General features: G+C 72.4%; 39 protein-coding genes and 1 tRNA gene (2 of these 40 running past the window's edge). 10 read left to right on the forward strand and 30 right to left on the reverse strand.

Features of this window, described 5'->3' with window-relative positions; translation table 11 throughout:
* Positions 1-13,218 carry the 5' portion of an amino acid adenylation domain-containing protein gene (locus tag ACFY3C_RS12195; protein ID WP_390770676.1) on the reverse strand. 891 nt of this gene lie to the left of the window's left edge, so only the first 13,218 of its 14,109 coding nucleotides appear in the window; its start codon is at positions 13,216-13,218; its stop codon lies off the left edge, out of view.
* Between the two features lie 276 nt (positions 13,219-13,494).
* On the opposite strand from ACFY3C_RS12195, the gene ACFY3C_RS12200 reads away from it, so the two are divergent.
* On the forward strand, positions 13,495-14,571 hold the full coding sequence (locus ACFY3C_RS12200) for a polyprenyl synthetase family protein (RefSeq protein ID WP_390770677.1): 1,077 nt from the start codon (positions 13,495-13,497) through the stop codon (positions 14,569-14,571).
* A gap of 118 nt (positions 14,572-14,689) precedes the next feature.
* Here the strand turns inward: ACFY3C_RS12200 and ACFY3C_RS12205 are convergent, their stop codons facing one another.
* From ACFY3C_RS12205 to ACFY3C_RS12240, 8 genes are read right to left on the reverse strand one after another with little or no spacing between them, the layout of a single operon-like run.
* Positions 14,690-15,628: a TauD/TfdA family dioxygenase gene (locus ACFY3C_RS12205; RefSeq protein WP_390770678.1), complete on the reverse strand. Its 939-nt coding sequence runs from the start codon at positions 15,626-15,628 to the stop codon at positions 14,690-14,692.
* Complete coding sequence (locus tag ACFY3C_RS12210; RefSeq protein ID WP_390770679.1) at positions 15,625-16,464, reverse strand: enoyl-CoA hydratase/isomerase family protein; 840 nt, start codon at positions 16,462-16,464, stop codon at positions 15,625-15,627. The genes ACFY3C_RS12205 and ACFY3C_RS12210 overlap by 4 nt, the downstream gene beginning before the upstream one ends.
* A complete protein-coding gene (locus tag ACFY3C_RS12215) occupies positions 16,461-17,291 on the reverse strand; it encodes an alpha/beta hydrolase (RefSeq protein ID WP_386579033.1) in 831 nt (276 codons plus the stop codon). Before ACFY3C_RS12215 ends, ACFY3C_RS12210 begins: the two co-directional genes overlap by 4 nt.
* Positions 17,273-18,904 carry an amino acid adenylation domain-containing protein gene (locus ACFY3C_RS12220; protein ID WP_390770680.1) on the reverse strand — a complete coding sequence of 544 codons (1,632 nt, stop codon included), beginning with the start codon at positions 18,902-18,904 and terminating at the stop codon, positions 17,273-17,275. The genes ACFY3C_RS12215 and ACFY3C_RS12220 overlap by 19 nt, the downstream gene beginning before the upstream one ends.
* Entirely contained in the window at positions 18,901-20,088 is a 1,188-nt protein-coding gene (locus tag ACFY3C_RS12225; protein ID WP_386579037.1) for an acyl-CoA dehydrogenase family protein, read from the reverse strand. Before ACFY3C_RS12225 ends, ACFY3C_RS12220 begins: the two co-directional genes overlap by 4 nt.
* The gene (locus ACFY3C_RS12230) at positions 20,085-21,494 is read right to left on the reverse strand and encodes a TrpB-like pyridoxal phosphate-dependent enzyme (protein WP_390770681.1); all 1,410 of its coding nucleotides are present in this window, start codon (positions 21,492-21,494) and stop codon (positions 20,085-20,087) included. The genes ACFY3C_RS12225 and ACFY3C_RS12230 overlap by 4 nt, the downstream gene beginning before the upstream one ends.
* Positions 21,491-21,781 carry a phosphopantetheine-binding protein gene (locus ACFY3C_RS12235; RefSeq protein WP_390770682.1) on the reverse strand — a complete coding sequence of 97 codons (291 nt, stop codon included), beginning with the start codon at positions 21,779-21,781 and terminating at the stop codon, positions 21,491-21,493. The genes ACFY3C_RS12230 and ACFY3C_RS12235 overlap by 4 nt, the downstream gene beginning before the upstream one ends.
* On the reverse strand, positions 21,778-22,554 hold the full coding sequence (locus ACFY3C_RS12240; protein ID WP_386579042.1) for a thioesterase II family protein: 777 nt from the start codon (positions 22,552-22,554) through the stop codon (positions 21,778-21,780). Before ACFY3C_RS12240 ends, ACFY3C_RS12235 begins: the two co-directional genes overlap by 4 nt.
* A gap of 246 nt (positions 22,555-22,800) precedes the next feature.
* Between ACFY3C_RS12240 and ACFY3C_RS12245 the strand changes: the two genes are divergently transcribed.
* The 5 genes from ACFY3C_RS12245 to ACFY3C_RS12265 all read left to right on the forward strand — a co-directional run bounded on the left by ACFY3C_RS12245 (position 22,801) and on the right by ACFY3C_RS12265 (position 28,544).
* On the forward strand, positions 22,801-24,228 hold the full coding sequence (locus ACFY3C_RS12245) for an aldehyde dehydrogenase family protein (protein WP_390770683.1): 1,428 nt from the start codon (positions 22,801-22,803) through the stop codon (positions 24,226-24,228).
* Between the two features lie 258 nt (positions 24,229-24,486).
* Entirely contained in the window at positions 24,487-25,509 is a 1,023-nt protein-coding gene (locus ACFY3C_RS12250; RefSeq protein ID WP_386579046.1) for a hypothetical protein, read from the forward strand.
* Between the two features lie 43 nt (positions 25,510-25,552).
* The gene (locus tag ACFY3C_RS12255; RefSeq protein WP_390770684.1) at positions 25,553-26,464 is read left to right on the forward strand and encodes an oxygenase MpaB family protein; all 912 of its coding nucleotides are present in this window, start codon (positions 25,553-25,555) and stop codon (positions 26,462-26,464) included.
* Positions 26,461-27,516, forward strand: a complete 1,056-nt coding sequence (locus ACFY3C_RS12260) for a cysteine synthase family protein (RefSeq protein ID WP_390770685.1) — start codon at positions 26,461-26,463, stop codon at positions 27,514-27,516. Before ACFY3C_RS12255 ends, ACFY3C_RS12260 begins: the two co-directional genes overlap by 4 nt.
* Positions 27,513-28,544, forward strand: coding sequence for an ornithine cyclodeaminase (locus ACFY3C_RS12265; protein ID WP_390770686.1), 1,032 nt, complete (start codon positions 27,513-27,515; stop codon positions 28,542-28,544). The genes ACFY3C_RS12260 and ACFY3C_RS12265 overlap by 4 nt, the downstream gene beginning before the upstream one ends.
* Before the next feature lie 50 nt (positions 28,545-28,594).
* On the opposite strand, the gene ACFY3C_RS12270 is transcribed toward ACFY3C_RS12265, so the two are convergent.
* Positions 28,595-29,755, reverse strand: coding sequence for a CaiB/BaiF CoA transferase family protein (locus tag ACFY3C_RS12270; protein WP_390770687.1), 1,161 nt, complete (start codon positions 29,753-29,755; stop codon positions 28,595-28,597).
* Between the two features lie 180 nt (positions 29,756-29,935).
* Here ACFY3C_RS12270 and ACFY3C_RS12275 point away from each other — a divergent pair, with 180 nt between their 5' ends.
* Both ACFY3C_RS12275 and ACFY3C_RS12280 read left to right on the forward strand, forming a co-directional pair.
* Positions 29,936-31,564, forward strand: coding sequence for a class I adenylate-forming enzyme family protein (locus tag ACFY3C_RS12275; RefSeq protein ID WP_390770688.1), 1,629 nt, complete (start codon positions 29,936-29,938; stop codon positions 31,562-31,564).
* Positions 31,565-31,596: 32 nt separating this feature from the next.
* On the forward strand, positions 31,597-32,646 hold the full coding sequence (locus ACFY3C_RS12280) for an LLM class F420-dependent oxidoreductase (RefSeq protein ID WP_390770689.1): 1,050 nt from the start codon (positions 31,597-31,599) through the stop codon (positions 32,644-32,646).
* A gap of 1 nt (position 32,647) precedes the next feature.
* Here ACFY3C_RS12280 and ACFY3C_RS12285 read toward each other — a convergent pair whose 3' ends face one another.
* Together ACFY3C_RS12285 and ACFY3C_RS12290 are read right to left on the reverse strand one after the other, a co-directional pair.
* On the reverse strand, positions 32,648-34,759 hold the full coding sequence (locus ACFY3C_RS12285) for a BTAD domain-containing putative transcriptional regulator (RefSeq protein WP_390770690.1): 2,112 nt from the start codon (positions 34,757-34,759) through the stop codon (positions 32,648-32,650).
* A 280-nt stretch (positions 34,760-35,039) separates the two neighbouring features.
* Positions 35,040-35,405 carry a hypothetical protein gene (locus ACFY3C_RS12290; RefSeq protein ID WP_390770691.1) on the reverse strand — a complete coding sequence of 122 codons (366 nt, stop codon included), beginning with the start codon at positions 35,403-35,405 and terminating at the stop codon, positions 35,040-35,042.
* Positions 35,406-35,583: 178 nt separating this feature from the next.
* On the opposite strand from ACFY3C_RS12290, the gene ACFY3C_RS12295 reads away from it, so the two are divergent.
* Positions 35,584-36,582 (forward strand): LuxR C-terminal-related transcriptional regulator, encoded by a 999-nt coding sequence (locus ACFY3C_RS12295; RefSeq protein WP_390770692.1) that lies wholly within the window; start codon positions 35,584-35,586, stop codon positions 36,580-36,582.
* A gap of 98 nt (positions 36,583-36,680) precedes the next feature.
* Here ACFY3C_RS12295 and ACFY3C_RS12300 read toward each other — a convergent pair whose 3' ends face one another.
* The 16 genes from ACFY3C_RS12300 to ACFY3C_RS12375 form a co-directional block, all read right to left on the reverse strand.
* Positions 36,681-37,973 (reverse strand): MraY family glycosyltransferase, encoded by a 1,293-nt coding sequence (locus tag ACFY3C_RS12300; protein ID WP_390770693.1) that lies wholly within the window; start codon positions 37,971-37,973, stop codon positions 36,681-36,683.
* A 151-nt stretch (positions 37,974-38,124) separates the two neighbouring features.
* Positions 38,125-39,363: a serine hydroxymethyltransferase gene (gene glyA, locus ACFY3C_RS12305; RefSeq protein WP_390770694.1), complete on the reverse strand. Its 1,239-nt coding sequence runs from the start codon at positions 39,361-39,363 to the stop codon at positions 38,125-38,127.
* Between the two features lie 85 nt (positions 39,364-39,448).
* The gene (locus tag ACFY3C_RS12310) at positions 39,449-40,126 is read right to left on the reverse strand and encodes a protein-tyrosine-phosphatase (RefSeq protein ID WP_386579065.1); all 678 of its coding nucleotides are present in this window, start codon (positions 40,124-40,126) and stop codon (positions 39,449-39,451) included.
* On the reverse strand, positions 40,123-40,770 hold the full coding sequence (locus ACFY3C_RS12315) for an L-threonylcarbamoyladenylate synthase (RefSeq protein WP_386579067.1): 648 nt from the start codon (positions 40,768-40,770) through the stop codon (positions 40,123-40,125). The genes ACFY3C_RS12310 and ACFY3C_RS12315 overlap by 4 nt, the downstream gene beginning before the upstream one ends.
* Before the next feature lie 52 nt (positions 40,771-40,822).
* Positions 40,823-41,668 carry a peptide chain release factor N(5)-glutamine methyltransferase gene (gene prmC / locus ACFY3C_RS12320; protein WP_389181666.1) on the reverse strand — a complete coding sequence of 282 codons (846 nt, stop codon included), beginning with the start codon at positions 41,666-41,668 and terminating at the stop codon, positions 40,823-40,825.
* A gap of 29 nt (positions 41,669-41,697) precedes the next feature.
* Positions 41,698-42,765: a peptide chain release factor 1 gene (prfA, locus tag ACFY3C_RS12325; protein ID WP_386579070.1), complete on the reverse strand. Its 1,068-nt coding sequence runs from the start codon at positions 42,763-42,765 to the stop codon at positions 41,698-41,700.
* 106 nt (positions 42,766-42,871) lie between these two features.
* Positions 42,872-43,096 carry a 50S ribosomal protein L31 gene (rpmE, locus tag ACFY3C_RS12330; protein ID WP_030672379.1) on the reverse strand — a complete coding sequence of 75 codons (225 nt, stop codon included), beginning with the start codon at positions 43,094-43,096 and terminating at the stop codon, positions 42,872-42,874.
* Between the two features lie 170 nt (positions 43,097-43,266).
* Positions 43,267-44,394: an LCP family protein gene (locus tag ACFY3C_RS12335; protein ID WP_386579073.1), complete on the reverse strand. Its 1,128-nt coding sequence runs from the start codon at positions 44,392-44,394 to the stop codon at positions 43,267-43,269.
* A 157-nt stretch (positions 44,395-44,551) separates the two neighbouring features.
* The gene (locus tag ACFY3C_RS12340; RefSeq protein ID WP_390770881.1) at positions 44,552-46,267 is read right to left on the reverse strand and encodes a trypsin-like serine protease; all 1,716 of its coding nucleotides are present in this window, start codon (positions 46,265-46,267) and stop codon (positions 44,552-44,554) included.
* Positions 46,268-46,516: 249 nt separating this feature from the next.
* A complete protein-coding gene (gene rho, locus ACFY3C_RS12345; RefSeq protein ID WP_390770695.1) occupies positions 46,517-48,514 on the reverse strand; it encodes a transcription termination factor Rho in 1,998 nt (665 codons plus the stop codon).
* Between the two features lie 403 nt (positions 48,515-48,917).
* A complete protein-coding gene (thrB, locus tag ACFY3C_RS12350) occupies positions 48,918-49,835 on the reverse strand; it encodes a homoserine kinase (protein WP_386579077.1) in 918 nt (305 codons plus the stop codon).
* Between the two features lie 282 nt (positions 49,836-50,117).
* Positions 50,118-51,176 (reverse strand): threonine synthase, encoded by a 1,059-nt coding sequence (thrC, locus tag ACFY3C_RS12355; RefSeq protein WP_386579078.1) that lies wholly within the window; start codon positions 51,174-51,176, stop codon positions 50,118-50,120.
* 6 nt (positions 51,177-51,182) lie between these two features.
* Positions 51,183-52,475: a homoserine dehydrogenase gene (locus ACFY3C_RS12360; RefSeq protein WP_386579080.1), complete on the reverse strand. Its 1,293-nt coding sequence runs from the start codon at positions 52,473-52,475 to the stop codon at positions 51,183-51,185.
* A 193-nt stretch (positions 52,476-52,668) separates the two neighbouring features.
* Positions 52,669-54,060, reverse strand: coding sequence for a diaminopimelate decarboxylase (lysA, locus tag ACFY3C_RS12365; protein WP_386579082.1), 1,392 nt, complete (start codon positions 54,058-54,060; stop codon positions 52,669-52,671).
* A 60-nt stretch (positions 54,061-54,120) separates the two neighbouring features.
* Entirely contained in the window at positions 54,121-55,101 is a 981-nt protein-coding gene (gene nrtL, locus ACFY3C_RS12370; RefSeq protein ID WP_386579083.1) for an ArgS-related anticodon-binding protein NrtL, read from the reverse strand.
* A gap of 398 nt (positions 55,102-55,499) precedes the next feature.
* On the reverse strand, positions 55,500-56,072 hold the full coding sequence (locus ACFY3C_RS12375; RefSeq protein ID WP_390770696.1) for a response regulator: 573 nt from the start codon (positions 56,070-56,072) through the stop codon (positions 55,500-55,502).
* Positions 56,073-56,225: 153 nt separating this feature from the next.
* On the opposite strand from ACFY3C_RS12375, the gene ACFY3C_RS12380 reads away from it, so the two are divergent.
* Positions 56,226-56,297 (forward strand) — tRNA-Arg (locus tag ACFY3C_RS12380).
* A gap of 569 nt (positions 56,298-56,866) precedes the next feature.
* On the opposite strand, the gene infA is transcribed toward ACFY3C_RS12380, so the two are convergent.
* Positions 56,867-57,091: a translation initiation factor IF-1 gene (gene infA / locus ACFY3C_RS12385; RefSeq protein WP_390770697.1), complete on the reverse strand. Its 225-nt coding sequence runs from the start codon at positions 57,089-57,091 to the stop codon at positions 56,867-56,869.
* Positions 57,088-57,671, reverse strand: the 3' portion of a protein-coding gene (locus ACFY3C_RS12390) for a GNAT family N-acetyltransferase (protein ID WP_390770698.1). 208 nt of this gene lie beyond the right edge of the window; only the last 584 of its 792 coding nucleotides appear in the window; the start codon falls outside the window, past its right edge — the gene reads right to left on this strand; its stop codon occupies positions 57,088-57,090. The genes infA and ACFY3C_RS12390 overlap by 4 nt, the downstream gene beginning before the upstream one ends.

Consider the following 57,671-nt stretch of genomic DNA (forward strand, 5'->3'; position numbering starts at 1 on the left):
CGCCCGTTCGGCGAGCCGGTGCGCCCAGGTGCGCAGCGAGGTGGCCACCGGCTGCAGCTCGTGGCCACGGTCGAGCCACGCGTCCATCAGGTCGGGGGCCAGGATGCGCCAGGACACTCCGTCGACGACCAGGTGATGGGCCATCAGCAGCAGGCGCCCGGGGCGGTCGGCGCCGGCGTCGAACCAGACGGCGCGCAGCATGTCGCCCTTGTCCGGGTCGAGCGCGCGGCGGGTCTCCTCGGCCTCGCGGGTCAGCAGTGGTTCGAGGTCCGTCTCCGGTACGCCCGAGACGTCGACGCGGCGGACGTGGCGGGTGGCGTCGGCGGTCTCGGCGGCGGGGATCTCCAGCCGCCAGGGGCCGGGCTCGGCGCGGTCGAGGCGTCCGCGCAGGGCGTCGTGCCGTTCCAAGAGGGCCTGGACCGCCTCGGTCAGGGTGTGCTCGGTCAGGCCCGCCGGGACCCGGAGCAGCACGGACTGGTTGAAGCCCTCGATCGGCCCGTCGAGTTCGCGCAGCCACTCCATGATCGGGGTGGCCGGCACCTGTCCCGTGCCGTCGTCGTCGACCGCCTGGTCGCCGGCTTCGGCGGCCGCCCGGGCGAGGGCCGCGACCGTCTGGTGCTGGAAGACGTCCCGGGGGGTGAGGGCCAGGCCGGCCTGGCGGGCGCGGCTGACCAGCTGGATCGAGACGATGCTGTCGCCGCCCAGGGCGAAGAAGTTGTCGTCGGCGGTGACGTCGGCGACGCCGAGCAGGTCGGCGAAGAGCGTGCACAGCAGCCGCTCACGGGCGTCGCCCGGTGCCCGGCCGCCGGTGGCGGAGCGCTCCGGTGCGGGCAGGGCCGCGCGGTCGAGCTTGCCGTTGGCGTTCAGCGGCAGGGCGTCCAGGGTGACGAAGGCGTCGGGGACCATGTAGTCGGGCAGCAGCCCGGTCACATGCCGGCGCATCGCGGTGACGTCCACGCCGGCCGGTACGACGTAGGCGACGAGCCGCCGGTCGCCGGGCCGGTCCTCGCGGACGGTCACGACGGTGTGGGCGGTGCCGGGGAAGGAGGCGACCGCGTTCTCCACCTCGCGGGGTTCGATGCGGAAGCCGCGCACCTTGACCTGGTCGTCGACGCGGCCGACGAACTCCAGCTCCCCGTCGGTGCTCCAGCGGACCCGGTCGCCGGTGCGGTACATCCGGGAGCCGGCCGGGCCGAACGGGTCGGCGACGAACCGCTCGGCGGTCAGGGCCGCGCGGCCCGTGTAGCCGCGGGCCAGGCCCTCCCCGGCGACGTGGAGTTCACCGACGACGCCGTCCGGTACGGGCCGCAGGCGGTCGTCGAGGACGTAGACGCGGGTGTTGTCCAGCGGGCGGCCGATGGGGACCGTCCCGCGCTCCAGGTCCCGTCGCGTGAGGGTGTGGTGGACCACGCACAGCGTGGACTCGGTGGGTCCGTAGCTGTTGGTGATGCGGGCGTCCGGGGCGTGGGCGAGGACCTGGCGGACGCTCGTCGCGGCCGGGGTGTCGCCGCCGACGCAGATGTCGCGCAGGTGCCGGAAGCTGTCCGCGTGGTGCTCGGCGAGCAGCCGGAACAGGCCTTCGCTGAACAGGCCGGCGGTGACCTGGTGGTCGGTCATGGTGCGGGCGAGGGCCGCGATGTCGGTGGCGTCCGCGTCGCAGACGACGATCCGGCCGCCGCTCAGGAGCGGGCCCCACAGTTCGTACGTCGAGGCGTCGAAGGTGGTCGGCGAGTGGAACAGGACGCGGTCCTCGGGGCCGTGGCCCCAGTACCGGTCGCGGGCGAGTCCCGCGACCCCGCGGTGGGTGACCGCGACGCCCTTGGGCTCTCCGGTCGAGCCGGACGTGTACATGATGTAGGCGAGTGCGTCGGGGCGGACGGCGGGCCGCGGGTGGGACCGCTGCGCCCGGTCGTCGACGAAGACCAGCGGGGCCGCGCCCTGCGGGACGAGCGGGGCGGTGGCGCGGTCGGTGACGACGGCTACGGCGGCGGTGTCCGCCAGGATGTGCCGCAGGCGGGCCTCGGGGCTGCGCCCGTCCAGCGGCACGTACACGGCGCCCGCCTTCGCCACCGCCAGCGCGGCCACGACGTGGTCGACGCGTCCGCCGAGCAGCAGCGCCACCCGGTCCTCGGTGCCCACACCCCGCTCGGCCAGCGCGTCGGCGAGGGCCTCGGCGCGGGCGTCGAGCTGGGCGTAGGTGAGGGTCAGGTCCGCGCTCTCCACGGCCGGGGCGTCGGGGGCCCCGGCGGCCCGCTCGGCGAACAGTTCGGGCAGGGAGGCCGCGGGGCGGGCCACGGCGGTGTCGTTGCGGTCGGTGAGCAGCGTGCGCAGCTCGTCCTCGGCCAGCACCGGCAGGTCGCCGATGCTGCGGTCGGGCTCGGCGACGGCGGCGGTGAGCAGCCGGGTCAGCCGGGCCGCGAGCGCCTCGGCGGTGGCGGCGTCGAAGAGGTCGGTGGCGTACTCGATCTGCCCGGCGATGCCGTCGGGCCGGCCGTCGTCGGTGTGCCGCTCCCACAGGCTGAAGGAGAGGTCGAACTTGGCCACGGGGGCTTCGGCGGACTCCACCCGCACCGGCAGGCCGTCCAGTTCGGCACAGGGCCGGTCGCTGATCGCGTTGTGCAGTACCAGCATCACCTGGAACAGCGGGTGCCGGGCGAGCGAGCGCGCCGGGTTGATCTCCTCCACCAGGCGCTCGAACGGCAGGTCCTGGTGGGTGTAGGCGGCCAGGTCGGTCTCCCGGACCCGGGCCAGCAGCTCCCGGAAGGTCGGGTCGCCGGAGGTGTCGGTGCGCAGCACCAGGGTGTTGACGAAGAAGCCGACCAGGTCGTCGAGGGCGTCGTCGGTGCGGCCCGCGATCGGGGTGCCGAGCGGGATGTCGGTGCCGGCGCCGAGCCGGGTCAGCAGCGTGGCCAGGGCGGCCTGGAGCACCATGAAGACGCTGACGCCGCTCTTCGCGGCCAGGGCGGCGAGCGCGGTGTGCGCCGTGGCGTCCAGGGCGAGGGGCACGTTCGCGCCGTGGTAGGCCGCGATCTCCGGGCGGGGCCGGTCGGTGGGCAGGTCCAGCTCCTCCGGCAGCCCGGCCAGGGCCCCGGTCCAGTACGCCAGCTGCCGGGCCAGCGGACTGTCCGGGTCCTGCGGGTCACCCATGACCCGCTGCTGCCACAGCGCGTAGTCGGCGTACTGCACCGGCAGCGGACGCCAGGTGGGCGCGGCACCGCGGACCCGGGCGCCGTAGGCGTGGCCGAGGTCGCGCAGGAACGGGCCGATGGACCAGCCGTCGGTGGCGATGTGGTGCATGACCAGGACGAGTACGGTCTCGTCGCCGCCGGTCAGCAGCCGGGCGCGCAGCGGGGGTTCGCAGACCAGGTCGAAGCCGCGGGTGACGGTCTGCCGGACGGCGTCGGCCGGCCCGTCGGGCCCGGTCCCGGTCTCCTCCAGCACGGGCGCGCCCTCGACCGGTCCGAGGACCCGCTGCCAGGGCACACCGCCCTGCTCGGGGAAGACCGTGCGCAGACTCTCGTGCCGGGTGACGACGTCGCGCAGCGCCTCCCGCAGCGCCGCCCGGTCGAGGTCGCCGTCGATGCCCAGCACCAGCGGGACGTTGTAGGTGGCGTCGTCGGCGCCCTCCAGCCGGTTGAGGAACCACAGGCGGCGCTGGGCGTAGGACAGGGCGACGCGCTCGGTGCGCTCGGCGGGCACCAGCGGCGGGCGGGTGTCCTGGGCCGAGCCCAGGCGGGCGGCGATGCCCGCGACGGTGGGGTCGTCGAACAGCGCCTTGATGCCGATCCGGGCACCCAGGGTGGTGGCGATCCGGCTGAGCAGCCGCATCGCGAGCAGCGAGTGGCCGCCCAGGGCGAAGAAGTCGTCGTCGATGCCGACCGGTCCGGTGCCCAGGATGTCGGCGAACAGGCCGCAGAGGATCTCCTCCTCCGGCGTGCGCGGAGCCCGTGTGACGGGGCCGGACGGGGCGGCGGGGTCGGGCAGCGCGGCGCGGTCGATCTTGCCGTTGGCCGTCAGGGGCAGCCGGTCCAGGACCACCACGGCGGACGGCACCAGGTACGCGGGCAGCGCGGCGGCCGCGTGGTTCCGCAGCGCCTCGGCGGCGCCGGGGCCGGCCTCGGCGGCGACGTAGGCGACCAGCCGCCGGTCGCCCGGCTGGTCCTCGCGGACCAGGCAGACGGCCTGGGTGACGCCGGGCGCGGTGAGCAGCCGCGCCTCGACCTCGCCCGGTTCGATGCGGTAGCCGCGCACCTTGACCTGGTGGTCGGCGCGGCCGACGTACGTCAGGAGTCCGTCGCGGCTCCAGCGGACCCGGTCGCCGGTGCGGTACATCCGGGACCCGGCCGGGCCGAACGGGTCGGCCACGAACCGCTCGCCGGTCAGGTCGGGGCGGCCGAGGTAGCCGCGGGCCACGCCGGTGCCCGCCACGTACAGGTCACCGGTGACGCCGTCCGGCACCGGGCCGAGCCGGGCGTCGAGGACGTAGACCCGGGTGTTGGTCATGGGCCGGCCGAGCGGCACCGGTCCGGCCGGGAGCGCGGCGCCCGCCGGAACGGGGTGGTCCAGGCAGCCGACGGTGGTCTCGGTGGGGCCGTAGTGGTTGACGACCTCCACACCGGGGTGGCGCTCGCGCCAGGCGGCGAGCTGCTCGGCGTGCAGCGCCTCGCCGCCGATGACGAGCTGGGCGGTGGGCGAGCAGGCCTCGGGCAGCTCCAGCAGCATCGGCAGGTGACTGGGGGTCACCTTGGCGAAGGTGAGACCGCCCGGCACCCGCAGCCGCTCGTCCAGGTCCGCGACGTACAGGCAGCCGCCGGCCAGGAGGGTGCCGTACAGGCCGGTCAGGCCCAGGTCGAAGGAGAGCGGCGAGTGCAGCAGGGTGCGGCCGGCCAGGCCCGGGTAGCGGGCGGCGCAGTACGTGGCGTACTCGGCGATCGCGCGCTGCTCGACCACGACGCCCTTGGGGGTGCCGGTGGAGCCCGAGGTGTAGACGACGTACGCGGCGTCGTCCGGGGTGAGCGGGGCGCCGCGCTCGGTGTCCGAGAGCGGGCCGGCGGCCAGCCGGGCGATGGCCGCCTCGGTGTCCGGGTCGTCCAGGACGACGGTGGTGCCGGGCCGTTCGATGAGGTGCGGGGCCGTCTGCACGGCGGCGCGGGTGGTCAGCAGCAGCGCCGGGCGGGCGTCGTCGAGGAGGGTGCGGACGCGGTCGCCGGGCTGGTCGGGGTCGAGCGGCAGATAGGCGGCTCCGGCCTTCCCGGCCGCGAGCATCGCGACGACCGCCTCGGCCGAGCGCGGCAGCCCGAGCGCCACCACGGACCCGGCGCCCGCTCCATGGGCCAGCAGCAGCCGGGCCAGCCGGTCGGCGTCCCGGTCGAGTTGCGCGTAGGTGAGTTCCCGCGGGCCGCAGACCACGGCGGGTGCCTCGGGCGTGCGGGCCGCCTGCTGGGCGAAGAGCTGCGCGAGGGTGTGCCGGGAGACCTCCGCCGCGGTGTCGTTGCGCCGCCGCAGGGCCTCGTCCCGCTCGGCGGCGGAGACGATCTCCAGCTCGGTGAGGCGCCGGTCGGGGTCGGCCAGGGCCGCCTCCAGGAGCCGTACGAAGCGGGTGGCCAGGGACGCGACGGTGGCCCGGTCGAACAGGTCGGCGCAGTAGCCGGCCGCGGCGGTGATCCCGGCCGGCTCGCCCTGCTCGCCGAACCGTTCGGCGACGCTGAACAGCAGGTCGAACTTGGCCAGATCGGGGTCCTGCTGGACGAACTCGGCGGTGAGGCCGGGCAGGTCGGCCGTCGGGCGGCCGAGGTTCTGCAGGACGAGCTTGGTCTGGAACAGCGGGTGCCGGCCGGCCGAGCGCGCCGGGTTGAGGGCCTCCACCAGCCGCTCGAACGGCAGGTCCTGGTGGTCGAAGGCGTCGATGTCGGCGCTGCGCACCCGGGCGAGCAGTTCGCCGAACGTCGGGTCGCCGGAGGTGTCGGTGCGCAGCACGAGGGAGTTGACGAAGAAGCCGACGAGGTCGCGGAGCGTGTCGTCGTCCCGGCCGAAGACCGAGCCGCCGACGACGATGTCCTCGCCCGCTCCGACGCGGGTGAGCAGGGCGGCGAGCGTGGCGTGCAGCACCATGAACGGCGTGACCCCGTGCTCGCGGGCCGTGCGCAGGACCGCCCGGTGGGTGCCGGCGCCGATCTCGAAGGGGACGAGACCGCCGGCGTGGCCGCTCTCGCGCGGCCGGAGCCGGTCGGTGGGCAGCGTGAGTTCCTCCGGCAGGTCCGCCAGGACGTCCTTCCAGTGGGCGAGTTGACGGGACAGCACGCTGTCGGCGTCGTCCTCGCCGCCCAGCCGCTCGTGCAGGCGCAGTGCGTGGTCGGCGTACTGGACGGGCAGCGGGGCCCAGTCGGGGGCGGCGCCGTCGAGCGCGGCGCGGTAGGCGGCGGACAGGTCGCGCAGCAGCGGCGCGGTCGACCAGCCGTCACTGGCGATGTGGTGCACGACCAGCACCAGGACGTGCTCCTCGGGACCGCGCTCCAGCAGGGCGGCGCGCACCGGCGGTTCGGTGGCCAGGTCGAAGCCCCGGCCGGTGACGGCGGCGATCAGGGGTGTCTCGTCCCGGCCCGCGGCGTCGACGACGTCCAGGCGGGGGCGTGCCCGGTCGGCCGGCAGCACGACCTGACGCGGGGTGCCCTCGGACTCCGGGAAGACGGTGCGCAGGGTCTCGTGCCGGGCCACCAGGGCGGCCAGGGCCGCTTCCAGGGCCCGCCGGTCGAGGGCGCCGGTGAGCCGGACGACCAGCGGGATGTTGTAGGAGGCGTCGGCGGGGTCGAGCCGGTTGATGAACCACAGGCCGCGCTGGGCGGGCGAGAGCGGCAGCACCTCGGGGCGGGGCCGCGGGGCGAGGACCGCGCGCGCCGGCGGGCGCAGGCCGAGCGCGGCCGCGAGGCCCGCGGGGCTGGGGTTGCGGAAGACGGTGGCGACGGAGACGTCCGCGTCCAGCGCCGAACGGACCCGCGCCACCAGGCGGGTGGCCAGCAGGGAGTGGCCGCCGAGCTGGAAGAAGTCGTCGTCGGCGCCGACCCGTTCCACGCCGAGGAGTTCGGCGAAGATCCCGCACAGGATCTCCTCCTGCGCCGTGGCGGGCGCCCGGCCGGCCGTGCGGGTCAGGTCGGGTACGGGCAACGCCTTGCGGTCCACCTTGCCGTTCGCGGTCAGCGGCATCGACGTGAGCGCCGTCCAGGCGGTGGGGACCATGTGCTCCGGCAGCACCCGGGAGACCGCCTCCCGCACCGCCTCGGGGTCGGCGCCGCCGACCAGGTGGGCCACCAGCCGGCCGTCGACCACCGCGGCCGCCGCGTCGGTGACGCCCGGCACCTCGCGCAGCCGGGCCTCGATCTCGCCCAGCTCGACCCGCTGCCCGCGGATCTTCACCTGCGCGTCCCGGCGGCCCAGGAACTCCAGCTGCCCGTCGGGCAGCCGGCGGACGCGGTCCCCGGTCCGGTACAGCCGGGTCCCGTCCGCCGCGAAGGGGTCCGCCACGAACACGCCCGCGGTGCGCGCCGGGTCGCCCAGGTAGCCGCGGCCGACCCCGGTGCCGGCGACGTACAGGTCACCGGGGACACCGGAGGGCACCGGCCGCAGCCGGTCGTCCAACACGTACAGGGACGTGTTGCGCACGGCCCGCCCGATCGGCGCGCTCACCCGCTCGGATCCGGCCGAGGCGGCGGTGATCACGGCGTGCGTGACGTCGTCCGAGCACTCGGTGGGGCCGTAGGCATTGACCACCGGCACCGCCGGGAACCGCGCGAACCAGCGGCGGCACAGCTCGGCCGGCAGGTCCTCGCCGGTGACGACGAGCCGGCGCAGCGCGGGCAGTTCGGGCAGCTCGGCGCCCTCGTCCCAGGCGTCCAGCGCGGCCCGCAGCAGCGACGGCACGACCTCCAGCACGGTCACCGCGTCCCGCCCGGCCGTCCGGAACAGGCCGACGGCGTCGACGGCCAGCTCCTGGCCGACGGCCACCACACGGCCACCGACCACCAGCGGCGCGAGCATCTGCCAGACGGAGACGTCGAAGGTCAGCGGCGCGTTCTGCACCACCGCGTCGCGGGCGTCGAGGTCGAGGTCCTCGATCTTGGCCAGCAGGTGGTTGTTCATGCCCCGGTGGTGCACCATCGCGCCCTTGGGCCGGCCGGTGGAGCCGGACGTGAACAGCACGTACGCCAGCCGGTCCGGGACGGCCGGGACGGCGGCGGCCGGGACGGCGCTCAGGTCGCCGTCCAGGGCCACCACGTCCGTGCCGAGCCCGGCCGCCGGACCGGTCAGCCCGGGTCCGGCCAGCACCAGCCGCGCCCCGGCGTCGGCCACCAGGCCGGCGCAGCGGGCCACCGGTGAGCGGGTGTCCAGCGGCAGGTACACGGCGCCCGCGGCGAGGATGCCCAGCAGCGAGGCCACGGCCCAGCGGCCGCGCTCCGCGAGCACGGCCACCACAGGCTCCGGCCCGGCGGGCAGAGCGCCGACCCGGGCGGCGATCCGGTCCAGCAGGTCGACCAGTTCGGCGTACGTCAGCTCGCCGTCGTCGTCCGACACCGCGACCGCGTCCGGCCGCCGCGCGGCCGTCTCCCGCACCCGGCGCACCACGTCCGTCAGGGACTCGTCGGCCGTCGTGGCGTTGAACTCCTCCAGCTCCCGGCGCAGTTCCCCGTCGGTGAGCAGCGGTACGTCACCGACGCGCAGCTCCGGGTCGCCCGCGACCGCGGTGAGCAGCCGGGCGAAGCGGTCCAGGATGTCCTGGGCGGTGCCCGCCTCAAAGGCGTCGGTGCGGTACTCCAGGGCGACGAGGATCCCGTCGGGCGTGCCGGAAGAGGCGTGCTCCTCGCGGACGTTGAAGGACAGGTCGAACTTGGCCGTGGTGTTCGGCACGTCCATGAGTCCCAGCCGCAGGCCGGGCGGTGCGGGCAGCGGGCGGCGCGCGCCGTCCATGGACAGCATCACCTGGAACAGCGGGTGCCGGGAGGCGGACCGCACCGGGTTCAGGGCCTCCACCAGGCGCTCGAACGGCAGGTCCTGGTGGGCGAAGGCCGCGAGGTCGCCCTCCCGCACCCGGGCGAGCAGTTCGGTGAAGGAGGGGTTGCCTGCGGTGTCGGTGCGCAGCACCAGCGTGTTGTTGAAGAAGCCGACGAGCGGCTGCAGCGCCTCGTCGTCGCGGCCGGCGACGGGCGCGCCGAGCACGATGTCGTCCCCGGCGCCGAGGCGGGCGAGCAGGGCGGACAGCGCGGCCTGGAGCACCATGAAGGGGCTGGCGCCGGCGGAGCGGGCCAGCGCGGCGACGCGGGCGTGCGTGTCCGCGTCCAGGCGCGTGGTCAGGGTGCGGGCCCCGGGCGCGCTCGCGGTGGCCGCAGGGAGCCGGTCGAAGGGCAGGTCGAGGTGGTCGGGCAGGCCCGCCAGCCGGTCCTGCCAGTAGGCGAGCTGGCGCACGGCCGCCGCGGAGGGCGCGTCCTCGTCGCCGAGCAGCCGCCGCTGCCAGACGGCGTAGTCGGCGTAGCTCACGGGGAGCGGGGCGAGTTCGGGCGTACGACCCCGGGTGCGGGCCGCGTAGGCGGTGAGCAGGTCGTCGAGCAGGGGCGCGACGGACTCGCCGTCGGCGGCGATGTGGTGCAGCAGGAGCAGCAGGACGTGCTGCTGCGGGGCGAGGGCGAACAGGGTGACACGCAGCGGGGTCTCGGCGGCGAGGTCGAAGGGGCGGGCGCTCTCCTCGGCGAGCAGGGCGGGCAGTTCGGCCGTGGCCGCGGTCCGGCGCCGCAGGGCGGGTCCGTCGCCGGGCGGCGTGATGTGCTGGCGGGGGGTGCCGTCGCGGTCGGGGTAGACCGTGCGCAGCACCTCGTGCCGGTCGGTGAGGTCGGTGAGGGCGGCCGTGAGCGCCTCGGTGTCCAGGTCGCCGTCGAGGGTCAGGACGAGCGGGATGTGGTACGCGCTGCTGGGGCCCTCCAGGCGGTGCAGGAACCACAGCCGGCGCTGTGCGGGCGAGAGTTCGGGGTCACCGTCGTGCTCCACCGGCGTCAGCGCGGGACGGGCGGGCGGGGCGTCGGCGAGCCGCTCGGCCAGGCGGCGCACGGTGGGCGCCTTGAAGACGGCCTCCACCCCGCACTCGACACCCAGCTCGGCGCGGATGCGCGGGGTGAGGCGGGCGGCGAGCAGGGAGTGGCCGCCCAGCTCGAAGAAGTCGTCGTCGAGCCCGACCCGCGGGGCGCCGAGCGCCTCGGCGAACAGGGCACACAGCCGCTCCTCGCGCGGGGTGCGCGGCGGGGCGTACGGCGTGGCGGGCGCGCCGCCGGTCCCGGCGCCCGGGTCGGGCAGGGCCTTGCGGTCGGTCTTCCCGTTGGGGGTGACGGGGATGGCGTCGAGGACCGTGAGTGTGGCGGGCACCAGATAGCCGGGCAGGCGGTCGGCCAGTGCGGCGCGCACGGCGGCGAGGTCGAGGGTGCGGCCGGCGGCGGGCACGACGTAGCCGGCCAGGGCGGGCACGCCGGTCCGGTCGATGCGCACCGCCACCGCGGCCTGGGCGACCGCATCCAGCTCGCGCAGGGCGGCCTCGGCCTCGCCGGGCTCGACCCGGTAGCCGCGGATCTTGACCTGCTCGTCGGCCCGGCCGACGAACTCCAGGGTGCCGTCGGGGCGCTGCCGCACCAGGTCGCCGGTGCGGTACATCCGCTCGCCGGGAACACCGTGCGGATCGGCGACGAAGCGCTCGCCGGTGAGCGCCGGCCGGCCGAGGTAGCCGCGGGCCAGGGAGGCGCCGGCCACGTACAGTTCGCCGGTCACGCCGGGCGGCACCGGCTGCAGGGCCGCGTCCAGGACGTAGACGCGGCTGCCGGTGACGGCGCGGCCGATGGGGGGTTCGCCGGGGCCGGAGAGGGGTTCGCTGATGGTGGCGCAGACGGTGGTCTCGGTGGGGCCGTAGCCGTTGACGAAGAGCCGTCCGGCCGACCAGCGCTCGGCGAGGTCTCCGGAGCAGGCCTCGCCCGCGACCAGGATGGTCAGGTCGGCGGGCAGGTCACCGGCGGGGTCCATGACGGCGAGCGAGGACGGCGGCAGGATCGCGTGGGTGACACCGGCCGCGCGGGTGAACGCGGCCAGCGCCTCGCCCGGCATCAGCTGCTCGGCGGGCGCCAGCACGAAGGACGCGCCGGCCAGCAGTCCCATGCACAGCTCCGGGACCATGGCGTCGAAGCCCAGCGAGGCGAACTGCAGCACACGGCTACCGGGCCGTACCCGCAGGTGCCCGACGAAGGTGTCGGCGAGGTGCGGGACGCCGCGGTGGGTGACCACGACGCCCTTGGGCCGGCCGGTGGAACCGGAGGTGTAGATGACGTAGGCGGGGTGGTCCACGGTGAGCGGGGCGGTGCGCTCGGCGTCCGCGAGATCGCCGCCCGGCCGCTCGGCGAGGGCGGCCGTCACCACGGGGTCGTCCAGCACGAGCAGCGACGCGACCCCGGCGGCCTCGCCGGCTTCGGCGGCGAGCGGTGCGGTGGTGGAGTGGGCCAGCACGCAGGACGGGCGGGCGTCGCCGAGGACGTGGTCGATACGGGCCCGTGGATAGCCGGGGTCGAGCGGCAGGAAGGAGGCGCCGGCCTTGAGCACGCCGAGCACGGCCACGACGAGATCGGCGGAGCGCGGCAGCAGCAGGGCGACCCGGTCCTCGGGGCCGATGCCGTGGGCGGCCAGGTGCCGGGCCAGCCGGTTGGCGCGCCGGTTGAGTTCGGCGTAGGTGAGCACCGTGCCGCCGAAGCGGACGGCCGGGGCGTCGGGGTAGCGGGCGGCGGTCCGCTCGAACAGGGCGGGGAAGGTGGCCGTGGGGTCGGCGGTGACCGGCTCCACGGCGGGTACGACGAGGGCCCGTTCGGCGTCGTCGAGGAAGCCGAGTCGGCCGACGGGCGTGGCGGGGTGCTCCAGGGCGCGGGCCAGGCGGCCCAGGAAGCGGACGTACCGGTCCTGGTGGGCGGCGAGTTCCGCGGCGTCGTACAGCTCGGGGTGGACGTCGAAGTCGACGCGGATCGCGCTGCCGTCGGAGCGGTCGTACACCGAGATCGCGAGATCCTCGATGAGGCGCAGCGACATGTTGCGGGCATCCGCGCGGTGGCCGGCGAAGCGGATGTCGTAGGAGAACGGGACGACGTTGAGCAGCGGTCCGAAGAAGCGCCGGTGCTCGTGGCCGAGGCCGAGGTCGCGACGCAGGTCCTCACCGCGGTAGCGCTGGTGCGGCACCAGTTCGCGCAGGGCGGTCCGGGTGCGGTCGAGCAGTTCGCCGACGGTGGTGGCGGAGTCGACGGCCACCCGCAGCGGCAGCACGTTGGCGACCATGCCGGGTGCCCGGCGGGTCTCGTCGTGGGTGCGCGCGGTGACCGGCAGGCCGGTGACGACGTCGGTGAGCCCGGTCAGGCGGTGGAGGTAGGCCATGGTCGCGGCGACGACGATCCGGGAGCGGGCGACCCCGATCCGCTCGGCCGCCGCGGTCAGTTCGCCCTGGACGTCCTCGGGCAGCAGGGCGGTACGGCGGACGAACTCGGCCGTCGGCTTGAGGGGGCGGGCGGAGAGCGCCACCGGTTCGGGTCGGTCGGCGAAGCGGTCGTTCCAGTGGGCGCGGTCCTCGTCGAACGCGGCGGAGGCGCGGTAGTCGGCGTCGTCGGCGAGCAGGGCGCGCACCGAGGCGAACGACGACGGCTCGGGCTCGGTGCCCTCGGCCAGGGCCGTGTACAGGTGCGCGGCCCGCCGGACCAGGAGGGAGGCGCCGACACCGTCGAGGAGGATGTGGTGATAGGCGTGGTACCAGAACCACCGGTCCTCGCCGGCCCGGAACAGGGCCTGGGTGAACAGCGGGGAGCGGGTGAGGTCGATGCGGCGGCGCAGGTCGCGGCCCATCCACTCCTCGGCGGCCCGCCGGGGGTCGGCGGCGCTGGACACGTCGATGACGTGCAGGGTCCACTCGGGAGCCGGGCCGACCGTCTGCCGGGGCCCCTCGTCGGTCTCCAGGAACCGCACGTGCAGTGCGTCGGCCTCGTCGACAAGGCGCCGAAGTGCCCGCTCGAACAGCTGCGGATCGACCGGGCCGTGAATCTCCAGGTATTCCGCCGCGCGGAATATCGGGCTGTCCGGATCGACCTGCTGCGCGAACCACACCCCTGCCTGGGCGCCGGTCAGAGGAAATTTCTGCGCACCGTCGACAAAAGACTGAGATCGCTCCATGACTCCTCGTCAATTCACCCAGGGATATGCGGCGGACACCGACGACGGGGCGCTCTTCGCCGCCGTGCTCGATTCACATGGATCGGCCCGCTTGCCATGTCGGAGACTATGTGCGGCCGCCTCGTCCCACCTGGACGGTGGCTGGACGAGGAGCTGCCCCTGCCGTTCACGGCGGCGTCCGCGCCGGAAGAATGGGCCGGGCCATTGGACAGTAAGAGGCAGCGTCATTCGCTTGGTTGACGGTCCGATCGCTGCCCCGGCACGAGGAGAGCTGACATGTCGACCGCCCCGCCGGTGAGCCAGGAATTCACGGACACCGGACTCATGGAAACAATCGCGGCTCGGGACGAGTTGCTGAACCGCGTCGAGCTGCGTCTGCGGAATTTCCTGGACGAGGAACGCCGCGTGTGGAAGTCACGCAACCCGGATTCCGTCGAACTCGTCGACTGCGTCGCCCGCATGGTCGGCAGCGGCGGCAAGCGGCTGCGCCCCGCGTTCTGCGTGGCCGGCTACCTGGCCGCCGGTGGCGACCCGGACAGCGAGGAGATCGTGGACGTCGCCGCGGCGCTGGAGCTGCTGCACAGCTTCGCGCTGCTGCACGACGACGTGATGGACGAGTCCGAGCTGCGCCGCGGCGCCTCGACGGCACAGGTCGCCCATGCCGCCCTGCACACCGAGCGGGGCTGGCGCGGGACGGCCCGCCGGTACGGCGAGAGCGTCGCCGTCCTGGCGGGCGACCTCGCCCTGGTGTACGCGGAGCGGCTGCTCGCGGGCTGCCCGGAGCGGGTGCGGCCGGTGTGGGGCGAGCTGTGCACGGAGTTGATGGTCGGCCAGTTCCTGGATGTGCGGGCCGCCGCCCAGTTCGCCCCGGACGCGGAACTGTCCAGCTGGATCGCGCTGTTCAAGTCCGGCCGGTACACGGTCTTCCGGCCGCTGGCCATGGGTGCGCGGCTGGCCGGTGCGGACGAGCTGGTGGCGCCGTTCGAGGCGTACGGGCTCGCGGTGGGCGAGGCGTTCCAGCTGCGCGACGACCTGCTGGACGCCTTCGGCAGCTCGGCGGCCACCGGGAAGCCGGCCCGGCTGGACTTCAAGCAGCACAAGATGACGCTGCTGATGTCGCTGGCGCTGCAGACGGTGCCGGAGGTGAGGGAGTTGGTGGGTGACGACCTGTCCGCGACCGACCCCGACGAGCTGCACGACCTGCTGCTGCGGACCGGGGTCCGGGACCGGGTGGAGTCGGTGATCGCCGACCGGCTGGTGGCGGCGGAGGACGCGCTGCGCGGCACGGTAGGGGCCGACTGGGCCGAGGGTCTGCGGCGGATGGCCGTGCAGACGGTGTACCGCGACCACTAGCCGGGGCGACACGGCAACCAGCCGGGACGACCACGGCCACTGGCCGGAACGAGGAAAGGGGGGAGGCCGCCGGGCCTCCCCCCCTTCTCTCTTCTTCTCTCTTCTCTTTCCCGTGCTCTCAGCCGGACATGGCCACCAGGATCCGCCGCTTCCCCGTGTACGCCCGCCTGCCGTGCGCCACGGCCACGTTGTCCACGAACAGCAGGTCGCCCATCTGCCAGTCCACGTCGACCGCCAGCCGCATCCCCGTCTCCTGGATGTGCCGGACGTACGCGTCGGGGATCGGCGAGCCGTCCGCGAACACGGCGTGCTGCGGCAGTTCGTCCTCCGGGATCACCGCGGCCAGCGCCGCCGCGTCCTCGCCGAGTCCCGCCGGGTGGAACTGGTCGGCCTGGTTGAACCACACCTCGGTCCCGGTGACGGGGTGGGTGAGGGTGGCCGGGCGCAGCAGGCTCACCCGCAGCGAGCCGTCCGCGCGCCACTCGTGGTCGGCGCCCGTGCCGGCGAGGAACTCCTCGACCGCCGTACGGTCGTCCGTCTCGAAGGTGGCCTGCCAGCTCTTGCCGAAGCCGACGCCGTCGTGCAGGTTCTGCGTGTACCGCACCCCGCCGGCGAACGCCTCGCGCACCTCCGCGTCCAGCGAGTCCAGCCACAGCTGCCCGTCGACCACCGGGGTGGCACCGCCGGTCTCGGCGGCGATCGCGCAGTGGAAGAGGATCCGCGACGGCCAGGCACTGGCGTACGACATCTCGTTGTGCATGGAGATCTCGTACTCGGCCGGGTACTCGGTCGAGGTGTAGAGGTTGCGGCCGACCTTGGTGCGCGGGGAGTTGCCGTGCACGTAGGCCAGCCGCTCGGGCAGCAGCAGGTCGGCAAGGCCGTCGTAGCTGTCCTCGGTGACGGAGAAGCCGCGCAGGACGACCGCCTTCTCACGGACGAGGAGGTCGTCGAGGTCGGTGCCGCGCAGGTACTCGGCGAGCCCGTCGGGGCTCGCAGCGACGCCTGCCTCGGCGGGCCCGACCAGTGTCGGCGCCCAGGTCGTACCGGTCTGCGTCATGGTTGTTCCTCCTTGGTGCCGGCCTGGTCGCCGGTGGCGAAGTGCGGGGACCTGCGCTCGCGGAAGGCGGTCACCGCCTCGTGGACGTCGGGTGACTTGGCCGCCATCACCTGGACGGGGATCTCGCGCTCCAGCGCGGCCCGCAGCGACGGGGCGTCGATGTTGGACTGCAGGACCTGCTTGGTCAGCCGCAGCGACACGGGGCTGTTGCCGGCGATCTGCCCGGCGCTGTCCATGACGACGGGCAGCAGGTCCTGGATGGCGCAGACCCGGTTGGCGAGGCCGCGCTGGAGAGCCTCCTCGGCGGTCACGAACCGGCCGGTGAGCAGCATCTCGGAGGCGAAGCCGAACCCGGTGATCCGCGGCAGCAGCCAGGACGCGCCCATGTCGCCGCCGGACAGGCCCATCCGCACGAACGCGGCCCGCAGCCGGGCCCGAGCGGTCAGCACACGGACGTCGGCGGCCAGGGCGAGCGAGAGACCCGCGCCGGCCGCGACCCCGTCGACGGCGGCGACGACGGTCTGCGGCAGTTCGCGCAGCGCGGCGATCACCTCCGCCTGGCGCTCCAGCAGGGCGGTCAGCTCCAGCGGCGGCAGCGCGGCCAGCCGGCCGACCTCGGCCACGTCGTACCCGGAGCAGAAGGTCTCCCCCGCCCCCTTGAGGACCAGCACCCGCACCAAGGGGTCGCCGGCGAGCGCGGCGCAGAGCGCGCCGAGCGCCTCGAAGACCTCCTCGGTCAGCGCGTTGGCGCGGTGGGGACGGTTCAGGGTGGCCGCCACGACGCCCTCGCGCGGCCGGGTCACCAGGACCACGGGTGCCTTCTCGTCGGCCGTCATGCCCGCACCTCCTGCGGTGTCGCGGCCGCCGCGGTGAGCCGGCCGTGCAGGAAGTCCAGCGCGTCGGGCAGGGCGTCGTTCACGAACTCCCAGTCGTGGCCGCCCGGCCGCTCCCGGTACTCCAGCGGCCAGCCCCGCTCGCGCAGCGCGTCGCGCACGGCCCGGTTCATCCGGACCATGCGGTCGTGGTCGCCGGTGCCGACGTCCAGGTGCAGGGCCGGCGGCGGCAGCGGGTCCTCCCGCGCCAGCAGCCGGTACGGGTCGTAGCTGCGCCGGGTCTCGCTGCCGGGCGGGCCCCACACGCGCTCGTGGCTCTCGACCGTCGGCATCACGAAGTCCGGTTCGCCGCGGTGCTCGTGGTAGGGGTCGCCGATCCGCCGCGGGGCCTCGAAGGCGCCCGCGTGCGAGGTGACGGCCGAGAACAGCGCGCGGTGGCGCAGCGCCAGGAAGAGCGCGGTCGCCCCGCCCATGGAGAACCCGCCCACGGCCCGGGCCGAGCGGCGGGCGAGCGTGTTGAACCGGGCGTCGACGGCGGGCAGCAGTTCCTCGGTGAAGTGGTCCTCGTAGCGCAGGCCCGCGTGGTCGTTGACGAACCAGCGGCGCCCGCTCTCCGGCATGACCACCACGAGCCGGCTGCCCCGCAGGTACTCCGCGAGCCGGGTGCGCTCCAGCCAGGTGCCGCGGCCGCCGCCGTAGCCGTGCAGCAGGTACAGCACGGGGTGGCCGGGGCCGTGCGGCTCGTAGCCGTCCGGCAGCAGGACCGTGGCGCGCTTGGTGCGGCCGAGGATCCGGCTGGGCACCTCCAGGGTCAGTGTTTCACCAGGCACGGTTCCTCCTCGGGGCGCGGGCGCGGCAGCGCGGCCAGCGCCCGGCGGTCGACCTTGCCCGTCGAGGTGCGCGGGAACGCCGTCAGGAACCGGAACTCCTGCGGGACCATGTAGCGCGGCAGGTGCTCCAGGCAGTGCCGGCGCAGCGCGTCCGGGTCGGGGCGGGCCCCGTCGGCGGGGATCACATGGACCTCCAGCGCGGTGGCGTCGGGGTCGCCGCCGGGGTCCGGTACGGCGACGCAGGCGGCCTCGTGCACCTCGGGCAGTTCGAGCAGCCGGGCCTCGATCTCCTCGGGTTCGACGCGGTAGCCGCGGATCTTCACCATGTGGTCGCGGCGGCCCAGGTAGACGTACCCGGTGCCGGCCTCGTGGCGGACCAGGTCGCCGGTGCGGTGCACCCCGGCCGGGCCCTCGGGGGCGCCCCAGTAGCCGAGCATCACCGAGTCGCCCGCGACGACCAGTTCGCCCTCGGCGCCGGGGACGTCGTCGATCGGGCGGCCGTCCGCGTCGTGCAGGGTGGCCCGGGCGTACGGGCAGGGCCGGCCGATGGGCGGCGGGGCCGTCCGGCCGGGGGCGAGGTCGTCGTCGGTGACGCGGTGGAAGGTGCACACGTTGGTCTCGGTCGGTCCGAACAGGTTGTAGAGGGCCGCCTCGGGCAGGGCCTCGCGCAGCCGCCGGACGTGCTTGAGCGGGAACGGCTCCCCGGCGAACAGGACCGTGCGCAGCCCGCTCGACTCCAGCAGCTCGCGGTTCTTCGCGTCGAGCATGCGGATCAGGGCGCCCGGCACCGAGTACCAGACCGTGATCCGCTCCTCGGCGACCAGCCGGTTCAGGGCGACGCCGAGCCCGCGCCGGTTCTCCGGCACCAGGACGAGGCAGGCGCCGACCCGTGCGGTGGCGAACAGGTCGAAGACGGAGAGGTCGAAGTGGACCGGGGCGTGCGAGGACACTCGGTCGGCGCCGGTCAGCCCGGTCTCGGCCACGGCCCAGTCGACGAACGCCAGGGCGTTGCGATGCGAGAGCATGACCCCCTTGGGGGTGCCCGTCGAACCGGACGTGTACAGCACGTAGGCAAGGTCGTCCGGCGCGACCCGGACGGGCGCGACGGCGTCGGCCGCGGACTGTTCCAGCACGGCCTGCCAGCCCAGCCGCCGGGCGCCTTCGGGACGTCCGTCCGGCGCCGGGTCCGTCGCGCCCGTCGCGCCCGTCGCGCCCGTCGCGCCCGTCACGACAACGAGCCGGAAGGGGTCGTCCGCACCGGCGTGCTGCTCGTCCAGCAGGGCGAGTCGGCCGCTGTCGGTGACCAGGGCCGCGACGGAGCAGTCGCGCAGGATGTAGGCGGCGCGGGCGGGCGGTGCCGCGGGGTCCACCGGTACGTAGGCGGCGCCCAGCCGCAGTGCCGCGTGGACGGCTACGACGGTCTCGGCGGACTTGGCCAGCCACAGCCCGACCCGGTCGCCGGGTCCTACGCCGGCCTGCCGCAGCGCGGCGGCCAGCGCACCGGCGGCGCGGTCCAGTTCGGCGTAGGTCAGCGTCCGCTCGCGGTCGCGCAGCGCGGGGGCGCCGGGCCGCTCGGCGGCGGCGCGCGTGAGCAGGTCGGCCAGGGTCGTCACGGTGTGTGCCTTCCGTCCGCGGTGTGCCGCGCCCGGACGGTGAGGCCCAGCTTCTCGGCCATCACCTTGCGCTGCATGTCGGAGGTGCCGGAGGAGATCCGGGTGCCGAGGGCGTCCCGGAGGTTGCGCTCGGCGTCGGTGGCGGTGGTGTAGCCGAGGCCGCCGTGGAGCTGGACGGCGTCCAGGAAGGTCTGGACGGCGGACTCGCTGGTCTCCAGCTGGGCGGCCTCGGGGAACACCGAGCCGGTGTCGCCCCGGCCCAGGTCCCAGGCGGCCCGGTAGGTGAGCAGCCGGGCGGCCTCCAGCCGTACCTGCATGCCGACCACGCTGTGGGACACGGAGGGGAAGCGGCCGATGATGCTGCCGAACTGCTCGCGGCTGCGGGCGTACCGGGTGCACTCGTCGATCTGGCGCTGCATGGTGCCGAGCAGCGGGGCGAGGATGAGGGACCGCTCCCAGGCCATGACGGTGGCGAGGATCCTCGACCCCTGCTTCTGAGCGCCGAGCCGGTTCGCGACGGGGATCCGGCAGTCGCTCAGGACGATCTCGCCCCAGGGCGCGGTGCGCAGACCCGTCTTCTCGAAGCCGGTCTCGACGGTGAGGCCGGGCGTGTCCCGGTCGACGAGGAACGCGGTGACGCCGGTGAAGCCCAGCTCGGGGTTGACGGTCGCGTAGACGATGAACAGGTCGGCCACCGGCGCGTTGGTGATGAACCGTTTGCCGCCGTTCAGCACGTAGTGGTCGCCCTCGCGCCGGGCCACGGCGGACAGCGACAGCGCGTCGGAGCCGGAGCCCGCCTCGGTGATCGCGTGGGCGCCGATGCTGCTGCCGTCGACCAGGCCCGGCAGGTGGCGGCGCTTCTGCTCCTCGGTGCCGAAGAGCAGAAGCGGCAGCTCGACCGCCCACAGATGGGCGCCGGCACAGATCAGCAGGCCGTTGTCCCGGCAGCCCCGCCCCAGGCCCTCCAGGGCCAGCGCGCAGGTCAGCGGGTCGAGACCGAGGCCGCCGTACTCCTTCGGCACGGGCAGCGCGAACACCCCGGCGTCAGCGCACCGCTGCCAGTCACCGGGCTGGAGGTTCTGGGTGCGTTCGCGCTGCTCCAGGTCGCCGCCCAGGGCAGTGGCGCCGAGTTCGCGCAGCCGCTCCGCCAGCGCCGTCTGCTCGTCGGTGGGGGCGAGTCTCATGACACCGCACCCGCGGGCTCGGCGTCCGGCAGGGCGGCCAGCGAGGCCGCGATGGCCTCGTCGGAGACCACGTGGTCGGCCAACTGCCCGGACAAGTACTGCTGGTAGGCGGACAGGTCGAGCATGCCGTGCCCGCTGACGTTGAGCAGGATGACCTTCTCGGTGCGCTCCTCGCGGGCCCGTACGGCCTCGTCGACGGCGGCCCGTACGGCGTGCGCCGACTCGGGCGCGGGCACCAGGCCCTCGGCGCGGGCGAACAGCACGCCCGCCTCGAAGACGGTGTTCTGGCCGTAGGCCACGGCCTCCATCAGGCCCTGCTCGTACAGCGCGCTGACCAGCGGCGCGGCACCGTGGTAGCGCAGCCCGCCGGCGTGCACGCCCGGGGCCTCGAAGGTGTGGCCGAGGGTGTACATCTTGGTCATCGGGGTGGTGCCGGAGACGTCGTTGTAGTCCCAGGCGTACCGGCCCCGGGTGAGCTTCGGGCAGGCCTCGGGCTCGACCGCGATCAGCCGGGTGGCGGCGCCGGTGCGCAGCCGCTCCCGGTGGAAGGGGAAGGCGAGACCGGCGAAGTTGCTGCCGGCGCCCATGGAGGCGACGACGACGTCCGGGAACTCGCCGACGGCGGCGAGCTGTTTGAGCGCCTCCTCGCCGATGACCGTCTGGTGCAGCAGGACGTGGTTCTCGCCGCTGCCCACGCAGAACCGGCCGCCCGGCACGGACCTGGCGTACTCCAGCGCCTCGGCGTTGGCGACGGAGACGCTGCCCGCGCTGTCGGGCCGCTCGGCCTGCAGCCTGCGCCCGGTCTCGGTCAGCCCGCCGGGGCTCGGCACCACCCGGGCTCCGTGCAGCTCCATCAGGACGCGCCGGTAGGGCTTCTGATCGTGGCTGACCCGGACCATGAAAACCGTGCACTCGAGGTCCATGGCCTGGCAGGCCACGGCCAGGGCGCTGCCCCACTGCCCGGCGCCGGTGCCCGTGGTGAGGTGCTCGACACCCGACTTCTTGTAGTAGTACGCCTGGGCCAGCGCGGAGTTGAGCTTGTGGCTGCCCACCCCGTTGGCGCCCTCGTACTTGTAGTAGATGCGGGCCGGGGTGTCGAGGGCGCGCTCCAGGGCGCGGGCCCGGACCAGCGGGGTGGGCCGCCAGCGCTGGTACTCGGCGCGGACCTCGGCGGGAATCTCGACGAAGCGCTCGCGGCCCACGCTGGCCCGGTACATCGACAGCGGGATGTTGGGGGCGAGCCCGGACTGGGCGCCCGGCTGCGGCGGGGTGCCGTCGGCGGGTTCGGTGCGCGGGCGGGCCCGGCGGACGTCGGCCGTCGGCACGTCCAGGTCCGCCAGGATGTTGTACCAGTGGGTGGGGACGTCGTCCTCGCCGAGCAGGACCTGGTTGCGGGTCACCTTCATGCCACGCCGTCCCGGGCCACGGTCGCCGGCATGTGCTTGCCGATCAGCGCGATGAGGTCGCCGACGTTCTCCAGGTCGGCCTCCATGATGTCCTCGTCCTCGATGTGGCCGCCGAATTCCTCCTCGACCGCCATCAGGAGTTGCAGCAGGTTGAGTGAATCCAGGCGGATCACCGGCGAATAGAGCGATATGTCGTCGCGTATTTCCGCCGGCGTCAGCCGCAGATCCAGTACGTCGACCATGATTTCCCGGACGCGGCGGGCCACTTCGTCGTCGTGACCGATCATTTGCAGTCTCCTCCCAGCCGTTCGGTGATGTCGGCCAGAAGTGCGTCTTCGTGGTCCGACAGATAGAAATGCCCCCCGGAAAAGGCACGGAACGAGAACTCCGCGGAGGTCAGGTCCTGCCAGGCGCGTGCGTCGTCCGGGTCGACTCCGGGATCGGCGTCACCGACGTACGCGGTGACCGGGGCGGCCGTCCGCCGACCCTGCGGTGGCCGGTAGGTCTCGATGAGTCGCAGATCCGCACGCATCGCAGGAAGCACGAGCGGACGCAGTTCAGGGTCCGCCAGCACCGCCTTGTCCATCGCGCCGAGTTCACCGAACCACTCCACCATCGCGTCGTCGCTTCTGAGATGTATGTCCGTGTGGCTCCGGGGGCGCAGCGGGGAGCCTGCGGCGGACACGAACACCCGCCGTGGCCTGGCCCGATAGCGGTGTTCCAGGCGCAGCGCCACCTCGTAGGCGACCGCCGCCCCCATGCTGTGCCCGAAGAGGGCGAAGGGCCGGTCGAGCAGCGGCACGAGGGCCGCGGCGACGCCGTCGGCGAGTGACTCCATGTCCGGGAGGCACTCCTCCGCGAGGCGGTCCTGACGCCCCGGGTACTGCACGGCGACGACCTCGACCCCGTCGAGCGGGGCCTGGGCCCACCGGTGGAACGCCCCGGCGTTGCCGCCCGCGTAGGGCAGGCAGAACAGCCGCAGAGAGGGTGACTCCAGCGGTCGGTATCTCTTGATCCACGCGCTGTCGCCGTGCGCTGGGCGAATGTGTGTCAGGGACACTGATGGCCTCTCCATCGGAAGACGAACACGACCGGCCAAATACGGTTCGCCACCCTAGCCACAAATTCTTCGCTTGGCTGCTCAGGCCGGTCCGGGGGCAGTTGCCCATTCAGGTTGTCTCCAGTCCTCTGTGCGTCGGTTGGGCGAGGGTTTGACTTGCCTGTTGCACCGCCCGACGCCTGAAGGGTCTTTTCGACAGCCATGGATTCACCAGTGATGGATTCACCACCCTTGGATTCACCAGTCATGGATTCGCTGCCACTTGGCTCGGTTTATCTGGACGGCCGTTGGGTCGCTCCCGAGAGCCGGGAGACGCTTCCGGTCGAGAATCCGGCCACCGAGACGGAGATCGCCCAGGTGCCGGCGTGCGGCGCGGCGGACGTGGCGCGCGCCGTGGCGGCGGCCGGTGCGGCGGGTGCCGGCTGGGCCGCGACGGACCCGGCCGACCGGGCCGGGGCACTCCTGTCCCTGCGCGACTCCCTCGCCGAACACCACGACGAGATGGCGCGGTTGATCACCCGGGAGATGGGCTCACCGATCACCTTCTCCCGGCGCGTGCAGGCGGGCCTTCCCCTGAAGGTGCTGGAGGGCTTCGTCGAGGCCCTGACGGCTCAGCCGGACGCGGAGCGGATCGGGCACTCGCTGGTCGTGCGCGAGCCGGCCGGGGTGGTGGGCGCGATCACGCCGTGGAACTATCCGCTGCACCAGGTGATCGCCAAGGTGGGCGCCGCGCTGGCGGCGGGCTGCACGGTGGTGCTCAAGCCCAGTGAACTCACGCCGCTCTCCGCGTACTTCCTCACCACCCTGATCGACGGCCTCGGCCTGCCGCCGGGCGTGTTCAACCTGGTGCCGGGCCGGGGCACGGAGGCCGGCCGGGCGCTCGCCGCCGCCGACGGCGTCGACGTGGTCTCCTTCACCGGCTCGCTGCGCGCCGGCCGGGAGGTCGGCTCACTCGCGGGCGCCGGCGTCAAGCGGGTCTGCCTGGAGCTGGGCGGCAAGTCGGCGACGGTGGTCCTGCCGGACGCCGACCTCACCACGGCCGTCACCGACGGGGTGCACTCCGCCCTGCACAACGCCGGGCAGACCTGTTCCGCCCGCAGCAGGCTGCTCGTGCCCCGCTCCCGCCTGGACGAGGCGGTGGACGTGGTCCGCTCGACCCTCGCCGCCTACCCGCCGGGCGACCCGACCGACCCCGCCTGCCGACTCGGCCCCCTGGTCTCACGGACCCAGCGCGACCGCGTCCGGGAGCACCTGCGAGCCGCCGAGGCCACCGGCGCCCGTCAGGTGGCGGGCCCTTCACAGGACGAGATCCCCTCCCTCGGCCACTACGTACCGGCCGGCGCCTGGACCGACGTACCGCCCGACGCCCCGCTCGCCCAGGAGGAGATCTTCGGCCCCGTCCTGGTCCTGCTCCCCTACGAGGACGAGCCGGACGCCGTCCGCCTGGCCAACGCCACCCCCTACGGCCTGGCGGCAACCGTCTGGTCCGCCGACCAGGACCGCGCCACGTCCGTGGCCCGCCAACTCCGCGCCGGCCAGGTCGACATCAACGACGCCGCCTTCAACCCGTCGGCCCCCTTCGGCGGTTACGGCATGTCCGGCGTAGGCCGCGAACTGGGCCCACACGGCATCCACGAGTTCCAGCAGACCAAGTCCCTCCAACTACCGACCTGAAGCAACGCCCCACTCTCCCCGCACGCCGCCGCCGGCGAAGCCGAGCCGGCCCCAACGCCCCACAAGCCTCCGAAGGCGAAGCCGACCCGGCACACCCCCACACCCCGCAAGCCGCCGACGGCGAGCACCCCCACAGGGGCCACCCGCACCCGACGACGAAAGCTGCACGGGTGGTGCGGGTGGGAACCAAATCCCGCCGAAGGCGAAGCCGAGGCGGCACACCCCACACGACCACACCAACACCACGACGGATGCCAGATGACCCTCCGCATGCCGCCCCTCCACTCCGACTTCCCCACCAGAATCAGCCCGTTCACCGACAGCGTCGAACAGAGCACCCGCGCCTTCGTCGCCCGCCACGACCTCGTCCCCGACCAGGCCGCCCGCGACCACCACGCCCGCTCCCTGCTCGGCACCCTGATGTCCCGCGCCTATCCCCACTCCGGCGAGACGGAACTCGCCCTGGTCACCGACTGGATCAGCTGCATGCTGGTCCTGGACGACCAGTTCGACGAGACCCGGCTGGGCCAGGACCCCGACCGGCTGCGCCGCGTGTGCGACGAGGTCCTCGGCTGGCTCCCCTCCGACGGCACCGTCCCCGAGCTGCCGCAGAACCCGGTGGAGGCCTCCCTCAGCCGGGTGTTCCACCCGGCCTACGCGGACCTGTGGCGCCGCACCGCGCCGTACACGTCCGACACCTGGCGCGCCCGCTTCGCCGACCACGTCGGGGCGTTCTTCGACACCTGCGTGTGGGAGTCCCGCAACCGCCTCACCGGCCGGGTGCCGAGCCTCGCCGAGTACATCGAGTACCGCGGCCGCGCCCTGATGCCGTACCTGGACCTGATCGAGGTGACCACGCACACCGAGGTCCCCGAGGAGATCTACCGGCTGCCCGAGTTCACCGAGATGAACCAGGCGCTCTCCGACGCCGACCTGTGGACCAACGACCTCTTCTCCTGCGAGAAGGAGGCGCTGCTCGGCGACCCGCACAACCTCGTGCTGGTCCACCGCCACGAGCACGGCTGCGATCTGCAGACCTCGGTCGACGCGGTCGGCGCGATGGTCCAGGCGCGCTTCGACCGGTTCACCGAGCTGAGCCGGACCTTCCCCGGCCCCGCCCTGGCGGCCGAACTGTCCCCGGCCGAGCGGGAGTCGCTGCGCCGCCACATCGAGGGCCTGCGCAGCTGGCTCAGCGGCCAGCTCCAGTGGCGCTACGAGACCGGCCGGTTCGACCCGACGCGGCCCGAGGTCGTCTCGGCCACCGGCTCGACCCCGCTGTAGCGGGCCCCGACCCATGCGGATCACCAGCGATCGAGGTACTCGAATGCGAGACCGGTACGCGACCCTGAAACACCTGCAGACGCTCGATCCGAAGGCGGATCACGAGCTGATCCACCGCATATCCTCCGACCGGGAGTTCCCCTGGGACTACGGCCGCGGTCTGGAAGTCGCGATCTGGCGCACCTGCTGTGTGCCCAGCATCTCCGAAACCCTGGACGGCAGCGGGGAATTCGCGCTGCGCGCCCAGAAACGGTACGACGACACCAGAATTCTGCTCGGCGAAATGGTGCGCGGCGGATACGACTCCGAACGCGGCCGGCAGGCCCTGCGGCAGATCAACCAGGCGCACCGCCGCTTTTCCATCGACAACGACGACATGCTCTATGTGCTGTCCACGTTCGTCTTCGAGCCGATCCGGTGGATCGACCGCTGGGCGTGGCGCCGGGTCAGCGAGACGGAGCGGCTGGCGGCGTTCTACTTCTACACGGAGGTGGGACGGCGGATGAACATCCGAGACCTGCCCACCGACGTCGACGCCTTCGAGCGGTTCAACCGCGACTACGAGAAGGAGCGCTTCCGCACCGCGCCCAGCAACGAGCGGGTGGGCGGCCACATTCTCCGGCTGTACGCCTCCTGGTACCCGCGTCCGGTGAGCGACGTGGTGGCCGCGACCCTGCCCTGCCGCCTGGACCGCGCGGCGCGCGACGCCCTCGGCATGCGGGAGCCGGCCGGATGGGTGCGCGGCCTGAACGTGCTGGGGCTGCGGGGCCACGCGGCGGCCGAGCGCCTTGCGCCGGACCTGATGGCCCGGCTGATGACCCGGCCCACCGCCCGGACCTACCCGGGCTATCCGCGCGGCTACCGGATCAGCGACATCGGCCCCGACCACGTCACCCGGCCCACCGCGGGGGCGCGGCCGGAGCAGGTCATGACTGCAGGAAACGATCACTCATGACGTCGTTCGACGCGCCGACGACCACGGTCCACCCGCCGGGGCGGATCGGCGGCACCCCTCTGGTGCCGGTCCGTGTCCCGCTGCCGGACGGGTCCGTGCGGCTGTGGCTGAAGCTGGAGTGGCACAACCCCTTCGGCTCGATCAAGGCCCGTACGGCTCAGGCCCTGCTGGACGCCCTGGAGGCGAGCGGCCGGCTGGGCCCGGGCAGCCGGGTGGTGGAGTCCACCTCCGGCAACCTCGGTATCGCGCTCGCCGGCCTGTGCGCCGCGCGGGGCTACGCCTGCACCCTGGTCGTCGAGCCGAGCACCCCGCAGGCCAGCGTGGGCCGTATGCGGGAACTGGGCGCCGACGTCGTCGTGGTGCGGGAGGTGCCGGGCGGCAGGACGCTGGACGCCCGGCTGCGGGCCGTCGAGGACCTGCTGCGCCGGGATCCCGGCGCCGTGTGGACGGACCAGTACCGCAGCCCCGCCAATCCCGGTGTGCACGAGAGCCGGACCGGGGTGGAGCTGGTGCGGGAGGCACCGGGCGGCGCGTACGACGCGGTCGCCGTGGCGGTCTCGACCGGCGGCACGCTGGCCGGGATCGCCCGGTCCTTCCGGGACCTTCTGCCCGCCGCCCGGGTCATCGCCGTCGACGCCGTGGGCTCCGCCGCGCTGGGCGGTCCGCCGGCGGACCGGCCGTACAAGCTTGCCGGGTTCGGCTCGGGCCGCCCCTCCGACTTCGTGCGCCCGCACCATGTCGACGAGGTCGTCCGGGTGCGCGACGAGGACGCCGCGGCGGCCTGTGTGCTGCTGCGGCGGGCCACCGGGCTGTCGCTGGGCGGCAGCTCGGGTGCCGCCGTGCTGGCCGCGGTGGTCCGGGCCGCCGCGGACCCGGCGTTGCGCGAGGTGGCCTGCGTATGCCCGGACAGCGGCGAGAAGTATCCCTTGGAGGAGACCGCGGCGAAGGCCCGGGCGGCCGCGGCGCCGGGCGTCGGCGCGGCGCCGGGCGTCGGCGCGGCGCTCGAAGCTCTGGCCGGCACCACCCACGCACAGGAGACAGCCATCCCATGACCGATTCCCCCATGCCTCCGCTCACCTATCTCGGCAGCGCGGACGTGGCCGATGTGTGCGCCGCCCTGCCGGTCGTCGACATCGTCGAGGACACCCTGCGGGCCGTGCACCGCGAGGCGGCCGGGCTCACCCCCGAGGCCGCACTGCGCTGGACGACGCCCTCCGGTGCCGCCGCGCGCAGCCTGATCCTGCCCGGCTGGTCCGGCGACGCCTACGGCTGCAAGATCATCAACGCCTCGCTGGGCAACCAGCGCCTCGGCCTGCCCCGCGCCGCCGGGCTGATCGTCCTCAACGATCCGGAGACCGCCCGGCCCACCTGGGTGATGGAGGGCGGACTGATCAGCGCCCTGCGCACCGCTGGCGTGTCGCTGGCCGCGCTGCGTGCCCTGCGGGATCCCGCCCAGGTCACCGAGGCGGCCTTCCTCGGCTGCGGGCGGCAGGCCGAGGTGCATCTGGACCTGCTCGTGCGGACCTGCCCGAAGCTGTCCGAGGTCGTCCTGTACGACCAGGACCCCGGTCGCGCCCGCCGACTGGCCGGCCGGCTCGGCACCTCGGCACCGCAGCTGGCCGTGTCCGTCGTGGCCGAGGCGCGGGAGGCGGCCGGCCGGGCGCGGCTGGTCGTGGCGGTGACGACGACGACCGAGCCGTACGTGGAGCTGAACTGGCTGACGGAGGGTTCGGTCTTCGTCAACGTCTCGCTCGACGACGCGGCGGAGAGTCTGCTGCTGGGCTGCGACGCGCTGTTCGTCGACGACTGGCAGCTGGTCGCCGAGGACGAGCACCGGCTGCTCGGGAAGCTCGCCCGGGCCGGCCGGGTCACCGGTCCGGGCGAACCGGCCCCGGACGGCGGCCGGAGCGTCGACGCCACCCTGCCGGCGCTGGTGTCGGGCGCGTTCGCGGGGACGGTCGGTGCCGCGGACCGGGTGGTGGTCAACCCGTTCGGCATGGGCGTGCACGACATCGCCGTGGCCGCGGCGGTCCGCGACCGGGCGCTCGAACTGGGCCTCGGCGTGGCGCTGCCGCACTGATGCCGAAGGGGCCGGTGCCGTCGTGCGGACGGCACCGGCCTTCGGTCCGCTCACTCCCCCTCGGCCGTCTCCGGCCGCCGGCCCAGCACCTCGGCCGTGTGCTCCCCGTGCGCGGGAGCCGCGCCGCGCAGCGAGTCGAGGCCCGCGCCGAAGCGCACCGGGAACCGCACCTGGCGGCGCGGCCGGTCGGCGGCGGAGCCCGGCAGTGTGCCCACCAGCTCCCGCTCGGCCGTGTGCGGGTCCGCCAGCAGTTCCCCTGCGGACTCGTAGACCGGCGCCCAGGGGATGTCGAGGCCGGACAGGACCGAGGTCCACCAGGCGAAGTCACGCTGTGCGAACACGCCGGCCAGCAGCGCGGCCACCTGGTGCTTGGCCCGGGTGCGGGCGGGCCGCCGGTCCCAGGAGTCGTCGTCCAGCTCGGGGAACTCCGGTGCCAGGGCGTGCCGGAAGGCCAGCCAGAACTTGTCCTCGAAGGTGGCGAGGGTGATCCGGCGGCCGTCGGCCACCGTGAACACGTCGTTGTCCCCGGTGACCAGCGGACTGTCCACGGGCTCGGCCCGCTCCAGCAGCGGCAGCGCGAACAGCCCGCTCCAGGCCGCGGCCGCCTCGTGCAGGGAGACGTCGAGGTGCTGGCCCTCGCCCGTGGTGCGGACGGCGAAGGCGGCGACGACGGTGGCGTACGCGGCGTACATCGCGCCGGCCAGGTCCGCCACCCGCACGCCCACCCGGTCGGCGCGGCCCGTGGTGCGATGCGGTACGGCGAAGAACCCGGACAGGGCAAGGAAGTTGAGGTCGTGGCCCGGCCGCCGCGCGTACGGCCCGGTCTGCCCGAAGCCGGTGATCGAGCACAGCACTATCCGCGGATTGGCCTCCCGCAGCCGGTCGTACCCGAGGCCCATCGCGTCCAGTACGCCGGGCCGGTACGACTCCACGACGACGTCGCTGTCCCGCACCAGTCGCAGCAGGTCCGCGCGCCCGTCCTCGGTCCGCAGGTCGAGCACGACCGACCGCTTGTTGCGGTTCAGCGCGGCGAAGGCGTCCGGGTCCACGAGCCGCCCGTAGTCGCCGAGTTGCGGGTCCTCGACCTTGACGACGTCGGCGCCCAGATCAGCCATCATCAGCGTCGCGAATCCCCCGGGCAGCAACCGGGACAGATCCAGTACCCGCAGCCCCGCCAATCCGGGCCAGGCACCCGTCAGATTCCGCGTCATGATGAACTCCCAAGCTTTTCCGCGCAGTTCGGTCGCTGCACCGTAAGGCACCTGAAGAAACACGGAACTGGAAACAGCCTGGATTTCCTTCTGCCTCTTTCCCCGTGACGGCCGTTTGTTTTCCGAGAATGTTCGCCGTCCTGGCCGAATGCGGCCGCCCTCGTCCGAAGGAGCCCGTTCATGCCCGCTGAGTCGTCCTGGCCCGCGGACCGCTCCGTCCCCCTCTTCGACCGGTCCGTCGGCGCACTGCTGCGCGAGGCCGCGGCGGCCCACGGGGACACCGTCGCCCTGGTGGGCTTGCCCGACGGCGACGGGCCCCGGCAGCAGTGGACCTACCGCGAACTGCTCGCGGAGGCGGAGTCCGTCGCGGCGGGCCTGCTGCGGCGCGTGGAGGTGGGCGCCAAGGTGGCCGTATGGGCGCCGAACGTGGCCCGCTGGCCCGTGTTCGCCTATGCCGCCGCGCTGGCCGGCGTGACCCTGGTGACGCTGAACCCGGCGCTGCGCGCGGAGGGGTTGGAGCACGCGCTGCGCGCCTCCGGCGCCGAGCTGCTGCTGCACGCCGAGCGCAGCCGCGACCACGACATGGCCGCGATCGTCCACGAGGTCGAACCGCGGCTGCCCGGCCTGCGGCACATCGTCCCCCTCGGGGCGTGGGACACGCTCCGGGCGAGCGGTCCGCTGCCCTCGGACGAGGTGGTCCGCGCGGTCCCGGCCCAGCTGCAGTTCACCTCGGGGACCACCGGGACGCCCAAGGCGGTGCTGCTCTCCCACCGCGCGGTCGTCAACGTCGCCCGCCTCACCTTCGAGGGGCTCGGCGTCCCGCGCGGGGTCACCGTGGTCTCCCCGCTGCCGATGTTCCACACCGCGGGCTGTGTCATCTCCACCCTGGGGCCGCTGTGGAGCGGCGGCACGTTCGTCCTGCTGGAGCGCTTCCATCCGCTGGCCCTGCTGGAGACGCTGCGGAAGCACCCGGGCGCCCTGCTGACCAGCGTGCCGACGGTGCTCACCTCCCTGTGCGAGGTGGCCGCCGCTGCCCAGGAACCGCTGCCGGCCCTCTCGGCGGTGCTCACCGGTGCCGCCCCGGTGCGGGCCCAGCTCATCCGCGACACCGAGGAGTTGTTCTCCACGACCGTCTTCAACCTGTACGGGCAGACCGAGACGGCCTCCGTCCTGACCCTGACCCGGCCCGAGGACTCCGCCGAGCTGAAGACCACCACGGTGGGCCGGCCGCTGCCGCACGCCGAGGTGCGGATCGTGGAGCCGGGCACCGGGGTGGTGCGGCCGCTCGGCGTCCAGGGCGAGATCTGTGCCCGCGGGTACCAGCAGATGCTCGGCTACCACGGCGACGAGGAGGCCACCGCCCGCAAGGTCGACGCGGACGGCTGGCTGCACACCGGGGACCTCGGCTCAATGGCCGCGGACGGCACCCTGCGCGTCGCCGGACGCCTCGACGACCTGATCATCCGGGGCGGCGAGAACATATCGCCCGCCGCCATCGAGGAACTGCTGTGCACGGTGCCCGGAGTTCGCGACGCCGTCGTCGTCGGTGTCCCGGACGACAAGTACGGCGAGGTCGTGGCCGCCGTCCTGCAGCCCGCCGCCGACCACCCGGAGCCCGACGCCGGGCAGGTGCTCGCCGAGTGCGCGCGTCGACTGCCCCCGCACATGGTGCCCGCCGCCCTGTACCTCGCCACGGACCTGCCGCTCACCTCCTCCGGGAAGGTGCAGCGCTTCCGGGTCCGCGAGCTGGTCCTGGCCGGCCTGCTCCACCCCCTGACGGCCCGCCCGGTCGCCGCCGCCCGCGGCTGAGCCGGCACCGACGAGCACACGAGGACGCGAGCATGAAGATCTCGATGCAACTGCGCTACGACGGCGACATCGTCCGGGCCGCCCGTGACGTCACCGCGCTCGAACGGGCCGGCCTCGACCTGATCTGGGTGCCCGAGGCGTACGGGTTCGACGCACCCAGCTTCATGGGCGCGATCGCCGCCCGCACCAGCCGGGTGGAGATCGGCTCCGGAATCCTGTCGGTCTACACCCGTACGCCCGCCCTGCTCGCGATGACGGCCGCCGGGGTCGACGCCCTCTCCGGGGGCCGCGCCCATCTCGGTCTGGGCGCCTCCGGTCCGCAGGTCGTGGAGGGGATGCACGGGGTGCCCTACCGGTCCCCGGTGGACCGTACCCGGGAGACCATCGAGGTGATGCGCGCCTTCTGGCGGCGCGCCGAGCCGGTCTCCTACGACGGCTCCACGGTCCGGCTCCCGCTGCCCGCCGACACACCCGGCGCGACCGGGCTGGGTACCCCGATGCGGCTGCTGACACCGCCGGCGCGGCCGGAGGTCCCGGTGTGGGTGGCCGCCCTCGGCCCGCGCAACGTGCGGATGACCGCGAAGACGGCCGACGGGTGGCTGCCCATGTTCTTCGTGCCGGAGTGGTGCGACCGCGTCTGGGGCGAGGACCTCAGGGCCGGGGCCGCGGCCCGCGAACCCGGCCGGGCCCCGCTGATGATCTCCGCCGGGGGCCTGCTGGCCATCGGCGACGACGCCGCCCGGCACCGCGAGCGGGCGCGGGACCGGCTCGCGCTGTTCATCGGCGGCATGGGAGCGCCCGGCCGCAACTTCTACTACGACCTGGTCTGCCGCTACGGCTTTGGCCGCGAGGCCGAAACCGTCCAGTCCCTGTTCCTGCGCGGCGAGCGCCGGGCGGCGGCGGCCGCGGTGCCGGACGCCCTGCTGGAGGCCACCACGCTGTGCGGCCCCGAGTCGTACGTCAAGGACCGCATCTCCGCCTACCGCGAGGCCGGTGTGACCCACCTGGAGGTCGCCCCGGTCCCCGGCGAGGGGGAGACCGAGGCGGACCTGGTGGCCCGGGTGAAGGAGCTGTGCGGCTGAGCTAGCGCCCCGACAGGCAACCTACGCGGCCCTTGTCCCTGGCCAGCGCGGCCAGCCGGGTCAGGGGCAGGAAGGCGTACTCCCCGCCGGAGCGGGCCGGACCCTCCAGGACCTGCCGGTCCACCAGGGCCTCCAGGACGTCCTCCGCCTCCCGCGGGGAGCAGCCGAGCAGCCCCACCGTGGCGGCGATGGTGAACGACCCGGCGCTGCCGACCAGTTCGGTCACGGCGTCGCCCAGTCGGGTCCCGGCCTCCGGCAGCGCGCGGGCGATCCGGGCGGCCACGTCCAGATCGCCGGTGACCAGCTCGTCGAGCCGCTGCCCCGGGTCCTCCAGGCGCTCCGCCAGCCGGGACAGCGGCCAGTGCGGACGCGCCGCCAGCCGCATGCCGGCGACCCGTACGGCCAGCGGCAGCCCGCCGCACAGCCGGGTGATGCGGTCGGCCGCGCCACGCTCGGCGCTCACCCGGCCCTCCCCGATGACGGACGCCAGCAGGGCGGCCGCCTGGTCGGCGTCGAACGGGGTGATCCGGAAGTGCCGCGCGCCCTCCAGTGCGGACAGCGGCTCCCGGCTGCACACGAGCAGCGCGCTGCTCACCCCGCCTGGCACGAACGGCCGGACGGCCTGCTCCCCGGGTGCGTCGTCGAGGACGACGAGCAGCTGCCGCTTGCCCAGCAGGCCCCGGTAGAGGGCGCTGCGGGCCGGCAGCGACTCGGGCACGGACTCGGCCGGCAGGCCCAGCGCGGTGAGGAAGCGGCCCAGCAGCAGCCGCACCTCCTCGGGCGCGCCCGTGCGCAGCTCCCCGTGCAGCACGCCGTCGCGGAAGGTGGGCCGGGAGGAGGCCGCCACCCGGGCGGCCAGGATGGACTTGCCCACGCCGACGGGTCCGTACAGCGCGGCGATGGGCGCGGCGCCGAAGGCCACCTGTGGCCCGCGCCCGGTGAGGTGGTGCAGGATCCGCTGCTGTTCCGGCCGGTCCACGTAGTCGCGGATGCCGGGCGGCATGTGGAAGGGGCGCACCGGCTCACCCGCGGCGCGGCGGGCGGCGGGGCGGGGCGCCGCCTCCTCGTCCGTGCGCAGGATGGCCGACTGGGCCTGGCGCAGTTCGTCGCCCGCGCCGATGCCGCTGTAGTTGCGCAGCCGCCGGTCGACGGCGGCGAACATCTCCAGCGCGGCGGCCCGTTGGCCCGAACCGGCCAGTGCGGTCACGAGTCGTGCGTGCACGCCCTCGTGCAGGCGGTGGTCCCGGGCGATCGGCCCGAGGTGGTCGATGACCTCCTCGGACCGTCCCTGTGGCAGGACCAGGTCGGCGAGCCGCAGCGCGGAGGTGACCCGCTGGTTGCGGGCCTCCGCGGCGACCGGGTGGTCCGTGAGCCCGGGCCCCATGCCCTCCAGCACGGGCCCGCGCCACAGGGTGAGGGCCTCCTCCAGCAGGGCGATCTCACGCTCCGGCTGCTCCGCCTCACGGGCCTGCCCGGCCAGCCGGGCACACCGGCGGAACCGGAGCAGGTCCAGCTGGTCCTCCTCGGAGACGAGCAGTTCGTAGCCGTTGGAGCGGCGCATGAGCAGGGCGGGCGGCGCCTCGTCGCCCGTGTGCGTCTCCAGCAGCTGGCGGATGCGGTAGACGTACGTGTGGATCAGCTGCCCGAAGGAGTCGGGTATGTCGTCGCCCCACAGGACGTCGGTGATCTCGTCGCGGTCGACGGGCTGGTTCGCCCGCAGCGCCAGCAGGCCCAGCAGGCTCTGCTGCTTCGGGGTGCCCGCCGTCACCTCGGCCGGCCCCCGGCGCACCGAGAGCCTGCCGAGGATCTGCACGGCGAGCGGTTCATGGGCGGTGTGGGCGGCGGGGTCCGGCGGGGCCGGCGCGGACTCGGGGAACAGCACCGGCTCGTCGAGGACTTCGGCGAGCCGTTGCAGGGAGCTGGCCCGGGGTGCGCGTACGCGGCCCTGTTCTATCTCGCGGAGCGTCCGCAGGCTGAGCCCCGATCTCTCCGCCACCGCGCGCTGGCTGACTCCCCGCCGGACGCGCGCATTCCTGACGATGGTGCCGATATCTCGGTGTGCGATCGGCGACATGCTCTTTCGAGGCCCCCTCTCGGCATGAATGGAATACATGATTCCTGAATTCAGTCCCACACCATGGAGTCGCTCGGGTCGACCGGGAGCTGCACTCCCGTGACACCGGTAACCGCAGTGGTCGGCGGGGCCGGCTCATCCGCGGAAGCGGTGGCGGCCCCTATACCGAGGAGGGCGAAGAGCGTGGCGATAACGGTCAAGGCACGGTGAACGGTGCGGTTCATGGATTTCCCCCGTCATGAAGTCCCGGCTGTTTGCCGGATCAGGTCTTTGCTGACGTGACTTCACTCTTGCGCGCCGTCAGGGACATCTGAAGGGTTTACCGCTGGACGGAAGCGTCCCCGTCCGGTTCCGTCCAGCGGTAATGACGGGTGCATGCCATACCTGGACCGTCGTCACCGGCCTCGCCGATGAACGCGTCGGGGTAGCTCGGGACGAGCACACCACCGCAGGACTGCAGCACGTAGCCCCGCAGCGGCCCCTCGTCCACCGCCCGCCGGGACAGCCGGAGCGCGCCGCGCTCGGCATCGCGCAGCCTGGGCGCGGCATGGAAGAACCCCAGGGTGAGAGCCCCACCGGAGTGGGCGTGGACACTGACGTGCTCCAGGGCGTCGGCGGGCTCGCTCGCGGCCAGCAGCCAGTCGACGAGCCCGTCGGGAACCCCGAGCGGAGGAGAGGCGCACATTTGAACGTGAATGAGGTGCATGTCACGACCTTTTCGGCTGTCCGGCCACCCGAACAACCCCGCACCCTCGCCGCTTTCGGCCATGGAACAAAGCGGCCAGCAACTATTGGCTACCGCAACGCGGCGCTCCCGTGCCATGATCGAATGGCCGTAACGATCGCCCCAAGGAGATTCGCCGATGCTGGAGCTGCTGGGCCTCGACACCAAGGCTGAAGCGGTGTACAGGTCCATGCTCGCCCATCCCGAGGCGGGAACAGCCACCCTCGCCGAGCTGACCGGTCTGCCCGAGCAGGAAATCCGTGACAGCCTCGACCTGCTGAGCGAACTGGCGCTGATCCGCCCACAGAATACGGAATCCGGAATTCCGCGCGCGGTGTCCCCGGATCTCGGGCTGGAGATCCTCCTGGCGAGACAGCAAGCGGAATTGGCGGTTCACCAATCCAGAGTCGAGGCGTCCAGAGCGGCGGCGGCGGAACTCATGGCCCAGTACGCGGACATGCGCCTCCAGGCGACCGCCGCGGGCGCCAACTTCCTGTCCGGCGTCGAGGCCGTGCGCGAACAGCTGGCGTCGATGACCCGCAAGGTCCGCGACGAGGTCCTGTGCTTCGCGCCGAACGGCGCCCACTCGGAGGCGAGCCTGCGCGCGGCGAAGCCCCTCGACCAGCAGCTCCTCGACCGCGGGGTGCGGATGCGCACCGTCTACCTGGACAGCGTGCGCAACAGCCCGCACACCCAGGCGTACGCCGAATGGCTCGCCGAGCGGGGCGGGGCGGTGCGCACGGCCCCCTCCCTGCCGGTACGGCTGATCATCACCGACCGCACCTGCGCCGTCATATCCGCCAACGCGGAGAGCTCCAGCGACGGAGCCGTGGTCATCACCGGAGAGGGCACCCTGACCGCGCTGTGCGCCCTCTTCGAGAGCGTGTGGGCCACCGCGACCCCGCTGAGCGCCCTGCCCGAGCCCGACGAGCGCGGGCTCACACCGCAGGAGAGCCAGGCCCTGAAGTTCCTCTACGAGGGCCACACCGACGAGACGATCGCCAAGCGGCTCGGCATCTCGCCGCGCACCGCACGCCGGATCGCCAACACCCTGATGACGAGACTGGACGCCCGCAGCCGCTTCCAGGCCGGCGCCAAGGCCGTCCAGATCGGCTGGCTCTCCGCGGAGCCGGACTGAGGAACGACAGCAGACACCCCCGATGACAACGATGCCGGGCCCCGCGCCGCCGAAGAGGCGGCGCGGGGCCCGGCATCACGGTTCGGACCCCGCCCGGGCTACCGGACGTCGGCCTCGGTACCCCGGTCCGGCACCAGTGCCTCGTCCCGGAGCGCGGTGGCCCCGTGGCACTCGCGCACCGCGCCGCCCGCCGGCACCGCGGCGTCGAGCGCGGGCACCGCCCGCCGCCTGCGGTACCGCGGCGGCACGAAGCGCTCCGCCCACCTGGGGGCACGCGGGGTGAAGCGGGGCAGCAGGAGCAGGACCAGGCCGACCGCGCTGAGGAAGACCACACCCAGCACGATCCACATCGACGCCGAGTTCACCGAGTAGGCCAGCGCGCCGAAGGCGATCAGCGCCGACCAGAAGTACATGATCAGCACAGCCCGGCTGTGCGAGTGGCCGATCTCCAGCAGCCGGTGGTGCAGATGGCCCCGGTCGGCCGCGAACGGGGACTGGCCGCGCCAGGTGCGGCGCACGATGGCCAGCACCAGGTCCGCCGCCGGTACGGCGATGATCGTCAGCGGGAGCAGCAGCGGGATGTAGACCGGCACCGTCTGGTGCACCGCCGCCTTCTCCGAGCCCGTGAAGAGGGCCAGCGCGTCCGGGTCGACCTGCCCCGTGATGGAGATCGCACCCGCGGCCAGCACCAGCCCGATCAGCATCGAGCCCGAGTCGCCCATGAAGATCCGCGCCGGGTGCATGTTGTGCGGCAGGAAGCCCAGGCACATGCCCATCAGGATCGCCGCGAACAGGGTCGCCGGAGCGGCGGCCTCGATGCCGTACGAGTACCAGATCCGGTACGAGTACAGGAAGAACGCCGCCGCCGCGATGCACACCATGCCCGCGGCAAGACCGTCCAGGCCGTCCACGAAGTTCACCGCGTTGATCGTGATGACGACGAGGGCGACCGTGAGCAGCGTGCCCTGCCACTGGGTCAGCGCCACGTTGCCGACGCCCGGGATGGGCAGCCACAGGATCGTCAGACCCTGCATGACCATGACGCCCGCGGCGATCATCTGGCCGCCCAGCTTGATCAGCGCGTCGATCTCGAACTTGTCGTCCAGGACACCGATCAGCCAGATCAACGCGGCCCCGGAGAGCAGCGCCCGTGGCTCGTTGGATCTGGCGAAGAGCTGGTTGAGGTTCGTGAGGTGGTCCGCGACCAGCAGACCGGCGCACAGGCCGAAGAACATGGCGATCCCGCCGAGGCGCGGAGTGGGCTCCCGGTGCACGTCACGTGCCCGGATCTCCGGCATGGCTCCCGCCACGATCGCGAACTTCCGTACCGGCCCTGTCAGCAGATACGTCACCGCGGCCGTGATGCAGAGCGTCAGCAGGTATTCACGCACGGGCTTCCCCACAGGTCTCGCTGGCCATCACAGCCCACCACCCTAGCGAGCGACGCATATGGATGAGGACTTCCGGGTAGCGACGATGGTTGCACGGGTGGCTGTGCACGTCGGTGCACACCGGGGTGTACGGCCGTGCGCCTACCCCCGCTCAGCCGGGATAAGGCGGAAATCTACCGGCCAGCTCGCGCACCTCCTCCCGCGCCGGGGCCGGTTCCGTCTCGCCCCGCAGGACCGAGGCCAGCAGCGCGGCGATCTTGACCATCTCCGGCTCCCCCATGCCCTGCGTGGTCACCGCGGCCGTCCCCAGCCGCAGCCCGCGCCCGTCGCCGTGCGGCAGCACACAGCAGTCCAGGACGAGCCCGGCGGCGGCCAGCCGGCCGCGCGCGGTGCGCCCGTCCACGCCGAGCGGGGCCGGGTCAGTAGTGATCAGGTGGGTGTCCGTGCCACCGGTGGTGACCGCGAGGCCCTCGGCGGCCAGCTGCGCCGCGAGAACCCTCGCATTGGCGACCACCTGATGGGCGTACGCGCCGAACGCCGGTGTTGCCGCCTCGCCGAACGCGACGGCCTTGGCGGCGATGGTGTGCATCTGCGCGCCGCCCTGTGTGAAAGGGAACACAGCCCGGTCGACGCGCTCGGCCAGCTCGCCGCCGCACAGGATCATTCCGCCGCGCGGGCCGCGCAGCACCTTGTGGGTGGTGGCGCACACCACATCGGCGTACGGCACCGGGTTGGGCGCCGCTCCCCCGGCGACCAGGCCGATCGGGTGCGCGGCGTCCGCGATCAGATACGCCCCGACCTCGTCGGCGACCGCACGGAAGAAGGCGTAGTCGAAGTGGCGGGGGTAGGCGATCGAGCCGCACACGATGGCCTTGGGCCGGTGGTTGCGGGCCAGATGGCGCACCTGGTCGTGGTCGATGAGCCCGGTCTCGGCGTCGACGCCGTACCCGACGAAGTCGAACCAGCGGCCGGAGAAGTTCGCGGGCGAGCCGTGGGTGAGATGGCCGCCGTAGGGCAGCCCGAGGGCGAGGACGGTGTCTCCGGGGCGCAGCAGGGCGGCGTAGGCGGCCAGGACCGCCGAGGAGCCCGAGTGGGCCTGGACGTTGGCGTGCTGGGCGCCGAACAGCGCCTTGGCCCGCTCGACCGCGAGGCGTTCGGCGACGTCGACCAGTTCGCAGCCGCCGTGGTACCGGGCGCCGGGATAGCCCTCGGCGTACTTGTTGGCGAGCGATGAGCCGAGGGCGGCGAGCACGGCCGGCGAGGTGAAGTTCTCGGCGGCGATCAGCTGCAGCGTCGTCGACTGCCGCTCCAGCTCCCCTTGCAGGATCTCGGCCAGCTCCGGGTCCTGCCGCCGCAGGACATCGGTCTCGAGGGTATGGGTGACCGACATGGCGGGCTCCCGGGCGGTCGTGTTTGACAGCGGTTCACGGTGACGTAGGTCCAATGTAGGCCCGGGACCGGTGGGGTGCGCGGTGTCACATCCTCGCGGTCACACCCGTCAGCGCGGTCACCACCGGATCCAGCGCCTCATGTATCTCGTCCCCGATCGACCGGAAGAACGGCAGCGGTGCCCCGTACGGGTCGTACACCTCGTCCGCCTCGGCGGTGGGGGCCAGCAGCCACCCGCGTAGAGCCGCGGCCGCACGGACCAGCGCCCGCGCCCGCGCGACCACGCCGTCCTCCAGCGGCGGCAGCGTGGCCGGATCTATCGCCCGGACCAGACGGGTGAACTCCTTCAGCGTGAACGTCCGCAGCCCCGCCGAGTGCCCCATCGAGATCACCTGGGCCCGGTGGTCCCGCGTGGCCGTCAGCACCAGATCGGACGTGATGACGTGCTCGTCGAGCAGTTCCCTGCCGACGAAGCCGGAGGCGTCCGCGCCGAACTCGGCCAGCACGGCCTCCGCGTTGGCCTCCATGGGCGCGCCCTCGTGGCCCCAGGTGCCCGCGCTCTCCACGATCAGCCCGCCGCCGAGTACGCCGAGCCGCTCCGCCACGAAATGGCGGGTCAGCCGCTCGGTGATCGGCGAGCGGCACACGTTGCCGGTGCTGACGTGGAGGATGCGGAAGGTGTCGCGCGGAAACCCGAACGTCGTCGTCTGTTCCGCCGCGCTTTCCCCGTTGCCTATGCCACGCCCCGCCTCAGGGGCCGTCAATTCGCCACCTCGAGGTCGGGTACGACCTTCCGCAGCTCGTCCGGGGAGATCGCACCCTCGCGCAGCAGCACCGGAACCTGGCCGGTGACGTCCACGATGGACGAGGGCACGTTGCCCGGGGTGGGGCCGCCGTCGAGGTAGACGGAGACGGAGTCGCCGAGCATGTTCTGGGCGGCGTCGCAGTCCTCCGGCGCCGGGTGGCCGGTGAGGTTCGCGGAGGACACGGCCATGGGGCCGACCTCGGTGAGCAGCTCGATGGCGACCGGGTGCAGCGGCATGCGGACGGCGACCGTGCCACGGCTGTCGCCGAGGTCCCACTGCAGGGACGGCTGGTGCCGGGCGACCAGCGTGAGGGCACCCGGCCAGAACGCGTCGACCAGTTCCCAGGCCAGCTCGGAGAAGTCCGTGACCAGGCCGTGCAGGGTGTTCGGGGAGCCGATGAGGACAGGGGTGGGCATATTGCGGCCCCGGCCCTTGGCGGCGAGCAGGTCGGCGACGGCCTCGGAGGAGAACGCGTCGGCGCCGATGCCGTACACCGTGTCGGTCGGGAGCACCACCAGCTCGCCCCGGCGGACCGCGGACGCGGCTTCACGCAGACCCGTCACGCGGTCGGTCGCGTCGTTGGTGTCGTATCGCCGTGCCATGTCTAGCGGGCCTCCTCGTACACGTACTGCCGGCTGGAAGTCGTCGGGGTGGTCACGGCAGCGCCCTGCGGGCGGTCGCGAACCGGGGGCGGTTGTTGAGGTCGGGGTGGTCGGCCGCGTCGGCCCAGCCCCGCTCCTCGGTGAAGATCCACGGCACCTGGCCGCCCTGGGTGTCGGCGTGCTCGATGACGACGACACCACCGGGGCGCAGCAGCCGGTGCGCGGTGCGTTCGAGGCCCCGGATGAGGTCCAGGCCGTCCTCGCCGGAGAACAGCGCCAGCTCCGGGTCGTAGTCGCGGGCCTCCGGGGCGACGTACTCCCACTCGGTGAGCGGGATGTACGGCGGGTTGGAGATGACCAGGTCGACCTGTCCGTCGAGGTCGCGGAAGGCGTCCAGGGCGTTGCCCTGGCGCAGGTCGACCCTGGACCCGGCCACGTTCTTGCGCGTCCACACCAGGGCGTCGTCGGACAGCTCCACGGCGTGCACGCGCGAGCGCGGGACCTCCTGGGCGAGGGCGAGCGCGATGGCGCCCGAGCCGGTGCACAGGTCCACGATGCAGGGCTCGACGACGTCCATGGCGCGCACGGCGTCTATGGCCCAGCCGACCACGGACTCGGTCTCCGGCCGGGGCACGAAGACACCCGGGCCGACCTGGAGTTCCAGGTACCGGAAGTAGGCCCGCCCGGTGATGTGCTGCAGCGGCTCGCGCTGCTCACGCCGGGCGATGACCTCCCAGTAGCGGGCGTCGAAGTCGGAGTCCTTGACGGAGTGCAACGCGCCCCGCTTCACGCCGTGCACGAACGCGGCGAGCTCCTCCGCGTCGTTGCGCGGCGAGGGCACGCCGGCGTCGGCCAGCCGCTGGGCGGCCTGGGCCACCTCCGCGAGCAGCAGGTTCACGCAAGTCCTCCGGGTAACTCGTACGTGCCTTATGCAGCTGCCAGCTTCGCCGCCGAGTCGGCGTCGACGCAGGCCTGGATCACCGGGTCGAGGTCGCCGTCCAGGACCTGGTCCAGGTTGTACGCCTTGAATCCGACGCGGTGGTCGGAGATGCGGTTCTCCGGGAAGTTGTAGGTGCGGATCTTCTCGGAGCGGTCGACGGTGCGGACCTGGCTGCGACGGGCGTCGGCGGCCTCCCGCTCGGCCTCCTCCTGCGCCGCGGCGAGCAGCCTGGAGCGCAGGATACGCATCGCCTGCTCCTTGTTCTGGAGCTGGCTCTTCTCGTTCTGGCAGGAGGCGACGACTCCGGTCGGAAGGTGCGTGATGCGCACCGCGGAGTCGGTGGTGTTGACGGACTGGCCGCCGGGGCCGGAGGACCGGTAGACGTCGATCCGAAGGTCGTTCGGGTTGATCTCGACGTCGACCTCCTCGGCCTCGGGGGTGACGAGCACACCGGCGGCGGAGGTGTGGATACGGCCCTGGGACTCGGTGGCCGGCACACGCTGCACGCGGTGCACACCGCCCTCGTACTTCAGCCGGGCCCACACGCCCTGGCCGGGCTCCAGCTGCCCACGGGCCTTCACGGCGACCTGGACGTCCTTGTAGCCGCCCAGCTCGGACTCGGTGGCGTCGATGACCTCGGTCTTCCAGCCGACCCGCTCGGCGTAGCGCAGGTACATGCGCAGCAGGTCACCGGCGAACAGCGCGGACTCGTCGCCGCCGGCGCCGGCCTTGATCTCCAGAATGACGTCCTTGTCGTCACTCGGGTCGCGCGGGATGAGCAGGAAGCGCAGCTTCTCGGTCAGCTCGTCGCGCTGCTTGTCCAGCTCCTTGACCTCTGCGGCGAAGTCAGGATCGTCGGCGGCGAGCTCGCGCGCGGTCTCCATGTCGTCGCCGGTCTGCTTCCAGGAGCGGTACGTGGCGACGATCGGGGTCAGCTCGGCGTAGCGCTTGTTCAGCTTGCGCGCGTTCGCCTGGTCGGAGTGGACCGACGGATCGGCGAGCTTCTTCTCCAGATCGGCGTGCTCGGCGACGAGTTCCTCGACGGCCTCGAACATCTTTCGGCTCCTGTACTGCTGGGGGAGGGGTGGCGGGCGACCAAAAACGCCGGTCCCGGGCACACCCGGGTGGGGGCGCGACCGTGGACCGGCGAATTGGGGCTCGCTACTTCTTGGAGCCGGCGGCAGCCTTGCCGAAGCGGGCCTCGAAGCGGGCCACACGGCCACCGGTGTCGAGGATCTTCTGCTTGCCCGTGTAGAACGGGTGGCACTCGGAGCAGACCTCAGCACGGATGGTGCCGGACTGGATCGTGCTACGGGTGGTGAACGACGCGCCACAGGTGCAGCTGACCTGCGTCTCGACGTACTCGGGGTGGATGTCGCGCTTCAAGGTTTCTCCTAGATTCCGGGAGGGCGCCGGGTCGCCGTCGCGGGCTGCGAAAGCGTGAACCGGAGCCGACGTACCAGTCTGCCAGGACTGGCGCCATCCCCCAAAACCGGGGGGCGTCGTTGTCTATTCCCCGGGGGTGAGCGGGCTCAGGTCCCTGGGGGTGAGCGGGCTCAGGGAGTCACCACGCCCTTGGCTTCGCCCGTGGCCGTCCCCTTGGTCGCCGCCGCCGGGATCGGTCGGTCGTTCTGCAGGGCGTCCCAGACCAGCTGGGCCTTCGCCTTCGCCACCAGGACCCGGTTGAGGTTGGCCGGGTCGTACTGGACGGGCATCGTGACCATCTTCGTGTGGGACGAGCTGATGCCCTTCAGGCCGTTCGCGAAGTCCGCGAGGGCGTTGACCGAGCCGAGGTCGGAGTCGGTGGTGACGGCCTTGGTGGCGGTGTCGGCGAGGTCGTACAGGTTCTTCGGGCTGCTGAACACGCCGACGTGCTTGACCTGGTCCATCAGCGCCTTGACGAACGCCTGCTGGAGCTGGATGCGGCCCAGGTCGGAGCCGTCACCGACGCCGTGCCGGGTGCGGACCAGGCCGAGCGCCTGCTCCCCGTCCAGGGTGTGGGTGCCGGCCTTGAGCTTCAGGTGGCTCTGCGGGTCGTCGATGTTCTCGGTCGTGGTGACCGGGACCCCGCCGAGGTCGTCGATGAGCTTCTGGAAGCCGGCGAAGTCGACCTCCAGGTAGTGGTCCATGCGGATGCCGCTGAGCGACTCGACGGTCTTGACGGTGCAGGCCGCGCCGCCGGTGGAGTACGCCTCGTTGAACATCACGCCGGACGCGGCCGGATGCGTGGTGCCGTTGGTGTCGGTGCACTCGGGGCGGTCGATGAGGGTGTCACGCGGGATGGAGACCACACTGGCCTTCTTGTGGCCCTTGTAGACGTGGACGATCATCGCCGTGTCGGAGCGGGCGCTGCCGTCGTCGGTGCCGCCGCCGAGCTTCTTGTTGGAGCCGGAGCGGGAGTCCGAGCCGAGGACCAGGATGTTCTCGGAGCCGTTGTCGACCTTCATGGGCCGGTCGGCGCCGAGGGCCTGGTTGATGTCGACGCTCTTGATGTTGCCGTTGAGCTTGAAGTAGACGTATCCGGCGCCGGTGCCGCCCAGCACGACCACGCCCGCGGCCGTCCAGGCCACGGCGAGCAGAGCCTTGCGGCTGCTGCTGCGGGGCTTGCGGCGGCTGCCCTTGCCACGGGATCCGGTCTCGCCCGGCCCCGGTATGCCGGGCTCCGGCGTGCTCTCGGCGGACACGTCACTCCTAGGTCTCGTCCATCACACCATCGTCGCTCTGTCTGGTCAGACGGAGGAACTCGGGCAAGGGTTGCACAACGCAAAGTGCCCATCGCGTACGGCGATGGGCACTCTGTGTGACCACGTCACCTCGGTGAGCCTCGGCTCACCAGGGGTTTCAGCCCCAGATGTCGTACTGCTGGAAACCGGTACCGACCGAGACACGTGTGGCAAAGATCTCGCTGGTCGCCTTGCCGGTGCCCTTGTACAGGTAGAGCGTGCCGCCGGAGGTGCGGGCCAGGAAGTCGGCCTTGCCGTCACCGCTCACATCGCCCACCGCGTCGAAGGCGTTGTAGCCGGTCCAGGCGCTGCGCACCTTGATGCGGGTGGAGAAGGCGCCGGATCCGGACTTGCCGGTTCCCTTGTACAGGTACAGGTCGCCGGTGCTGCTCTTGCGGGCGAGCAGGTCGGCCTTGCCGTCACCGGTGAAGTCGCCGTGGCCGCGCACCGAGTTGTACTGGTTCCAGCCCGTGCCGACCTGCACGCGGGAGGAGAAGGTGCCGTTGCCCTTGCCCGGGTAGATCCACAGGGCGCCGCCGGAGTCGACGGACAGGAGGTCGGGCAGGTAGTCGCCGGTGACATCGCCGGGGGCGATGATGCGGGTGCGGGTCTTCCAGCCGGTGAAGATCTTGGTCTGCGACCAGGAGCCGCTGGACAGGACGTAGTGCATCCAGTAGACGTCACCGGTGCCGCTGTCGCGGACCACGAGGTCCTCGATGCCGTCCCGGTTCAGGTCGGTCTGCAGGACGACGTTCACGCCGTTCCAGTTGCCCCAGGAGATCCGGGCGCCGAACGACGTGCCCTTGGAGTCCTTCTCGTAGCCGGTCTTGGTGGAGGCGTTGCGCACCCACAGGTCGGCCTTGCCGTCGGTGTAGCTCAGATTGCCGTCGTCGACCTGTGCGTAGGCGGCACCGACGTACGTGCTCACCTTGGTGAAGACGCTGTAGGCGCCCTTCTGCACACAGTCCACGACGCCCCAGGAGACGACGCCGACGATCCGGCCGTTCACCACGAGCGGGCCACCGGAGTCGCCGTTGCAGGCGGAGGTGGTTCCGGTGTCGCTGCCGGTGGCGGGGTTGCCCGCGCAGACCATGTGGCCCTTGACGAAGTCCGTGCTGTAGAAGCCGGAGCACGTGGTGTCCGACTGGATCGGCAGCGTGGCCGTCTTCAGCGTGTCGGAGATGTCCTGGGTGGTGGAGCTGGTGCGGCCCCAGCCGTAGAGCTTGGCGCTGGTGCCCGCGGCGTAGGAGGCGGTGTCGCCGGACGTCGTCATCCGGATCGGCGTGGCCTTGACCGGGTTGTCCAGCGTGAGGACGGCGATGTCGTTGTCGATGGTCGTCGCGCTGTACGACGGGTGGTTCCACTGGCGCAGCACGCCGGTCGCGGTGCCGCCGTGCAGGTCCGTGTTGCCGGAGCTGTCGCTGGTCGGCAGCTGGGAGGTGCCGGTGACGATGGCACCGTAGGCCTTCCAGTTGTAGCCCTTGACGCAGTGCGCGGCGGTGAGGATCTTCGTCGGCGAGACGACCGACCCGCCGCAGAAGAAGCCGAGGTCGTCGCTCTCGTCAGTGGTGCCCTTGTCGTCGTAGTACCAGAGCTGGGCCATCCACGGCGCGCTGGTGATGGTGGTCTCGCTGCCGCCGATGATCTTCGGGTCGACCGTGGCGGTGTTGGTGCTCGCGCTCAGGGACGACTTCTCGGTCGTCTGTCCCGCGGTGTCGTCACCGGCGAGGGCGCCCGCGACACGCTTCTCCAACGTGACGAGCGACGGCGAGGAGAGGGCCGGCTTGACGGTCGGGGTCGGTACCGAGGTGGCCGCCCCCGCGGACGAGGTCATCAACGCCGCGGTCACGGCCGCGGCGACACCGGCGGCGGCAAGGGGCAGGGCGAGGCGTATCCGGCGTCTGTGACGACCGCCGCCGGACGGAGCTGTGGACAAGAAAGTCCCCCCAGAGATGCATGAGTCGGAAGGGGCACGAGGTGCGCCCACTTCTCTCAGCGCCAAAAGGCCGCCCCCCGTCACTGATGACGGGGGGCGGCCTGGCCGACAGACAACCGAAGGACTTCGGCTGACCCAGCGGAGCGACTAGTCGCCGTTACCAGGCGTCGGCGTCGTCTTCTGAATCTGCATCAGGAACTCGGCGTTCGACTTCGTCTGCTTCATCTTGTCGAGGAGCAGTTCGACCGCCTGCTGCTGGTCCAGCGCGTGCAGCACCCGGCGCAGCTTCCAGACGATGGCGAGCTCGTCGCTGGCGAGCAGGATCTCTTCCTTACGGGTACCGGACGCGTCCACGTCCACCGCCGGGAAGATGCGCTTGTCGGCGAGCTTGCGGTCGAGCTTGAGCTCGGCGTTGCCGGTGCCCTTGAACTCCTCGAAGATCACCTCGTCCATGCGGGACCCGGTGTCCACCAGGGCGGTGGCGAGGATGGTCAGCGAGCCGCCGTCCTCGATGTTGCGGGCCGCACCGAAGAACCGCTTCGGCGGGTACAGGGCGGTCGAGTCGACACCACCGGACAGGATGCGGCCGGAGGCCGGCGCCGCCAGGTTGTACGCACGGCCCAGACGCGTGATCGAGTCGAGCAGCACGACGACGTCGTGGCCCAGCTCCACCAGACGCTTGGCGCGCTCGATCGCCAGCTCGGCGACCGTGGTGTGGTCCTCGGCCGGGCGGTCGAAGGTCGAGGAGATGACCTCGCCCTTGACCGACCGCTGCATGTCGGTGACCTCTTCCGGACGCTCGTCGACGAGGACGACCATCAGGTGGCACTCGGGGTTGTTGTGCGTGATCGCGTTGGCGATCGCCTGCATGATCATGGTCTTGCCGGTCTTCGGCGGGGCCACGATCAGACCGCGCTGGCCCTTACCGATCGGCGACACGAGGTCGATGATGCGGGTGGTCAGCACGCCCGGGTCGGTCTCCAGGCGGAGCCGGTCCTGCGGGTAGAGCGGGGTCAGCTTGTTGAACTCCGGGCGGCCACGGCCGTGTTCGGGCGCCATGCCGTTGACGGAGTCGAGGCGGACCAGCGCGTTGAACTTCTCGCGGCGCTCGCCCTCCTTGGGCTGACGGACCGCGCCGGTGACGTGGTCACCCTTGCGCAGGCCGTTCTTGCGGACCTGGGCGAGGGAGACGTACACGTCGTTCGGACCCGGCAGGTAGCCCGACGTACGGATGAAGGCGTAGTTGTCGAGGATGTCGAGGATGCCCGCGACGGGGATCAGGACGTCGTCCTCGGCGAGCTGCGGCTCGTTGCCGGCGAACTCGTCGCGGCCACGGCGGCCACGGCGGTCGCGGTAGCGGCCGCGACGGCCACGGCGGCCACCCTCGAAGTCGTCGTCATCCTGCTGCTGGCCGCGCTCCGGGCGACCGCCGCCGCCCTGCTGCTGGCCCTGCTGACGCTGGCCGCCCTGGCCCTGCTGGTCGTCGCCCTTGCCCCGGCGGTCCCGGTCCCGGTCCCGGCCACGCTCACGGCGGTCGCGGCGGCCACGGCCGTCGCCCTCACCGGCGTCACCCTTGGCCTCGCCCTGCTGCACGGTCGTCTCGGCCTTGGGCTCGGCCTTCGCCTCGGCGACGACGGTCTCGGTGCTGCTCGCGGCCGGGGCGCCCGCCTCGGCGGTGGCGCGACGGCGACGGCGCTCGGTCGGGGCCTCGTCTTCGCTCGCGCGGGAGGTGCCGCCGGCCGGCTGGCCGGGAATCTCGATCTGCTGCTGGGCCACGGCCTTGTCGGCGGGGGCCTGCGCGGACTTCTCCGCCTTCTTCTCGGCGGCTTCCTCGCCCGTCCGGGCCTTCGAGGTGGCGCGGCGCTTCGGCTTGGTCTCGGCGGGGGCCTCGGCCTTGGGGGCGGCGCCCCCACCGGCCTGGGCCTCCTTGATGACCTCGATCAGCTGGCTCTTGCGCATACGCGCGGTGCCCCTGATACCGAGGCCCGAGGCGACCTGCTGCAGCTCGGCCAGCACCATGCCCTCGAGGCCGGTACCACGGCGCCGCCGGGAGCCGGCACCGGTGGCAGGCGCGGAGGCGTCCGTGGCGGGCGCGGCAGCGGTCTCCTCGACACGTGCGCCCATCAGATCGGTGGTGTCGCTCACGAAGGGTCCTTCCCTGGAGCGGACGTCGGCCTGTCTGGCTCGGCGACCGGTTGTGCTGTCCGGCTACGGTCCTGTCTCTGCGAACCGTGCCGGGGCGGTGGTCCGCCAACGCGGCGGAAGAGATTTGCAGGTGATGGCGCTTCCGCGAACCGTGGCACCCAGTGTCACGTGGCGTGGTAGCACCGATTCCGAAGCGTGCCCGGCGGCCCGCTCAGTGCGCGCATACGACGTACTGCCCAGGTACGACACATGGAACACGGAGTGGCTTGGGAGGCTCCCGGAAGAGGGTCTGTCCCGGACGGGGACACGAGGCACCTCGCCATGGTGAGGTCGGGTGCAGACTTGAGGTTAACACTACCGGATCCAACAAACATTCCCCCTCTCCAAATCCGGCAAGCATGTGTCAGGTCGCAAGCGGCAGCACGCTCGCTCCCTGCATGTCCAGGCTCAGCCGGTTGGCGGCCCAGTCGGTGCCGGCCAGGGCTTCCACCTTGTCGGCGGTGCCGACGTCGGCCAGGGCCATGACGGTGGGCCCGGCGCCCGAGATGACGGCCGGGATCCCGTCGGCCCGCAGCCGCTCCACCAGCGCGGCGCTCTCCGGCATGGCCGGGGCGCGGTACTCCTGGTGGAGGCGGTCCTCGGTGGCGGGCAGCAGCAGCTCGGGGCGCCGGGTGAGGGCCTCGACGAGCAGGGCGGCACGGCCCGCGTTGGTGGCGGCGTCGACATGCGGCACGGTGCGCGGGAGCAGGCCGCGCGCGGTCTCGGTCAGAACCGGCTTCCCGGGCACGAAAACCACCGGAACGATGGAATCGTTCGGCTCCATCCTGATCGCCCGGGCGGCGCCGGCCTCCATCCAGGACAGGGTGAAACCGCCGAGCAGGCAGGCCGCCACGTTGTCCGGGTGGCCCTCGATCTCGGTGGCCAGCTCCAGCAGCGCGGCGTCGTCGAGCCGGGCCTCGCCGCCTATGGTCACCGCGCGGGCGGCGACGATGCCGGCACAGATGGCGGCGGAGGAGGAGCCCAGGCCGCGGCCGTGCGGAATGCGGTTGGCACAGACGATTTCGAGGCCGCGGGGCTGTCCGCCCAGCAGATCGAAGGCGGTGCGCAGGGAACGGACGAGCAGGTGACTCTCGTCCCGGGGCAGGGTCTCGCTGCCCTCACCCGCGATGTCGATGTGCAGCCCGGAGTCGGCCACCCGGACGACGACGTCGTCGTACAGCCCCAGCGCGAGGCCCAGGGCGTCGAAGCCCGGACCGAGATTGGCGCTGGTGGCGGGAACGCGCACCCGGACGGCGGCGGCGCGGAACGCTGGACCGGCCATCGCTCGAAGACTCTCCTTGAGCTGCGTGACTGTCGAATGACATCCGATGGAGTCGAATGTCACCCGATGGAATCGATGGACATTCGATGACGTACGAAGACCCTTCGGGGCGCGGTGACGGCGCGACCCCGTGCCCACACGCAGGGGCATATGCGGTAGGCGGGTTCAGTACAGCCTATCGAAGGAAGGTTCTGCCGCGACATAGGGCGCACAGGAGGCGCACGATGCGTGTCGTAAGCCCCCTGTGCACCCTGACGCGGGTTACCCCTGCTCAGGCAGGTTTCAGGCCAGGCCGAGGCGCTCGGCCGCGGTGGCCGCGTCGACCGGGACGGTGACCGGCTGCGGGGCGCCGGCGACGGCCCAGTCGGGGTCCTTCAGACCGTTGCCGGTGACGGTGCACACGATGCGCTGTCCCGGGTCGACCTTGCCCTGCTCGGCGGCCTTGAGCAGACCGGCCACGGAGGCGGCGGAGGCGGGCTCCACGAAGACACCCTCCTGCGCGGCCAACAGCCGGTAGGCGCGCAGGATTTCACGGTCCGTCACCTCGTCGATGGCACCGCCGGACTCGTCCCGGGCGGCCAGGGCGTACTGCCAGGACGCAGGGTTGCCGATGCGGATCGCGGTGGCGATGGTCGACGGGTCCTTGACGACCTCGCCGCGCACGATCGGGGCACTGCCGGAGGCCTGGAAACCCCACATGCGCGGAGTCCTGGAGGCGATGCCGTCGGCGGCGTACTCCTTGTAGCCCCTCCAGTAGGCGGTGATGTTGCCCGCGTTGCCGACCGGGAGGACGTGGATGTCGGGGGCGTCGCCCAGCATGTCCACGATCTCGAAGGCGGCCGTCTTCTGGCCCTCGATACGCACCGGGTTGACCGAATTGACCAGCGCCACGGGGTAGTTGTCGCTCAGCTCGCGGGCGAGCGTGAGGCAGTCGTCGAAGTTTCCGTCGACCTGGAGGATCTTCGCGCCGTGCACGAGGGCCTGGCCCATCTTGCCGAGCGCGATCTTCCCCTGCGGCACGAGCACGGCGGAGACCATGCCCGCGCGCACGGCGTAGGCGGCCGCACTCGCCGACGTGTTGCCGGTGGAGGCGCAGATGACGGCCTTCGCCCCCTCCTCCTTGGCCTTGGAGATGGCCATGGTCATGCCGCGGTCCTTGAAGGACCCGGTGGGGTTGGCCCCCTCCACCTTGAGGTGGACCTCACAGCCCGTGCGCTCGGAGAGCACCTGAGCGGGCACGAGGGGCGTGCCGCCCTCGCGGAGCGTCACGACCGGCGTGGTGTCGGAGACCGGCAGCCTGTCCCGGTACTCCTCGATGATGCCGCGCCACTGGTGAGTCATTGCTGGTTACTCTCCTTCAACCCGCATGATGCTGGCGACACCCCGCACGGTGTCGAGCTTGCGCAGCGCCTCGACGGTCCCGGTGAGGGAGGCGTCGGACGCTCGGTGGGTGACGACGACGAGGGAGGCCTCGCCGTCCTTGCCCTGCTGCCGAACGGTATCGATCGACACCCCGTGCTCGGCGAAGACGGTCGCGACCTGGGCGAGAACACCCGGTTTGTCCGCGACGTCGAGGCTGATGTGGTACCGGGTGACGACCTCGCCCATGGGCGAGACGGGCAGGGCCGCGTACGCCGACTCACCGGGCCCCGTTGCGCCGTTGAGCCGATTACGGCAGACGGCGACGAGGTCGCCGAGCACGGCGGAGGCGGTCGGGGAACCGCCGGCGCCGGGGCCGTAGAACATGAGCTGGCCGGCCGCGTCGGACTCCACGAAGACGGCGTTGTACGCGCCGCGCACGGAGGCGAGCGGATGGCTCAGCGGAATCATGGCGGGGTGCACGCGCGCGGTGACGGAGCCCCCGTCCGCCGCCCGCTCACAGATGGCGAGCAGCTTGATGGTGCACCCCATCTCCTTGGCCGAGCGGAAGTCGGCCGAGGTGACCTCGGTCATGCCCTCGCGGTAGACGTCGTCCAGGCGCACCCGGGTGTGGAAGGCGATGCCGGCGAGGATGGCGGCCTTGGCGGCGGCGTCGAACCCCTCGACGTCGGCGGTGGGGTCGGCCTCCGCGTATCCCAGGGCGGTGGCCTCGTCGAGGGCCTCCTGGTAGCCCGCCCCCGTGGTGTCCATCTTGTCGAGGATGAAGTTGGTCGTCCCGTTGACGATGCCCATCACCCGGTTGATCTTGTCGCCGGCGAGGGACTCGCGCAGCGGCCGGATCAGCGGGATGGCACCGGCGACGGCGGCCTCGTAGTAGAGGTCCTTGCCGTGCGCATCGGCGGCGGCGTGCAGGGCGGCGCCGTCCTGGGCGAGCAGGGCCTTGTTCGCGGAGACGACGGACGCCCCGTGCTCGAAGGCGGTGGTGATGAGGCCCCGGGCGGGCTCGATCCCGCCGATGACCTCCACCACGACGTCGATGTCGCCGCGTTTGACGAGGGCGGTGGCGTCGGTGGTGACGAGTTCCTGCGCAATGCCCTCACGGACCTTGGAGGGCCGCCGTACCGCGACTCCCGCCAGCTCCACGGGGGCGCCGATCCGGGCGGCGAGGTCGTCGGCGTGCGTCGTCATGATGCGCGCCACCTCTGAGCCGACCACTCCACAGCCCAGCAGCGCCACCTTCAGCGGACGCGTACGCATCATCCGACCTCGTTTCCTCATACCGTCTACGGTTGGACCAGTCTCACTCACCGGACGGCGGTTTCTACCCTTCGTCCGGATCGTGAGACATCTATTTCATGTTGCCGGGACGAACAGACCGAAGAATCTCCGGCCGGTCACCCCTGCCTCGGCTTCTTTGTCAACTTCTTCGTCATCGTCTTTGTCGTCTTCTCTGTCATCCGACATCGAGACGCAGGAGGTCGTCCTCCGTCTCGCGCCGGACGATGACCCGGGCCTTGCCGTCCTTCACGGCGATGACGGGCGGCCGGAGCACGTGGTTGTAGTTGCTGGCCATGGACCGGCAGTAGGCGCCGGTGGCGGGTACGGCGATGAGGTCGCCCGGCGCCAGGTCGGCGGGCAGGAACGCGTCCTTGACCACGATGTCCCCGCTCTCGCAGTGCTTGCCGACGACGCGGGCGAGCATGGGCTCGGCGTCGCTGGTGCGCGAGACGAGGGCGACGCTGTACTCGGCGTCGTACAACGCGGTGCGGATGTTGTCGGACATGCCGCCGTCGACGGAGACGTACGTCCGCAGCCCGTCGAGCGGCTTGACGGTGCCGACCTCGTACAGCGTGAACGCGGTCGGGCCGACGATGGCGCGCCCCGGCTCGACGGAGATCCGCGGCGTCCGCAGCCTGGCCGCCTCGCACTCCCGTGTGACGATCTCGGTGAGCGCCTTGGCGATCTCATGCGGCTCACGCGGATCGTCGTCACTGGTGTAGGCGATACCGAGCCCGCCACCGAGGTCGATCTCGGGCAGCTCGACCCCGTGCTCGTCCCGGACGGCCTTCAGCAACCCGACCACCCGATGGGCGGCCACCTCGAACCCGGACATGTCGAAGATCTGCGACCCGATGTGGCTGTGAATGCCGATCAGTTCGAGCCCGTCCAGCTGCAGGGCCCGCCGCACGGCCTCGGCGGCCTGCCCGCCCGCGAGCGGAATGCCGAACTTCTGGTCCTCGTGAGCGGTGGCGATGAACTCGTGGGTGTGCGCCTCCACGCCCACGGTGATCCGGATCTGCACCTTCTGCCGCTTGCCGAGCGACTGCGCGATATGCGCGACCCGCACGATCTCCTGGAACGAATCGAGGACGATCCGCCCGACGCCGGCCTCTATGGCCCGCTCGATCTCCTGGGCGGACTTGTTGTTGCCGTGGAAGGCGATGCGCTCGGCGGGCATGCCGCCGGAGAGGGCGGTGGCCAGCTCCCCGCCCGAACAGACATCCAGGTTGAGCCCCTCCTCGTGCAGCCACCGCACGACGGCACGCGAGAGGAACGCCTTCCCGGCGTAGAACACGTCGGCGTCGGCGCCGAAGGCGGTGCGCCAGGCGCGCACCCGGCCGCGGAAGTCGGCCTCGTCGAGGATGTAGGCGGGGGTGCCGAACTCCTCGGCGAGCCGGGTGGCGGGAATCCCGGCGACGGTGAGGACACCGTCCTCGTCCCGGCCGACGGTCTGGGCCCACACCTTGGGGTCGAGGGCGTTGAGGTCGGCGGGCGGGGCGGAGTAGTGCCCGTCGGGCAGGACGTCGGCGTGGCGGGGCCCGGCAGGGTGGGCGGAACGACTCATGACGTTGGCTCTCAGACTCTCTGTCTCGCTCCGGGGCTCATGCGTGTCGCTCTGAGTCCCTCAGAGGTGTTCGGGTGCGTCGATGCCGAGCAGGGACAGGCCGCCGGCCAGCACCGTCCCGGCGGCTTCGGCGAGGGCGAGCCGGGCACGGTGGGCGGCCGAGGGTTTCTCCTCGCCGCGCGGAAGCACGGTGGGCACAAAGGGCAGGACGGCATCGGCGACGGTGACGAGATGCCGGGCAAGCCGGTCCGGGCCGCGATGGGTGGCGGCCGCGGTGAGGATACGCGGGTAGTCGGAGAGGGCCGTGAGGACCTCACGGGCTTCGCGGGCGTCGACAGGACCGGGTTCGGCACCGAACCCAAGACGCCCGGCGTTACGGCTGACGGCCCGGACCCGGGCATGCGCATACCGCACCCGGAACAGCGGATTGCTCTCCCGCTGCACGAGATGGTCGGCGGTGATCCGGGGCCGGTCGTGCGGCGCGGGATGGAGCAGGGCCCACTGCGCGGCGTCGGCCCCGAGCGGCGCGGGATCCTCCGGCGCCGGAACCGGCCGCAGATTCACGGGCTCCCCGTGCTGGACCTCACACCGCCCGCCCTGCGTCCCGACGATCCGCACGACCGCATCCGCGACGACCTCGGCGCGCACGTCGTACGGAACCCGGAGCACGACAACCTGCCCCTTCAGAACCTCACTGTGGCCGTACCCACCCCCACACTCACGGATGTCCCGTACGACTCCGGCGGCGAGGTCGGCCTCCTCACCGAGGCTGATGTTGAGAAACCCGGGACCGGTGACGACGACGTCTCTGATCCCCTCGGCACCGACGAGATACGGCCGCAGAATCTCGGCAACCCGCAGAGGCGTCTCCTGAGCCGCCCGAGCGAGCTGGAGCGCAACGTTGGTGGCGTAGTCCCCACACCCCCCGGCCCCCGGCTCGGTCACGACGACCCGCTCCGGCACAACCACATGCAGCTCCCCCTGCTCCACGGCACGCCGCACTGCGTGCAGCACGGTGCGGGAGAGCTCGACGGGGGTCACGGGACAAGCGTAGGGGAGGTGGGGGGTGGGTATGCGAGCTGGTTTATGCCGAGTGGGGTGGGGAGGGAGGCGGGCTGCGGGGGATTCGGGTGAGGTTGCTGGGGCTCGGGGGAACGCGAGGGGGGCCTCTGACTGGAGCTATCCGCCGAAGGGGACCCCATCGACCATTCCATCGACTATTCCGTCGACCACTCCACCGGTCACGCCGCCGACCCCTCCACGGGTCACGCCGCCGGCCACACCACCAGTCAGGCCGCCGACTACGTCACCGGGTCACCGGGTCACCGGGTCACCGGGTCACCGGGTCACCGGGTCACCGGGTCACCGGGTCACCGGGTCACCGGGTCACCGGGTCACCGGGTCACACACCACCATCAGACCGCCGACTACGCCACCGGTCACACACCACCAGTCAGACCGCCGACTACGTCACCCGTGGCCCCGTCGCGCACGCCTCCACTAATCCCTCCACCAATCCCCCCACCGCCCTCACCATCCCCGTCAATCTCCCCATCACCTTCGCCTCGCTCTCCACTCCTGCCTCCGGGCCGCCGCTCGATGAGGTGCTTGACGAGGCGAACGAGTTCCGCGGGTTCGAAGGGCTTGGCGAGGAAGGCGTCGACGCCGACGTCGAGGCCGGTCTCGACCTCGTACTGGGTACACGCACTGATGATGGCGAGGGGAAGATCATGCGTCCGCGGATCGGCCCGAAGCCGAGCGGCGGTCCGGAGCCCGTCCAGCCGGGGCATGACTACATCGAGGGTGACGACATCGGGCCGCACCTGATGCACCACATCCAGACACTCGGCACCATCGGCCGCGGTCACGACCTCAAGCCCCTCCAGCTCGAGGTTGACCCTGATCAGCTGCCGGATGACCTTGTTGTCGTCCACAACAAGCACCCGACCCGACGCGCCTGGCACAACTCGAGAGTAGGTCCAGACCGGCCACCGCGTCCGGGTTTTCCCCACTTCCAACCCCTGCGAGGGACCTGGGCCACCCTGCCCTTGAACCCACCCCACCCCGACCAGGACACCCACCCCGGGAAACCCGTTCCTGATCACCCCGCAAGACCTGCTAGGGTTCTACCCGTCGCCGCAAGCAAGAAGCAAAGCGCCCGACACGCCCCCGTAGCTCAGGGGATAGAGCAACGGCCTCCGGAGCCGTGTGCGCAGGTTCGAATCCTGCCGGGGGCACTCGCCCAGGATCAGCGGAAATCAGGCGCTGACCATGGCGGATGCCGACAGAAGAGGGCGGGAGTCAGTCTCACTGACTCCCGCCCTCTCTTGTTGTCTCTCGATGTTCGCGACACACCTCCGACGCACACCAGGCCGAACCTCATCCACGAAGCCTGATCGCAGTGCTCTGCCGGACGCGTTGAGCCGCCCCTCCACCGATACGAGTCAAGGCCGCCTTCGTCGACGACATCAGAGTCAATGCCCGAACGGCCCGGCCTTGCGTCGTGAAGTACATACAAGCCCGTTTCAAGGCGCTTCCAATCGGTCCCAGAAGCGTCCTGAAACGTTCATGGTTGGGACCCTGAGAGCTCGTAAAACGATCTTGTTGAACGGCCCTGTTCGGCCGTGTCCGGTGTGACGATTCGACCGTTCGGGATGGTGTCACTACCCGGCCGTGGATGGTGGACGATGATGTGTGGGCGCTGATCGCGCCGCCGCGGCCGTGCGAGCCATCATCGGGGCCCCGGTCACGGAAACGCCGTGACCGGGGCCCCAGGATCAGCTACCGCGAAAGGTGCCGACCGCCGCTAGTTCCGGTACCGGAACACGATCCGGCCGCGCGTCAGGTCGTACGGCGGGAACTCCACCAGCACCCGGTCTTCCAGCATGATCTTGATGTAGTTCTTGCGGATCTTCCCGCTGATGTGCGCGAGCACCTGGTGGCCGTTCTCGAGCTCCACGGTGAACATGGCGCTGCGCAGGCACTCGACGACCTTGCCCTCGACTTCGATGACGTTCTTGTTCTTCGTCATCGAACCAGCTCCAGGTTGCTGCTCATCGGGCGGGCGCCGATGCCCTCGAACAGCGCCGAGGCTGCTTGGTTGGACTCGTGGACTTCGGTCCAGGCCTCGGCGAACCCGGAGCGGTGCAGCCTCCCCAGCGCGTGGGCCAGCAGCGCCCGCGCGATGCCGCGGCGCTGCTCGCCGGCCCGGACCGCGACCAGCCCGATGCGCGGCCGGTTCACTGTCACCACCCGGATCAGACCCAGGTAGCGGTCCGGCGCCATGGCCACCGCGTACTTCGACGGGTCGACGATGGTGTCGCCTTCGGGGCGGGGAATTACCTCCGCGGGCATCGACTGCCACCCGACGGCCGCCTCGACTTCGTCACGGATCGCGCGGTCCACCGCCCGCAGCAGACTCTCGTCGGCCTGACCGGCGGGCACGATGGTCACGCCCGAAGGCGGCAGGACTGCTTCGAGCCCTGTGACCCGCGGGTCGGTCGGCACGACGTACTCCCACTCGCGGCGCCGGATCGTGAAACCGGCCCGCCGCCAGCCGGCCGTCAGCTCGACGTCGGCATCGTCGACCACCGTGTACAGCGGCGCCGGCA

Source organism: Streptomyces sp. NPDC001410 (assembly GCF_042895235.1).
In the GTDB taxonomy this organism is placed as follows: Bacteria; Actinomycetota; Actinomycetes; order Streptomycetales; family Streptomycetaceae; genus Streptomyces.

Excerpts from the sequence above, each read along its gene's own strand:
- ACFY3C_RS12200 (WP_390770677.1), top strand. The coding sequence starts at position 13,495 with ATGTCGACCGCCCCGCCGGTGAGCCAGGAATTCACGGACACCGGACTC.
- ACFY3C_RS12205 (WP_390770678.1), bottom strand. The coding sequence starts at position 15,628 with ATGACGCAGACCGGTACGACCTGGGCGCCGACACTGGTCGGGCCCGCC.
- ACFY3C_RS12210 (WP_390770679.1), bottom strand. The coding sequence starts at position 16,464 with ATGACGGCCGACGAGAAGGCACCCGTGGTCCTGGTGACCCGGCCGCGC.
- ACFY3C_RS12225 (WP_386579037.1), bottom strand. The coding sequence starts at position 20,088 with ATGAGACTCGCCCCCACCGACGAGCAGACGGCGCTGGCGGAGCGGCTG.
- ACFY3C_RS12230 (WP_390770681.1), bottom strand. The coding sequence starts at position 21,494 with ATGAAGGTGACCCGCAACCAGGTCCTGCTCGGCGAGGACGACGTCCCC.
- ACFY3C_RS12235 (WP_390770682.1), bottom strand. The coding sequence starts at position 21,781 with ATGATCGGTCACGACGACGAAGTGGCCCGCCGCGTCCGGGAAATCATG.
- ACFY3C_RS12245 (WP_390770683.1), top strand. The coding sequence starts at position 22,801 with ATGGATTCGCTGCCACTTGGCTCGGTTTATCTGGACGGCCGTTGGGTC.
- ACFY3C_RS12250 (WP_386579046.1), top strand. The coding sequence starts at position 24,487 with ATGACCCTCCGCATGCCGCCCCTCCACTCCGACTTCCCCACCAGAATC.
- ACFY3C_RS12255 (WP_390770684.1), top strand. The coding sequence starts at position 25,553 with ATGCGAGACCGGTACGCGACCCTGAAACACCTGCAGACGCTCGATCCG.
- ACFY3C_RS12260 (WP_390770685.1), top strand. The coding sequence starts at position 26,461 with ATGACGTCGTTCGACGCGCCGACGACCACGGTCCACCCGCCGGGGCGG.
- ACFY3C_RS12265 (WP_390770686.1), top strand. The coding sequence starts at position 27,513 with ATGACCGATTCCCCCATGCCTCCGCTCACCTATCTCGGCAGCGCGGAC.
- ACFY3C_RS12270 (WP_390770687.1), bottom strand. The coding sequence starts at position 29,755 with ATGACGCGGAATCTGACGGGTGCCTGGCCCGGATTGGCGGGGCTGCGG.
- ACFY3C_RS12275 (WP_390770688.1), top strand. The coding sequence starts at position 29,936 with ATGCCCGCTGAGTCGTCCTGGCCCGCGGACCGCTCCGTCCCCCTCTTC.
- ACFY3C_RS12280 (WP_390770689.1), top strand. The coding sequence starts at position 31,597 with ATGAAGATCTCGATGCAACTGCGCTACGACGGCGACATCGTCCGGGCC.
- ACFY3C_RS12285 (WP_390770690.1), bottom strand. The coding sequence starts at position 34,759 with ATGTATTCCATTCATGCCGAGAGGGGGCCTCGAAAGAGCATGTCGCCG.
- ACFY3C_RS12290 (WP_390770691.1), bottom strand. The coding sequence starts at position 35,405 with ATGTGCGCCTCTCCTCCGCTCGGGGTTCCCGACGGGCTCGTCGACTGG.
- ACFY3C_RS12295 (WP_390770692.1), top strand. The coding sequence starts at position 35,584 with ATGCTGGAGCTGCTGGGCCTCGACACCAAGGCTGAAGCGGTGTACAGG.
- glyA (WP_390770694.1), bottom strand. The coding sequence starts at position 39,363 with ATGTCGGTCACCCATACCCTCGAGACCGATGTCCTGCGGCGGCAGGAC.
- ACFY3C_RS12315 (WP_386579067.1), bottom strand. The coding sequence starts at position 40,770 with ATGGCACGGCGATACGACACCAACGACGCGACCGACCGCGTGACGGGT.
- prfA (WP_386579070.1), bottom strand. The coding sequence starts at position 42,765 with ATGTTCGAGGCCGTCGAGGAACTCGTCGCCGAGCACGCCGATCTGGAG.
- ACFY3C_RS12340 (WP_390770881.1), bottom strand. The coding sequence starts at position 46,267 with ATGACCTCGTCCGCGGGGGCGGCCACCTCGGTACCGACCCCGACCGTC.
- thrB (WP_386579077.1), bottom strand. The coding sequence starts at position 49,835 with ATGGCCGGTCCAGCGTTCCGCGCCGCCGCCGTCCGGGTGCGCGTTCCC.
- thrC (WP_386579078.1), bottom strand. The coding sequence starts at position 51,176 with ATGACTCACCAGTGGCGCGGCATCATCGAGGAGTACCGGGACAGGCTG.
- ACFY3C_RS12360 (WP_386579080.1), bottom strand. The coding sequence starts at position 52,475 with ATGATGCGTACGCGTCCGCTGAAGGTGGCGCTGCTGGGCTGTGGAGTG.
- lysA (WP_386579082.1), bottom strand. The coding sequence starts at position 54,060 with ATGAGTCGTTCCGCCCACCCTGCCGGGCCCCGCCACGCCGACGTCCTG.
- infA (WP_390770697.1), bottom strand. The coding sequence starts at position 57,091 with ATGACGAAGAACAAGAACGTCATCGAAGTCGAGGGCAAGGTCGTCGAG.